Origin of the sequence: Hippea sp. KM1 (genome assembly GCF_000526195.1) — a bacterium.
In the GTDB taxonomy this organism is placed as follows: domain Bacteria; phylum Campylobacterota_A; class Desulfurellia; order Desulfurellales; family Hippeaceae; genus Hippea.
In genome coordinates this window covers 346,028-403,698 of the sequence record NZ_JAFP01000001.1, presented here as the reverse complement: position 1 = coordinate 403,698, position 57,671 = coordinate 346,028, and the positions used below count along the sequence as shown (strand labels likewise).

At 41.1% G+C, this 57,671-nt stretch carries 58 protein-coding genes, 1 tRNA gene, 2 pseudogenes and 1 riboswitch (2 of these 62 running past the window's edge); of the genes and pseudogenes, 33 read left to right on the top strand and 28 right to left on the bottom strand.

Features of this window, described 5'->3' with window-relative positions; genetic code table 11:
* Nucleotides 1-668: the 3' portion of a DHA2 family efflux MFS transporter permease subunit gene (locus tag D891_RS0102100; protein ID WP_025209391.1), read on the top strand. 850 nt of this gene lie to the left of the window's left edge; the window shows 668 of its 1,518 coding nt (coding positions 851-1,518); the start codon falls outside the window, past its left edge; it ends in the stop codon at nt 666-668.
* Here the strand turns inward: D891_RS0102100 and cobK are convergent, their stop codons facing one another.
* From cobK to D891_RS0102045, 11 genes are read right to left on the bottom strand one after another with little or no spacing between them, the layout of a single operon-like run.
* Complete coding sequence (gene cobK / locus D891_RS0102095; protein WP_025209390.1) at nt 669-1,340, bottom strand: precorrin-6A reductase; 672 nt, start codon at nt 1,338-1,340, stop codon at nt 669-671.
* A complete protein-coding gene (locus D891_RS0102090; protein ID WP_025209389.1) occupies nt 1,337-1,951 on the bottom strand; it encodes a precorrin-8X methylmutase in 615 nt (204 codons plus the stop codon). Before D891_RS0102090 ends, cobK begins: the two co-directional genes overlap by 4 nt.
* Entirely contained in the window at nt 1,948-2,643 is a 696-nt protein-coding gene (gene cobI, locus D891_RS0102085; RefSeq protein WP_025209388.1) for a precorrin-2 C(20)-methyltransferase, read from the bottom strand. The genes D891_RS0102090 and cobI overlap by 4 nt, the downstream gene beginning before the upstream one ends.
* 2 nt (nt 2,644-2,645) lie before the next feature.
* On the bottom strand, nt 2,646-3,611 hold the full coding sequence (locus tag D891_RS0102080; protein WP_025209387.1) for a hypothetical protein: 966 nt from the start codon (nt 3,609-3,611) through the stop codon (nt 2,646-2,648).
* Nucleotides 3,602-5,041 carry an N-6 DNA methylase gene (locus D891_RS0102075; RefSeq protein WP_198014769.1) on the bottom strand — a complete coding sequence of 480 codons (1,440 nt, stop codon included), beginning with the start codon at nt 5,039-5,041 and terminating at the stop codon, nt 3,602-3,604. Before D891_RS0102075 ends, D891_RS0102080 begins: the two co-directional genes overlap by 10 nt.
* Nucleotides 5,042-5,086: 45 nt before the next feature.
* Entirely contained in the window at nt 5,087-5,803 is a 717-nt protein-coding gene (cobA, locus tag D891_RS0102070) for a uroporphyrinogen-III C-methyltransferase (protein WP_025209385.1), read from the bottom strand.
* Nucleotides 5,793-6,587, bottom strand: a complete 795-nt coding sequence (locus D891_RS0102065; protein WP_025209384.1) for an ABC transporter substrate-binding protein — start codon at nt 6,585-6,587, stop codon at nt 5,793-5,795. The genes cobA and D891_RS0102065 overlap by 11 nt, the downstream gene beginning before the upstream one ends.
* Entirely contained in the window at nt 6,532-7,263 is a 732-nt protein-coding gene (locus D891_RS0102060; protein WP_025209383.1) for an ABC transporter ATP-binding protein, read from the bottom strand. Before D891_RS0102060 ends, D891_RS0102065 begins: the two co-directional genes overlap by 56 nt.
* The gene (locus D891_RS0102055; RefSeq protein WP_025209382.1) at nt 7,256-8,215 is read right to left on the bottom strand and encodes a FecCD family ABC transporter permease; all 960 of its coding nucleotides are present in this window, start codon (nt 8,213-8,215) and stop codon (nt 7,256-7,258) included. Before D891_RS0102055 ends, D891_RS0102060 begins: the two co-directional genes overlap by 8 nt.
* Nucleotides 8,212-9,186, bottom strand: coding sequence for a sirohydrochlorin cobaltochelatase (locus tag D891_RS0102050; RefSeq protein ID WP_025209381.1), 975 nt, complete (start codon nt 9,184-9,186; stop codon nt 8,212-8,214). Before D891_RS0102050 ends, D891_RS0102055 begins: the two co-directional genes overlap by 4 nt.
* Nucleotides 9,183-10,499 carry a cobyrinate a,c-diamide synthase gene (locus D891_RS0102045; protein WP_025209380.1) on the bottom strand — a complete coding sequence of 439 codons (1,317 nt, stop codon included), beginning with the start codon at nt 10,497-10,499 and terminating at the stop codon, nt 9,183-9,185. The genes D891_RS0102050 and D891_RS0102045 overlap by 4 nt, the downstream gene beginning before the upstream one ends.
* 53 nt (nt 10,500-10,552) lie before the next feature.
* Nucleotides 10,553-10,721: riboswitch (cobalamin riboswitch) on the bottom strand.
* Between the two features lie 43 nt (nt 10,722-10,764).
* Here D891_RS0102045 and cbiD point away from each other — a divergent pair.
* The 8 genes from cbiD to D891_RS0102005 all read left to right on the top strand — a co-directional run bounded on the left by cbiD (nt 10,765) and on the right by D891_RS0102005 (nt 18,325).
* Entirely contained in the window at nt 10,765-11,742 is a 978-nt protein-coding gene (gene cbiD, locus D891_RS0102040; protein ID WP_025209379.1) for a cobalt-precorrin-5B (C(1))-methyltransferase CbiD, read from the top strand.
* Entirely contained in the window at nt 11,729-12,343 is a 615-nt protein-coding gene (locus tag D891_RS0102035; RefSeq protein WP_025209378.1) for a cobalt-precorrin-7 (C(5))-methyltransferase, read from the top strand. The genes cbiD and D891_RS0102035 overlap by 14 nt, the downstream gene beginning before the upstream one ends.
* Nucleotides 12,336-13,085 (top strand): precorrin-4 C(11)-methyltransferase, encoded by a 750-nt coding sequence (gene cobM, locus D891_RS0102030; protein ID WP_025209377.1) that lies wholly within the window; start codon nt 12,336-12,338, stop codon nt 13,083-13,085. Before D891_RS0102035 ends, cobM begins: the two co-directional genes overlap by 8 nt.
* Nucleotides 13,069-13,851, top strand: coding sequence for a cobalamin biosynthesis protein (locus tag D891_RS0102025; RefSeq protein ID WP_025209376.1), 783 nt, complete (start codon nt 13,069-13,071; stop codon nt 13,849-13,851). Before cobM ends, D891_RS0102025 begins: the two co-directional genes overlap by 17 nt.
* Nucleotides 13,841-14,563, top strand: coding sequence for a precorrin-3B C(17)-methyltransferase (gene cobJ / locus D891_RS0102020; protein WP_025209375.1), 723 nt, complete (start codon nt 13,841-13,843; stop codon nt 14,561-14,563). Before D891_RS0102025 ends, cobJ begins: the two co-directional genes overlap by 11 nt.
* Entirely contained in the window at nt 14,560-16,197 is a 1,638-nt protein-coding gene (locus D891_RS0102015) for a phosphoethanolamine transferase (protein ID WP_051453546.1), read from the top strand. The genes cobJ and D891_RS0102015 overlap by 4 nt, the downstream gene beginning before the upstream one ends.
* Before the next feature lie 67 nt (nt 16,198-16,264).
* Entirely contained in the window at nt 16,265-17,110 is an 846-nt protein-coding gene (gene metF, locus D891_RS0102010) for a methylenetetrahydrofolate reductase [NAD(P)H] (protein ID WP_025209373.1), read from the top strand.
* 9 nt (nt 17,111-17,119) lie between these two features.
* Complete coding sequence (locus D891_RS0102005; RefSeq protein WP_025209372.1) at nt 17,120-18,325, top strand: MFS transporter; 1,206 nt, start codon at nt 17,120-17,122, stop codon at nt 18,323-18,325.
* Here D891_RS0102005 and D891_RS0102000 read toward each other — a convergent pair.
* The 6 genes from D891_RS0102000 to D891_RS0101975 form a co-directional block, all read right to left on the bottom strand.
* Nucleotides 18,303-19,889: a DEAD/DEAH box helicase gene (locus D891_RS0102000; RefSeq protein WP_025209371.1), complete on the bottom strand. Its 1,587-nt coding sequence runs from the start codon at nt 19,887-19,889 to the stop codon at nt 18,303-18,305. The genes D891_RS0102005 and D891_RS0102000 overlap by 23 nt on opposite strands.
* A gap of 155 nt (nt 19,890-20,044) precedes the next feature.
* Nucleotides 20,045-20,129 (bottom strand) — tRNA-Leu (locus D891_RS0101995).
* A 45-nt stretch (nt 20,130-20,174) separates the two neighbouring features.
* On the bottom strand, nt 20,175-22,478 hold the full coding sequence (ccsA, locus tag D891_RS0101990) for a cytochrome c biogenesis protein CcsA (RefSeq protein ID WP_156919051.1): 2,304 nt from the start codon (nt 22,476-22,478) through the stop codon (nt 20,175-20,177).
* 12 nt (nt 22,479-22,490) lie between these two features.
* Nucleotides 22,491-22,988, bottom strand: a complete 498-nt coding sequence (locus tag D891_RS0101985; RefSeq protein ID WP_025209369.1) for a ferritin-like domain-containing protein — start codon at nt 22,986-22,988, stop codon at nt 22,491-22,493.
* 18 nt (nt 22,989-23,006) lie between these two features.
* Nucleotides 23,007-24,446, bottom strand: a complete 1,440-nt coding sequence (locus tag D891_RS0101980) for a M48 family metalloprotease (RefSeq protein ID WP_025209368.1) — start codon at nt 24,444-24,446, stop codon at nt 23,007-23,009.
* 116 nt (nt 24,447-24,562) lie between these two features.
* Nucleotides 24,563-27,748 (bottom strand): type I restriction endonuclease subunit R, encoded by a 3,186-nt coding sequence (locus D891_RS0101975; RefSeq protein WP_025209367.1) that lies wholly within the window; start codon nt 27,746-27,748, stop codon nt 24,563-24,565.
* A gap of 153 nt (nt 27,749-27,901) precedes the next feature.
* On the opposite strand from D891_RS0101975, the gene D891_RS09815 reads away from it, so the two are divergent.
* The 3 genes from D891_RS09815 (at nt 27,902) to D891_RS0101965 (ending at nt 30,678) form a co-directional block, all read left to right on the top strand.
* Entirely contained in the window at nt 27,902-28,072 is a 171-nt protein-coding gene (locus D891_RS09815) for a hypothetical protein (RefSeq protein ID WP_156919041.1), read from the top strand.
* Complete coding sequence (locus D891_RS09105; RefSeq protein WP_051453545.1) at nt 28,069-28,941, top strand: IS256 family transposase; 873 nt, start codon at nt 28,069-28,071, stop codon at nt 28,939-28,941. Before D891_RS09815 ends, D891_RS09105 begins: the two co-directional genes overlap by 4 nt.
* 69 nt (nt 28,942-29,010) lie before the next feature.
* Nucleotides 29,011-30,678 (top strand): IS1634 family transposase, encoded by a 1,668-nt coding sequence (locus tag D891_RS0101965; RefSeq protein ID WP_025209366.1) that lies wholly within the window; start codon nt 29,011-29,013, stop codon nt 30,676-30,678.
* On the opposite strand, the gene D891_RS0101960 is transcribed toward D891_RS0101965, so the two are convergent.
* The 5 genes and pseudogenes from D891_RS0101960 to D891_RS0101940 all read right to left on the bottom strand — a co-directional run.
* Nucleotides 30,645-31,307, bottom strand: a complete 663-nt coding sequence (locus D891_RS0101960; RefSeq protein WP_025209365.1) for a restriction endonuclease subunit S — start codon at nt 31,305-31,307, stop codon at nt 30,645-30,647. The two genes, D891_RS0101965 and D891_RS0101960, sit on opposite strands and share 34 nt — an antisense overlap.
* A 42-nt stretch (nt 31,308-31,349) precedes the next feature.
* A complete protein-coding gene (rhuM, locus tag D891_RS0101955; RefSeq protein WP_025209364.1) occupies nt 31,350-32,339 on the bottom strand; it encodes a virulence protein RhuM/Fic/DOC family protein in 990 nt (329 codons plus the stop codon).
* Between the two features lie 3 nt (nt 32,340-32,342).
* Nucleotides 32,343-33,128: pseudogene (locus D891_RS0101950) on the bottom strand (N-6 DNA methylase); the annotation flags it as partial.
* 78 nt (nt 33,129-33,206) lie between these two features.
* Nucleotides 33,207-34,379, bottom strand: a complete 1,173-nt coding sequence (locus tag D891_RS0101945) for an IS3 family transposase (RefSeq protein ID WP_025209023.1) — start codon at nt 34,377-34,379, stop codon at nt 33,207-33,209.
* A gap of 130 nt (nt 34,380-34,509) precedes the next feature.
* Nucleotides 34,510-35,268: pseudogene (locus D891_RS0101940) on the bottom strand (type I restriction-modification system subunit M); the annotation flags it as partial.
* A 231-nt stretch (nt 35,269-35,499) separates the two neighbouring features.
* Between D891_RS0101940 and D891_RS0101935 the strand changes: the two are divergent.
* The 10 genes from D891_RS0101935 to D891_RS10090 all read left to right on the top strand — a co-directional run bounded on the left by D891_RS0101935 (nt 35,500) and on the right by D891_RS10090 (nt 46,435).
* Nucleotides 35,500-36,933 (top strand): GNAT family N-acetyltransferase, encoded by a 1,434-nt coding sequence (locus D891_RS0101935; protein WP_025209361.1) that lies wholly within the window; start codon nt 35,500-35,502, stop codon nt 36,931-36,933.
* The gene (locus D891_RS0101930) at nt 36,927-38,123 is read left to right on the top strand and encodes an MFS transporter (RefSeq protein WP_025209360.1); all 1,197 of its coding nucleotides are present in this window, start codon (nt 36,927-36,929) and stop codon (nt 38,121-38,123) included. The genes D891_RS0101935 and D891_RS0101930 overlap by 7 nt, the downstream gene beginning before the upstream one ends.
* A 1-nt stretch (nt 38,124) precedes the next feature.
* A complete protein-coding gene (locus D891_RS0101925; protein WP_025209359.1) occupies nt 38,125-39,468 on the top strand; it encodes a hypothetical protein in 1,344 nt (447 codons plus the stop codon).
* Between the two features lie 3 nt (nt 39,469-39,471).
* Nucleotides 39,472-40,779, top strand: coding sequence for a phenylacetate--CoA ligase family protein (locus D891_RS0101920; protein ID WP_025209358.1), 1,308 nt, complete (start codon nt 39,472-39,474; stop codon nt 40,777-40,779).
* A gap of 1 nt (nt 40,780) precedes the next feature.
* Nucleotides 40,781-41,902, top strand: coding sequence for a LuxE/PaaK family acyltransferase (locus D891_RS0101915; protein ID WP_029951909.1), 1,122 nt, complete (start codon nt 40,781-40,783; stop codon nt 41,900-41,902).
* Between the two features lie 3 nt (nt 41,903-41,905).
* A complete protein-coding gene (locus D891_RS0101910) occupies nt 41,906-44,605 on the top strand; it encodes an aldehyde dehydrogenase family protein (protein WP_025209356.1) in 2,700 nt (899 codons plus the stop codon).
* Nucleotides 44,606-44,719: 114 nt separating this feature from the next.
* Nucleotides 44,720-44,878, top strand: a complete 159-nt coding sequence (locus D891_RS09810) for a DUF6364 family protein (RefSeq protein ID WP_156919050.1) — start codon at nt 44,720-44,722, stop codon at nt 44,876-44,878.
* A 267-nt stretch (nt 44,879-45,145) separates the two neighbouring features.
* Nucleotides 45,146-45,919, top strand: a complete 774-nt coding sequence (gene rhuM, locus D891_RS0101895; protein ID WP_025209355.1) for a virulence protein RhuM/Fic/DOC family protein — start codon at nt 45,146-45,148, stop codon at nt 45,917-45,919.
* Nucleotides 45,920-46,040: 121 nt separating this feature from the next.
* Nucleotides 46,041-46,259, top strand: coding sequence for a type II toxin-antitoxin system HicB family antitoxin (locus D891_RS0101890; protein ID WP_025209354.1), 219 nt, complete (start codon nt 46,041-46,043; stop codon nt 46,257-46,259).
* Nucleotides 46,256-46,435 carry a type II toxin-antitoxin system HicA family toxin gene (locus D891_RS10090; protein ID WP_025209353.1) on the top strand — a complete coding sequence of 60 codons (180 nt, stop codon included), beginning with the start codon at nt 46,256-46,258 and terminating at the stop codon, nt 46,433-46,435. Before D891_RS0101890 ends, D891_RS10090 begins: the two co-directional genes overlap by 4 nt.
* Nucleotides 46,436-46,630: 195 nt before the next feature.
* Here D891_RS10090 and D891_RS0101880 read toward each other — a convergent pair whose 3' ends face one another.
* Together D891_RS0101880 and D891_RS0101875 are read right to left on the bottom strand one after the other, a co-directional pair.
* Nucleotides 46,631-47,467, bottom strand: a complete 837-nt coding sequence (locus D891_RS0101880) for a hypothetical protein (protein ID WP_025209352.1) — start codon at nt 47,465-47,467, stop codon at nt 46,631-46,633.
* Nucleotides 47,468-47,482: 15 nt separating this feature from the next.
* Entirely contained in the window at nt 47,483-47,782 is a 300-nt protein-coding gene (locus tag D891_RS0101875; RefSeq protein WP_025209351.1) for a hypothetical protein, read from the bottom strand.
* Between the two features lie 194 nt (nt 47,783-47,976).
* On the opposite strand from D891_RS0101875, the gene D891_RS0101870 reads away from it, so the two are divergent.
* The 11 genes from D891_RS0101870 (at nt 47,977) to D891_RS0101820 (ending at nt 54,546) form a co-directional block, all read left to right on the top strand.
* Entirely contained in the window at nt 47,977-48,288 is a 312-nt protein-coding gene (locus D891_RS0101870; protein ID WP_025209350.1) for an STAS domain-containing protein, read from the top strand.
* Nucleotides 48,281-48,682 carry an ATP-binding protein gene (locus D891_RS0101865; protein ID WP_025209349.1) on the top strand — a complete coding sequence of 134 codons (402 nt, stop codon included), beginning with the start codon at nt 48,281-48,283 and terminating at the stop codon, nt 48,680-48,682. The genes D891_RS0101870 and D891_RS0101865 overlap by 8 nt, the downstream gene beginning before the upstream one ends.
* On the top strand, nt 48,663-50,567 hold the full coding sequence (locus D891_RS0101860; RefSeq protein WP_025209348.1) for a SpoIIE family protein phosphatase: 1,905 nt from the start codon (nt 48,663-48,665) through the stop codon (nt 50,565-50,567). Before D891_RS0101865 ends, D891_RS0101860 begins: the two co-directional genes overlap by 20 nt.
* 3 nt (nt 50,568-50,570) lie before the next feature.
* Entirely contained in the window at nt 50,571-50,972 is a 402-nt protein-coding gene (locus D891_RS0101855; RefSeq protein WP_025209347.1) for a PaaI family thioesterase, read from the top strand.
* Nucleotides 50,973-51,036: 64 nt separating this feature from the next.
* Nucleotides 51,037-52,362 carry a signal recognition particle protein gene (gene ffh, locus D891_RS0101850; protein ID WP_084042283.1) on the top strand — a complete coding sequence of 442 codons (1,326 nt, stop codon included), beginning with the start codon at nt 51,037-51,039 and terminating at the stop codon, nt 52,360-52,362.
* 10 nt (nt 52,363-52,372) lie between these two features.
* Nucleotides 52,373-52,606: a 30S ribosomal protein S16 gene (gene rpsP, locus D891_RS0101845; protein ID WP_025209345.1), complete on the top strand. Its 234-nt coding sequence runs from the start codon at nt 52,373-52,375 to the stop codon at nt 52,604-52,606.
* A 6-nt stretch (nt 52,607-52,612) separates the two neighbouring features.
* Nucleotides 52,613-52,843 (top strand): KH domain-containing protein, encoded by a 231-nt coding sequence (locus D891_RS0101840; protein ID WP_025209344.1) that lies wholly within the window; start codon nt 52,613-52,615, stop codon nt 52,841-52,843.
* A gap of 2 nt (nt 52,844-52,845) precedes the next feature.
* Complete coding sequence (gene trmD, locus D891_RS0101835; RefSeq protein WP_025209343.1) at nt 52,846-53,517, top strand: tRNA (guanosine(37)-N1)-methyltransferase TrmD; 672 nt, start codon at nt 52,846-52,848, stop codon at nt 53,515-53,517.
* Entirely contained in the window at nt 53,510-53,866 is a 357-nt protein-coding gene (rplS, locus tag D891_RS0101830) for a 50S ribosomal protein L19 (protein WP_025209342.1), read from the top strand. The genes trmD and rplS overlap by 8 nt, the downstream gene beginning before the upstream one ends.
* Entirely contained in the window at nt 53,823-54,197 is a 375-nt protein-coding gene (locus D891_RS0101825) for a YraN family protein (RefSeq protein ID WP_198014833.1), read from the top strand. The genes rplS and D891_RS0101825 overlap by 44 nt, the downstream gene beginning before the upstream one ends.
* A gap of 1 nt (nt 54,198) precedes the next feature.
* A complete protein-coding gene (locus D891_RS0101820; protein WP_025209340.1) occupies nt 54,199-54,546 on the top strand; it encodes a hypothetical protein in 348 nt (115 codons plus the stop codon).
* 6 nt (nt 54,547-54,552) lie between these two features.
* Here the strand turns inward: D891_RS0101820 and D891_RS0101815 are convergent, their stop codons facing one another.
* The 4 genes in view from D891_RS0101815 to D891_RS0101800 are tightly spaced (each overlapping or abutting the next) and all read right to left on the bottom strand, a layout consistent with a single transcriptional unit that may run on beyond the window.
* Nucleotides 54,553-55,728: a molybdopterin molybdotransferase MoeA gene (locus D891_RS0101815; protein ID WP_025209339.1), complete on the bottom strand. Its 1,176-nt coding sequence runs from the start codon at nt 55,726-55,728 to the stop codon at nt 54,553-54,555.
* Complete coding sequence (locus D891_RS0101810; protein ID WP_025209338.1) at nt 55,728-56,756, bottom strand: molybdopterin-binding protein; 1,029 nt, start codon at nt 56,754-56,756, stop codon at nt 55,728-55,730. The genes D891_RS0101815 and D891_RS0101810 overlap by 1 nt, the downstream gene beginning before the upstream one ends.
* Nucleotides 56,753-57,499 (bottom strand): amino acid ABC transporter ATP-binding protein, encoded by a 747-nt coding sequence (locus D891_RS0101805; RefSeq protein WP_269563593.1) that lies wholly within the window; start codon nt 57,497-57,499, stop codon nt 56,753-56,755. Before D891_RS0101805 ends, D891_RS0101810 begins: the two co-directional genes overlap by 4 nt.
* On the bottom strand, nt 57,492-57,671 hold the final stretch of the coding sequence (locus tag D891_RS0101800; RefSeq protein WP_025209336.1) for an amino acid ABC transporter permease. Its footprint extends 762 nt past the window's final position; 180 of the gene's 942 nt are visible here — the last part of the coding sequence; its start codon lies beyond the right edge, outside the window; it ends in the stop codon at nt 57,492-57,494. Before D891_RS0101800 ends, D891_RS0101805 begins: the two co-directional genes overlap by 8 nt.

Sequence of the window (57,671 nt, the reverse complement as noted above, 5' to 3'; positions counted from 1 at the left end):
GAAGCGTGGTGCTTCTGCCGATGTATCTTCAAAACCTCATGGGATACGATGCATTCTTGGCCGGATTGGTGTTGGGGCCTGGCGCTCTAACAACAATGATCGGCATGCCTATCGTTGGTAAGTTTTTAGAGAAGGGTGCAGACCCAAGAAAGATACTCCTGATAAGCTTTATCGTCAATTACATAGCCATAAACATGATGGCTCACTTCAATCTATCGGCAGACTTTTTAAGCGTAATCACGCCCAGGGCCATCCAGGGTATATCCATGGCCACATTCTTTGTCCCGCTGGCCGCTGCAACATTTGCCGATATAAGCAACGAGGAGATGGGCAACGCCTCGGGTATGTTTAACTTCATCAGGAACATAGGGGGAAGCTTCGGAACGGCCATAGTCACAACAATACTAACCCGAAGGGCTCAATTCCATCAGGAGAGGCTTGTTGAAAACCTGATACCCACAAACGAGGCATTCATACAGGCGCAACAGACCCTATCATTAAAGTTCCATTCGGTGATGGAGCAGTTCGGCGTTATGTATAAGGAGTTGTTAAGACAGTCGATGATGTTGGCCTTCAACGACGCCTTCTATTTCTGTGCAGTGATGTTTATCGTGCTCATACCGCTACTTTTCATCCTTAAGAAGCCGCAGCAGGCGAAACTGCACTGATTAAAGCAGCATAACCACACGAATATTTTTTCTTCTTGCTGCCTCTATCTTTGAATCCAACCCACCGGCCTTGCCGCTGTTTTTTGATACCAGGCAGTCTATGCCAAACTCATCTATCAACGCCTCGTTTAATTTGACAGAGAACGGCCCCTGCATGGCTATTATCCTTTTTGGTTCTATACCGAGCTTAAGGCATCTGTCTATAGAGCTTGAATAGGGTAAAATCCTGAAATAACCCCTATCCTTAAAATCGACAAATTCATCCAAAGGCTTTGAGCCTATGGTAAACAGAATCCTATTGCAGTTATTCTTTAAAAATTCCTTAGCCTGTTCTATATCTTTAGCCAAAAAAATACCTTCATAATCAAACTCCACAGACAGCTTCCTCTTTCTGTTTTCATAGGGTATGCCCATATAAGATGAGACGCTTCTTGCTATCCTTGAAATCTCTTTAGCATACGGATGTGTCGTGTCGATTATCCTATCGATGCCGTGTTTTTCTATAAAACCCCTTAACGATTCCTCCGTAAACCTGATTCGTTTAACCCTTTCACCATAGAGCCTAAAGAAAACACTAAAGCCGTAATCGGTGGCGACGGTGATTATGTATGGCTCCTTTAGGCTATCGACAACCTTGTGTGTATCGGATGTTCCACCAAGAATCAGTATCATAAATCGAAGGCCAATCCAGCCAACGCCCTGAAGGCGCTTGCAGCAACAGGGCTTCCGCCCTTTGTGCCCCTGTTTGTTATATAAGGCAGGTTGGATTCAGCAAGAAGCTTTTTTGATTTTTCCGCATCCACAAAACCCACGGGAAACCCCAAAACAAACGACGGTTTTAACACTCCAAGCCGATTTAGCCTAAGCACCTCAAGCAAGGCCGTCGGCGAGTTGCCAATTACAAAGACTATACCGTCAAACATCTCATTGGCCTTCAATATACAGCACTCAGCCCTTGTTTTGTTTTCCAACCTGGATCGTTTGATAACATCGGGGTCGTTTATAAAACAGTGAAGTTCTATGCCTATCTTAGAGGCAAAGGCCTCGGTAATACCCGTCTTTACCATATTTACATCACATACAACGCTGTATCCTTCCCTCAAAGCCGCAATGCCCCTTTCAACAGCATCATGGGAGAACTCTATCAGCTTTGCAAACTCAAGATCACCCGATGCATGGATTATCCTTTTAACTATGGCCTGCTGAAATCGATCAAACCTGCCCAAATCAACGCTCGATTCTATTATCTCAAAGCTCTTCCTTTCGATCTGTTGCCCTTTCATTTGGCGCCCTTCAGTATGGCCACAGACAGATACGCATCGGATATCTCTTCCCTTCTTGCGCTTAAGAGGTCAACAATCTGCTCGCCATCTAAGTAAAGCTTAGAGCCCAGATAGGCGTATTCAAGATTTAGCCTATCCGTCAACTCAAAGAGCTGTTCAATCCTGTTGCCTATTTTCATAACAACAACGGTGCTCACAAGCTCAAACAACTTTACAATCTTATCCACACCCTCTTTAAGCTCAACAACAGCAAAGGATTCCCCTTTAAGCACCAGGGGTTTTTTTACTCTATCTGCCAAAGAGATAAACGATGGTATGCCCTCTATGATCTCAAAATCCACACCCAGGCGATTCAATCTTTCGGATAGGTAATTGAATGTGGAATAGACAGAAACATCGCCGATGGTGGTGTATGCAACGCTTTTGCCTTCATCTGTCAGCTGTTTTATCCTTTCGGCCTCCTTATCGTAAGCCTCCTTTAGCTGTTCTTCATCGTTTGTTGTGGGAAACAAGAAAAACTCAATCTTACTCTCATCCATTATACCCCTTACAATCTCTAACGCAACGCTCCTTGCAGATAGAGACGATTTGGGCGTTATCACAACATCGCACCCCTTAAGAATCCTGAAGGCCTTAAGCGTAATAAGCCCCTCATCCCCAGCCCCAAGACCAATAACAAACACCTTGCCCATGATCACCCCTTTTTTAAATCCATGAAAAGACTATTCAAGCCGGCAGTGTTAACAAAAAAATTATTTTTATACATACTCAGAGAAGACTCTATATCATTTTTCTGCTGCTGGATTTTATTTTTCGTCTTCCCCTTTGATGTTGACGGATCAATCAAGAGATTGAAATATATGCCATCTACAAAACCCACATAATGTATGTTGTTTTTATCTTCTTTTTGATGAATAAAATCAATCAACTCACCTATAGATTTATTCTGCTCACCTCCGGGTTCCTTTATGTGTTTTGCCTCTATTATCAATATACGGCCTTTACATTTTAATAAAAAATCTGGTATTTTATTTTGATTCCTTTTACCATAAGAAAACTTAAGGTTGAATCTATATAAAAAATTTAAAAACAACTCCTTATCTCCACTGTCAGGCAAAATGTAAGCCAACTCCAATCTATCTATATCATCAACTGTATCGGCTTTAAAAACCTCTCCAAATATATCTACTACCATTCCCTTTATCTTCTCTATTGCTGATGTTCTCTTCTTTCGAGATGTCCCGTTATCGTATAAAGCCTGAATAACCATATTGCTATACCCAAGTCCATCATACAACCTGCGCCTTCTTTTACAATACTCATAAATTAAATCCCCAAGAACAAACTCCTGATTAGGTAATTTTTTAAAGATAGAGTAAGACATATCCAACGTCTTCCAAAAAGCTATAAACTCCATATATTGAATCTTATCCACGGATACGATTATTTTGTGAATCTCTTTTAAAATCTCAAGGGCTGAATTTTTATCCTTCTCTATAACCACACAATAACTTATTATCAGTTCTCTCAATCTATTAACTTTTTGAATTAGATCCTTCTCAAAAACTACAACTTGATCAAATACATAGTAATTGTCAAATACAGGCTCGGGGTGTTTTAAGGATTCTTTCCAGTAATATACATTCTCCTTTAAAGCCACAATTGCAACTTCCTTCTTTTATTTCTTTCTTTCAAGAAAAATATAACACCTTCAGCATTCTTACTGTTAACCAATTTTTCCAATTCCGTTTGCTCTGCTTTGGTAATACTCAGCCAAGGGAACGTTTGGATCAGCTTCTTTACCTGAGATAATCCGAGATATTTTCTTGTGTATTCACTATTAGAATATTTATAAGTGGTCATGAACTCACTGTCTGTCTTGCTCCTAAAATACTCAAGCATCAGATTAAAATAATTCATAAGCAAAATTTGTTCTTCTTGTGTAAGCTGTGGTTCTAAAAATATCTGGATTGGATGGGTTCTATATTTAGCCTTTGTCACCAAAATCCCATCCACACCAAAAACATCTCTTATTTTATAAAGTCCAGCCCTGCCATTAAAACCACCGGTATCCACAGTTCTTACAAACAAGATATTCGACATAACTTTATCATAAAGTTCCCTGTTTATGCATACTCTTATCATTTGATATTCCTTACCGTTAAAACCATTCGCATCAATTACATTAACCGCATAATCACCCCTGTTATCCTCCACTTCCTCCACAGTCAAATAATATTTGATTTTTAAAGGTCTATCTGCCTTAAAACTATCAACAAAATCTTCAAAGTCGTTGCCTGCACGATAGTGATTTCTCGGCTTAAGCTCATATGTCTTTTTTTGGATCTCCCTATTGATCTTTATCCCCTCAAAGGAAAACTGTTCACGACCAGGTAATCCCTTCTTCTCAAAAAAACATATAACCACATTTGTCCCTGTATGTTCAAAAATTCCTTTCTCGAAAATAACAGCCTTTTTAATGGTGTAATGCTCCAAAAAATCATCCCTTATCTTATTTGAAACAGAAAAACCGAAGAGAAAATTTGATGGAATGATATAGATCATTCTTTCAATACCATTGCGCAAATCGTTAATCAGACCGAGTTGATATAAATCCTGATAACCCTCATTGCCGTTTTTGAAATACTCCAAATATTTCCATGTTTCTTTATGTTTTACAATATAGCCTATATACAAATAAGGTGGGTTAGTTACATGGTAAATCGGTAAATCCAGATCAAGCAAAAACTTAGGATACTCTTTTAGTGTATCTTTTTGAATTATATTATTTCTTGCAATATTTTCAGGTATACCGTAGCTTTCTGCATTTTTAATAGCCCTGTTTATTAACTCCTGTTGAATATCAAATAAGTATATATGCTTTTTAAAAAAATCCGCCCTTTTATTTTCGGGAATAAGCTCCAAAATCGGGAGTATTAGATTGCCTTCGCCTGCAAATAAATCCACCCAAACATAATCATAGAGTTGGTTTTTTATCTCAGGCAATACAAATCTTTTGAATATTTGGATAGGAGTAAGGTGTTCACCGTACATCCTTCTTTTCAATACTCCTAAAGCTTCAGCCCCCACAGAAACCACTCCTATCACTAACCATGCGTTTTCTCAAAAACAATACTACTTATCTAAACTATACCTCAAAACATCGCCAATGACAACAATAGCCGGGGGTTTTAGGTCTTCCCTTTTTTCTTTCAAATCCTTTAAATAGAAAAACTCCACTTTTTCATCGTCAAAACCCAAATTCATGCCCACGGCCACAGGTGTAAAAGGATCCATGCCCCTATCCATCAACAGTTTAGATATAAGCGGAAGGTTCTTTATGCCCATGTAAATCACAAGCGTCATTTTCAGCCTTACTATGGCATCCCAATCGTATTCCTCCTCTATTTTGTTATCCCTGGTATGCCCGGTAATAAAAATAACACCGTTTGAAACACCCCTAACGGTAAGCGAAGTCTTAAGCCTTTCGCATAACAAAGAGGCGGCAGTTACGCCTGCTATCCATTGAACCTCCACATTCAACTCCTCAGCAACAGCCACCTCCTCTGTTGCTCTTGAGAAAAACGCAGCATCCCCTCCCTTTAGCCTTACAACCCTCAAGCCCCTCTTTAGGTACATCCTTATCATGTCGTTAATGGAATCCTGTGAGGGGTGTTTTTTATAGGGCTGCTTCCCGACAAACACCTTCTTTGCCTTAACGCCCTCCAGAATTCCAACATCTATCAGTCTGTCATGCAGTATCACATCGCAATTCTCTAAAGCCTCTCTCAACTGATTTGTTATCTTGCCCTTATCTGGCGGTGTTGAGGCTATGACAAGCTTAGCGGCCATGCTCACTCCAGGCTTTAAAAACCTTATACAAATAGACGGCACTATCGAAGGAAACCGTATTGGCCCTTAAAAACCTGCTCTCATCCACCCTAACAACCTCCATGTTGAGCTTATTAAGCAGAGCCCTTTTGTTGGGCGGTGTGGGGTTTTTGTTCATCGGGCCCACCTCATAGATATAGATATCGGGCTTTTTTAAGAAAACCACCTCTGGCGATGTTCTGACAAAATACTTATCCCCATCTATCACATTTATGCCTTGAGCTGTTTCTATAATATCGTTAACTATCGATCTTTTACCAGCAAGGATATAGGGCATCTGCATAACCTCAAACACCACCTTCGGCCTTCTCTTTAACTTTTCAATCGTTTTAAGCCTGGATTTCAATTCCTCTATAAGCCCCTCTGCCTGCCTTCTTTTTCCAAACAATGCCCCTATCTCTTCTATGCAGGACAATATACCCTTAAGCGTCTGTGGATTGTAATAGTAAAACCTCACATCCTTAAACATAGACTCATCCAACTCATTCTTCCTCTTTAGAACTATCATATCTGGATGCAAAGACCTTATAATCTCTATATTGGGTCTTAAGTGGGTGCCTACCCTTTTCGCATTCTCAAAACCCTTAACATGCCTTGTTATACCCACAACCCTATCTGTAAGCTTAAGCTTTTCAAATATATCTGCGGCATCCGGTGCAAGTATAACAACCCTATCGAAACAGAAACCATTAAATGAAAACAAAACGCCCAGAACAAGACCTAAAATCCACACCGTATGCTTCATGCAGCACCCCCGTATCTAAATCATTCGGTTTCCCATCAAACACCACACGGCCACTTTTTAGGATAACAACCCTATCAAAGAACGCTATGGCAAGGTTAACATCGTGTATCGATGCAACTATTGTTTTCTCTGTCTGTCTGATTTTCTTTAAAATGGACAACGAGTGTTTAATATCCAGATTGGCAAACGGTTCATCAAAGATATTTATCGGGGTATCCTGATTGATAGACCTTGCTATCATCACCCTCCTTTTTTGACCACCGGATAGCTCAAAATAGCCTACATCCTTAACATCCAAAAGGTCAAACTCTCTCAACACCTCAAGCGTCTTTGTTTTATCCTCATCGGTAAAATAACCCTTGCTGTATGGATACCTGCCCAAAAGAACAATATCGTAAACACTTTGAGAAAAAAGCACATCACTAAACTGCGGAAGGAAGGATACAATCCTGGCTTTTTCCTTCTTATTAAGCCTGCCTATATCCTTACCATCGACCAAAACGCATCCCTTATCGGCCTTCAAATTGCCCGATAGAACCTCAAGGAGTGTGGTCTTACCGCTCCCGTTTTCGCCCAATACGGCAACCTTCTCCTTATCCTCCACAGTCCATTTATCTATATGCAAAACAAACCTATCCCTTTTTAGGCTCACATTCAACGCCTCAAGTTTAGCCATACCACAGGCCCCGTCTGTTCTTAACCAAAAGCCAGAAAAAGAAGATACCGCCGACAAATGATGTTAAGATGCCAACAGGCAACTCCTCAGAAGACGGAGCAATGCAACGGGAAAGCACATCAGAAACCAACAAGAACAATCCCCCAAAAACAGATGAACCAGCTATAACATCCTTAGAATCATAGCCTATCACAGCCCTGACAATGTGTGGTGTAATCAGGCCAACAAAGGCTATTATGCCGGAAAAACTAACACCAACAGCCACCAAAACAGCAGAGAGACCAAATGCCAGCATCCTTATAAACCTTACATCCAAACCCAACGACATAGCACTTACCCTGTCAAACAAAAGCACATTCATATCTATAGAGAGTCTCAAAAACACAAAAAACACAACAACAAACACGGCCAAAAGCAGGTAAGCCTTGGTAAAGCTAACGCTAAAGAACCCACCCATGAGCCAGAACACTATGCCGCCAATGCTTTCCTGATAGATGTACTTCAAAAAACCGATCAAGGCCGTCGATACGATATTTAGCACTATACCGGCCAAAATCAGGGTGGTGTAATCCAAAGAATCCCTGGATAGAACCAAAACCAAAGCCATACCAACAATGCCAAACAAAACGGCAAATAGTGGAATAAATACGGCATTTACACCCAAACACAGGGCAAGGACAGCGCCAACCGCAGAAGAAGACGATACGCCGGCTGTAAATCCGTCTGCTAAGGGGTTCCTTAAGATAATTTGCAAAACCGCCCCGCTCAAACCCAAAGAGGCGCCAACCAGATAGGCCTCCATAGAGCGGGGCAGCCTATAGCTTAAAATAATACTCAGATCTGTGCTATTCAGCCTAAAGGGGTCTATCCACACAGCACCAACCAATAGGCTGACACAGAAAGCAACAAGACTCAAAAGTCCCAAAACAAAGAGGAACAGATTGGTTTTCATTTCAGCTCTATATTGTTATCCTTTGCAACATCCCTTATGTGCTGTATGTATATATTCACCCATTTGTTATTCTCACCGAGGCCGTGTATATTGCAAATTACATCTATGCCGGCCTTTTTGAATGCAGACCTCCAGGAATCCTCATCCTTACCACACATATCGTTGTTCGCATGATCCCCTGCAACCACCATCAAGGGCTTAAGGACAACCCTCTTTATACCTTCTCTTTTAACGCTATCGAGTGTATCCTCAAGCGATGGAAAACCCTCCACCGTCCCGACAAAGATCTTGTTTGTTTTATACATCTTCCTCAGCTGCTTCTGAAGCTCCGCATAGGCGCCTGTGGAGAAAAACTCATTTCCATGCCCCATATAAACCAAAGCCGCCTTCTGTTTTTTTGCAAATGCAACATCGTCTGCTAACGCTTTAGCAGCTATCTTGATATCCTCATGGTAATCATACCTCCAGACATTCCTCCCCAATGCAGGCCTTCCAACCACAAGCTTCTTAAACGGCATATACTTCTCTTTCATGGTCTTGATAGCGTTCAGACCGGCCACATAGGAACATAGATCGTGAAACTCCTCACCGTCGTAAATATGCGTCGGCTGAACAATAATCGTTTTATACCCCTCATCCTGCAAATCGGCTATTGTGGCAAGAGGGCCCTTTATATCCAGAAACTCCTTAGCCTGGGGGTATTTCTTCAAAAACCCCTCATCGTGCCTTCTTTTATGCCATATATGCCTGATGATATTGGATGTAAAGGCAAACACAACCTTCTGGTGAGGAAAGGCCTTCTTAACCTGTTTTTCTATATTCAGAATGTCCACAAAACCGGTGGGATAGGTCGTGCCAAAATCAGCAAGCACAATGGCCACCTTACCCTTATCCGCATGGCCTGCAAACCCCACATTAGAAAAGACCAAAACCAACAGAACAACCAACACAACTTCTAAGACCCGCCTCATAAAACACCTCCAAAAAGAAAGTTTATCAAATCACGGTTCTTCAATGAAAAATAGAAATGCGTATAGCTCGCCACGGTTTTATTCCTAATAAAACCATCGCCGTATTCCTCTTGTGTGGTCAATTTTTTTATCCTGAAGGCATAAGGCTCATTGACCATTTTTAGACGGGAATAGTGAAACTCATGGCCAATCCCGCTAAACTGCCCATCCAAAGCCTTAACAAGAACATAGCCTAAGGCCTTACGGTTTTCTGTCATCTCACATACAGCATCAAAAACACCGCAAAAATTGAAAAATCTATTGTTTTTAATGAGTCCTTTGGTTAAATAAACCATACCACCGCATTCGGCAAGCAGCGGTCTATTTGAGTTTACATGTTGAAGTATACTCTGCATTGTCTTCTTTGAATGAACAAGCCTTTCGGCATACAGTTCAGGATAACCCCCACCCAGATAAACAAAATCCGCACCACAGACATCCTCATCCTTTAGGGGGGAGAAGAAGTGTATCTCAAAACCCAACTGCTCCAAAAAATCCAGATTGTGTTGATAATAAAAGCTAAAGGCCTCATCAAAGGCCACAAAGGCTTTTTTATCCTTTGGTTGTTCGTCCTTTGAATCAACAACCCCAACATCGCACCAAGATAAATCAAGCATGCCGTTTAAATCGACAGACAAGCCGATCTTTCTTGCAAGCTCCTTATAAAATTCATCCTCTGTTTCAAATGCCGTATATACACCCAAATGCCTCGATGGTAATGAGGCAAGCTCGCTCTTTCTCAATGCACCAAATACCTTCACACCCGCATGGTATTCAATGGACGATCTGACCATCTGTTCATGGTAAGGGGATCCAACACCATTCAGAATTACACCACAAACAGAGGCATCCCGTGATAAGGAGACAATACCCTCAACAAAAGAGGCAACAGAATAGGAAACGCCAGATACATCCAACACCAAAAACACCGGCAAACCCAAAATAGAGGCCACCTCATAGCTGCTCCCCTTGAATGTCTTATAGTCAATACCGTCAAAATACCCCATAACGCCCTCAACCACTCCAACATCCGCCCCCCTCATGCCCCAGGCAAATGTTCTTTTAAGCTCATCGGGGGACTCAAAAACCGTATCCAGATTATATGCGGGATTGCCAGAGGCTTTGGTTAGATGGAGTGTGTCTATATAATCCGGGCCGCATTTAAATCCGACCGTCTGCAAACCACGCTCCCTTAAAGCCGAAAGTATACCCAGCGTTATCGTGGTTTTACCGCTATTGGACCTATCGGCAGCTATGAGGAATGATTTTTTCACAACGCCAAAGATGAGGAGTCTATATCGATAAACATAAAAAACCTCCCAATACCCGGGGAATATTAGGCTTGCAAGGTCTTCTGGCTTAGGGGCAGATAGCCTACTTGCCCGCCTTCCCGCCTATTAAGGCAGTGGCATACTGGGCTTTCGTTCCCCATCACAGCTGCGGGTACAGCGCCGGACTTTCACCGGACTTCCCTACGCAAACCCATTAACTTATTTCAAAAACTTTGATTTTTGTCAAGTAATTGTTAAACTTAAAACCATGAGAAGGGGATTCACAACAGGCTCTGCTGCAGCCGCAGCAACCAAGGCTGCAATCATATACCAAAAAACCTCCAAGCTCCCCGATTATGTGTTTATTGAGCTTCCAAATAACAAAAGACTCAAAATTCCCGTATTCTTAGAAGACGGCTTGGTCGGTGTAAGAAAGGATGCAGGCGATGATCCAGATGCAACCAATAACATAAAGATCTTCTCAAGAATCGTAATAGAAAAAGGCAAAAGAGGTATAACCATTGACGGAGGAGAAGGCGTTGGACTGGTAATAAAAAAGGGGCTGCAAGTGGAGGTGGGCAAAAAAGCCATAAACCCAACACCCCGAAAGATGATTGAGGAAAACGCACTCCCACTCATAAAGGACAACGAGCATGTCTTTGTTGAAATCATCGTTCCTGAGGGCAAGAGGGTTGCAAAGAGGACATTTAACGAGCGATTGGGGATAATAGAGGGCATATCCATCTTGGGCACAACAGGCATTGTTGAGCCTATGAGTGTTAAGGCCCTAATAGCCTCTATTGAGTGTGAGATAGATGTGTTGATTGCAAACAACGAGGACTATTTCTTTCTGGTCCCTGGAAAGATAGGTGAGAGGCACCTAAAGAGCATAACGGATACACCCTGCGTGCAGGTCAGCAACTATTTTGATGGAGCCTTCAATTACCTAAAACGCAAGGGTATAACTAAATTCGGCATAGCAGGCCATCCAGGAAAGATAGCAAAATTGGCTATGGGCTATTACAACACCCACTCCAGATTCTCACCCCAGGCCACACACCTAATAAAGGCCATTGAAGGAATAGAACAAGATGTCAACACCACCGAAGAGATATGCCAGATAAAAGGGTCATACGGCCTAAACAGAACAGCCCTGCTGGTTAAGGAAAAGATACATGCGGATTTCGGCTTCGATGTTGATGTGATACTATTCGACATGAAGGGGCGCATCGTTGGAAGGGCATAGGTTCATATACATCATATCTGCAGGTTGCGGTTCTGAAGACTATCTGACCATCAAGGCAAAAAAAACGGCAAAAGAGATGGATGTGCTGATAGGCCATAAGCGATTCAAAAGCCTATTTGATGCCCCGTTTGTTGAGCTTAAGAACCTATCGGACCATTTAGATGAACTAATAAGGCAATACTGGGGCAAAAGAATAGGCGTTGTTGTTTCAGGCGATGCAGGCTTCTTCTCGTTGGCAAAGACGATATACAAAAGATACGACCCATACATAGCCGAGGTAATACCGGGTATATCGTCTTTTCAGCTCTTGTTTGCTAAACTAAAGAGGGGTTATGAGGAGGTGGGTTTCTTTTCTGCCCATTCCCAAAACCCAATTAGCTTAAGCCTGCCCAAGGAAAGCTTTGTCTTGCTATGCGGAAAAAACAAAACAGAAATCTTGGATGCCTGGCGGGATTTATCCAAAGACTTCGATATATTTGCAGGCTGCAACCTATCGCTTAATGACGAGAGGGTTTTTAAGCTAAAAACGGAAAAAGACATAGAGGCACTTAATGAGTGCAAGCTCTGCATACTGTTTTTTGAAAGGAAAAACGATGGCTAAGGTCTATTTTATAGGCGCAGGCCCAGGCGATAAAGAACTCATCACCCTAAAAGGCTTAAATCTGCTAAAGGGGTGCGGCGTTGTTATATACGCAGGAAGCCTGATAAACAAAGAGATCCTGTCGTTTGCCCAAACCAATAAGCTCTATGACTCATCCAGGCTAAACCTAAAACAGATTATAGCCATAATGGAGGAGGCGATAAACAACGGGCTTGATGTGGCAAGGCTCCACAGCGGTGACCCATCCGTATACGGTGCGATAGCCGAACAGATCAGCGAATTGAAGAAAAAGGGCATAGCGTATGAGGTCATACCCGGCGTTGGAGCAGCCTTTGCAGCAGCAGCCAGATTGGGGGTTGAATTAACGATGCCTCAGCTCTCCCAAACCATTCTAATCAGCAGGGTTGAAGGAAAAACCCCTATGCCCTCAGGTGAAGGCCTAAACGAGATAGCAAAATGCTCAGGCATTATATGTCTGTATTTATCTGTTGATAAGATAGAAGAGATAACAAAAGAGTTTCTAAAACACAGAAAACCCGATACAGAGGTAGCCGTATGTTATAGGGTATCCTGGCCTGATGAGATGATAATAAAAGGGACGCTTGAGGATATATCAGAAAAGGTGAAACAGAGCGGTATAAACAGACAGGCCGTTATAATCATCGGCGATGCACTAAAGGGAAAACCGCAGGCATACTCAAAGCTGTATGATGAGAGCTTCTCACATGGATACAGAAAATAGCACGGCATTTGTGGTTATAAGGGAAGAGGGGTTGAAGATAGCCAAAACCCTAAAAAACTCACTTGGCGGGGTAATCTTTGCAAAAAGTGGAATAGAAGGGGATGGCCTTGTGCATTTTGACAGGCTAAGGGAGCTGTTTGAGAAGCTGTTTAAATCATACAGAAGAATCATAGGTATCATGGCCACAGGCATAGCCGTTAGAATGGTTTCGGGTCTTATGGAAAGCAAATACAAAGACCCTGCCGTTGTGGTGGTGGATGAAGGTGGAAGGTTTGCCATAAGCCTATTGTCCGGCCATGAGGGCGGAGCCAATAGCCTAACCTTACACATTAGCTCCATTATAGGGTGCCAGCCTATAATAACAACGGCCACCGAATCGTTAAAAAGGCATGTCGTGGGAATAGGCTTTAGAAAGCATACCACAAAAAACCAGATTAAAGAGGCCATATTAAAGGCTCTAAATATGGTAAACATAGAAACATGCGATGTTCGGTTTATATCAACATGCTGGCATAAGGCAGGCAATAGCAGCCTAATCGATGCATCCTCTGAATTGGGATTGCAGGTAAGATTCCTGCCAAGGTTTCTATACGAAAATGAGCTTTATAACTTTAAAGAATCAACAGCCGAGAAGTATTTAGGCGTAAAGAACATAGCCGAGGCATCCGCACTCCTTGCATCGTTCAACCCTAAGCTTATATTAAGAAAGACCGTATTTGATGGGGTAACGGTTGCTATAGCAAGGGAGGGGGCATTTGGCCTGTAAGCTGTTTGTTGTCGGTATAGGCCCAGGCTCAACAGACCTTCTAACAATAAAGGCAAAGAGGGCTATAGAGGAATCATCAGCCATCTGCGGCTATACAACATACATAAGATACCTTTCTGATTTAATAGAGGATAAGCTGATATTCTCAAACGGCATGGGTTCTGAAACAGAGAGGGTAAAAAAGGCCATAGAGTTAGCAGAAAACGGCATCACAACCTCGATTGTTAGCGGTGGCGACTCCTCAGTTTACGGTATGGCTTCCCTGGCGGTTCAGCTTGCATCGGATGGTATTGATATTGAGATCATACCGGGTATAACGGCCGCATTGGCCGTATCGGCAAAGGTAGGTGCACCAATAAGCGACGATCTGGCTATCATATCGATGTCTGACCTATTAACGCCGTGGGAGGTTATAGAAAAGAGGATAGAAGCCGTAAATATAGGCGATTTTGTATGCGCCATTTACAATCCAAAAAGCAAAAATAGGAACTGGCAGCTTGGGTATGCGCTGAAGAGTTTTTTCAAGCATAGAGGCGATCTGTGGTGTGCATCCGTAAAGAACTGCTGCAAAGAGGGAGAGTTGGTTAAGATAGACCGTATCTCCAACTTCGATTACGATTTTGTGGATATGGCAACGACGGTAATTGTGGGCAACACCAAAACAATACTAAAAGATGGAAAACTCCTGACCCCGAGGGGGTATAAGATATGACCCAGATAATCAAAAGGATAAAAAACATTCAGTTGAGCCAAACCCAGATCATCTTACTCGCATCGGCGTTTTTTGTGATCTTCGACAACAAGGTCTTCTTCAGCCACTCATACCAGATATACAAAACCAGGCCGCTTTTTTTGGCCTGCCTGGGTATATTCCTATTTGTCGTTATAGCGCTATCGCTTGCAATCATACTCAACAGATACATCCTAAAGCCCTTCTTGAGTTTTCTATTTATAGCATCGGCTGCAGCCTATTACTATATGGATGAATACGGAACCATAATAAACTCCAAGATGATAGAAAACATCTTCGAAACAGACACAAAAGAGGTATACGACCTGTTGAATATAAAGCTGTTTTTGATCATACTGCTTGTTGGCATTGTCCCGTCTGTCTTGTTATGGATGATAAAGATCAAAAAGAAGCCTATAAAAGAAGAGCTAAAAGACAGGCTAAAGCTTATAGCCCTATGCATTGCAAGCTTGCCGTTGTTATACATAGCGTTTCCCAAGGCGTGGGTATCATTCTTCAGAACGCATAAAAGGCTCAGGATGTATTCAAACCCCACATTTTACATGTATTCATTAGGGGAATACATAGGAAAAACATACCTCATCAAGCCGATGAAGTTTAAGCATGTGGGTTTAGATGCAAAACTCATACCGCAAGAAGGCAAACCCAAGCTATTGATATTCGTTGTGGGTGAGGCTGCCAGATATGACCACTTTTCTCTAAACGGATACAAGAGAAACACAAACCCTCAACTGAGCAAGATAAAGAACCTCATAAGCTATCCCGACATGCACTCATGCGGAACAGAGACGGCCGTAAGCGTCCCCTGTATGTTCTCATTCTATAGCCGCAAACACTTCTCGGTAAGAAAGGCAAGACACACAGACTCGCTGCTTGACATACTATCAAGGGTTAAGGTCAATGTTCTATGGAGGGAAAACAATTCAAGCTCAAAGGGTGTGGCAAGCAGAATCAAAAACTATGTGGATCTGAAAAACGCAAACATAAAGCCGTACTGCAACAGATTTGAATGCCACGACGAGATACTCCTTTATAAGCTTCAGGATTGGCTAAACAATATACACAACAACAGGCCCGTCTTTATCGTGCTCCATCAGATGGGCTCCCACGGACCTGCATATTACAAAAGATACCCCAAATCGTTCGAAAGATTCAAACCGGTCTGCAAAACAAACCAGCTGCAAAAATGTTCAAGGCAATCCATAATCAACGCATACGACAACACCATACTATATACAGACAAATTCTTAAGCGAGGTGATAGACTTCCTTAAGAAAAACCAGAGCAGATACAGGGTAGCCATGATATATGTTGCAGATCACGGCGAGAGCTTGGGCGAAAACGGGATATACCTCCACGGCTTGCCATACTTTATTGCACCAGATGTGCAAAAGCATCCGGCAGCGATTGCGTGGTTTGGCAAACATTTTGGTATAGATATTAACTGCGCAAAGAAACTGTCAAAGAAGCCGTATTCGCACGACAACATATTCAGCACGGTCTTGGGCTTGTTGGATGTAAAAACAAAACTATACAACCCAAAACTGGATATGTATAGGGCCTGCAGAAAACAGACAAACCAACAAGCCAACTGATTGGTCTTGAACTTTCCCGTGTTTTTATTAAACTATCGTAGTTTTGCAACTCTAAAGAGGAGGGTCTATGAGGATATCTGAGATACTCAACAGTAAAAAAACAACCATATCATTTGAGTTCTTTCCGCCAAAGAAGGCAGAAAACGAGCACACGCTGTTTGAGACCATAGAGGTGTTAAAAAAGCACAACCCGGATTTTGTATCGATAACATACGGGGCAGGTGGAAGCACAAAGGACAAGACAATCGATTGGACGCTAAAGATAAAACAGACATACCACCTAAACCCCATGATGCATCTAACCTGCATATCATCCAATAAGGAAACGGTGGATACCATAGCTAAAACCCTTAAGGAGAACAAGATAGACAACATATTGGCACTCAGGGGCGATATACCAAAAGACTTCAACCCATCAACAATGGAGTTTAAATACGCATATCAACTAATTGAATACCTAAAGAGAAACTGGGACTTCTCCATCGGTGTGGCAGGATACCCCGAGGGCCATCCAGAATCGCCATCGCTGGAAAAAGACATAGAATACTTAAAGATGAAGATAGATGCAGGCGGTGAATTCATAATAACGCAGCTGTTTTTTGATAACACCAAATTCTTTGATTTCATAGAAAGAGCAGAAAAGGCCGGCATAGATGTCCCCATAATTGCAGGCATAATGCCCATTTTAAGCCTTAATCAGGTTAAAAGGTTCGTCGAGATGTGCGGTGCAACCATACCGAAAAAGCTGATAGATAGCCTGACAGGTAAGGATAAAGAGGAATCATACAAAATAGGCACCGACTATGCAATAAAGCAGTGTGAGGAGTTGTTAGAGGGGGGCGTTAGAGGCCTGCACTTCTATACCCTAAACAAATACAACGCCACAAAAGAAATAATAGAGAGCCTATTCTAAGAGCACCCATTGAAAAACAGAGAAACCAGAAGCGGCGTCGGCTTTATCATACCCCTTGCGGTGTTTTTGGGTGGAATTGGTGGGGGCATAGTGTTTCCCATCTTGCCCGTTTTGGGGCTAAAACTGGGATTAAGCGCATTCTTCATCGGTCTAATCATAGCGGCAAACAAGCTCAGCAGGGTGCTGTTTAACCAAATAGCAGGCGCTGCAATAGACGCCTTCGGCGGAAAAAGACCGCTAATAATCGGATTGATCGTTGAGGCCATAGGCAGCGTTTTCTATATAGCATCCCTAAAAATGCCCTATAGTGGATGGATATTGCTTTTTGGAAGAATAGTATGGGGGTTGGGATCGGCGCTGGTTTTTATCTCTGCCAATACAATAGCCCTAAACCTATCAAAACGGTCAAACAGGGGGCAGTTAACGGCAAAGGTGAGGATAGCCTTATCGCTGGGTGTGCCGGCAGGCCTTGTCATAGGCGGTATTCTATCAACCCTGTATAACGACGAGACGGCATTCTTTTCAAGCATTGTCGCATCGATAATAGGCGGTCTGGTTGTGTGGTTTTTCTTTGAGGATACGCCCATTGAATTCAAAAGCGCATTGAATATAAAGGAGTCTTTAAGGTTCATGTTTAAAAACCCGCCATCCACCATCATAGGCAGCGGTAATCTCATCACATTCTTTGCAATTCAGGGTGTGGTGATGGCAACGCTGGTTTTATTTGTAAAGCATAGACAAATACACCTAATATCAGATGACCCAAGGTTTGTAAGCGGCATAGTTATGGCATTTATGATGTTCTCCGGCGGCATTGGAGGCATAATTGCAGGCAGAATAGTGGATTCATTAAAATATAGATCAACGATAGGGATACCCTCGGTGGTCATCGTCTTTTTAGGCTTTGTTCTGCTTGCCAGTTCAAACAACACAACCGAGGTAATCATAGCCCTTATTATGATTGGTAGCGCCATAGGTATAAACAATGTCTCTCTTTTGAGTATATTGGGCGATATAACGCCTCCAAAGAACAGGGGTAAGGCCGTCGGCGTTTATCAAATGTTAGGAGATGTAGGCGGAAGCCTCGGGCCTATCTTTGGTATTCAGTTAGGTCTGGCCCTGGGTTTTGATACGATGTACATAATGACGGGTTTTATCTTCTTATTCAATCTGGCCGTATTCTTTAAGCTCCTTATGCTTGAGAAGGCCTCTTAGCCTCTTTTGCCAAAGATACAATGGGCTTAAACCCCCTCTTCTTGCTCCTGAATGCATACAGGACAACCTCTGCATCCTCAGCATCCACACTCAGAAAAGAAAACCTATCTAATATCTTAACATCCCTCAATGAGGATGGATTTATATCGGCCGTTTTACTGACAAGATCCACAAGCCTTTTGGCCGTATAGCCGTTTTGTGCACCCAGGGCGACAAACAACCTGACCCTTGAGTTGCCCAAAACAGCAGGTTCTTTAATCTCTTTGTAATTAGCCCTGTTAAGCTGGCTTGAAAACTTCAGTTTAAGCAGTTTGGCTATAATCAATTCAGCATCGTTCTGCTCCAAAAGCTCGCCCGCAACGGTTAAGTATCCGCCATCTGTCTGATTCAACTCCACATCCTCAACCAATCTCTTTATAGCCAATCTCTTATACTCCATCGCCTGCTGTATTGTGGGGAGCTTCTCCTTCTTGATTTCGGCCTTTGCAAGCTTTTGTATTAGCCTTAATTTTCTGTATTCTGAAGGGCTTACGAATGTTATGGCTACACCCTTCTTTTGCGCCCTACCCGTCCTTCCTATCCTATGGATATAGCTTTCTGCATCCTGGGGCATTGAATAGTTTATCACATGTGTTAGGCCATCAATGTCTATCCCCCTTGCTGCAACATCGGTGGCAACAAGCATATTTATCCTTCTATCCCTGAACCGCTTAAGTATCCTTTCCCGCTTATCCTGACTTAAATCCCCGTGTATCGCCTCAGCATAATAGCCCCTATCGATGAGTCTATTTGCCACATCCTGGGCATCCACCTTCGTCTTGCAGAATATAAGACCGTAAAAATCCTCAACCGCATCCCTTATCCTGCAAAGCGCCTCAAATTTATCCCTCTCGTTGACCTCAAAATACACCTGACTGGTCAACATCCTGCTCTTTTCTATCCTGACAAACTCAGGCTCTTTCATGTATTGCTTTGCAAGCCTCTTTATCTGATCCGGCATTGTTGCAGAGAACATGAACATCCTCTTTGTTTGATTGGTATGGTTTAGAATCTCCTTAATATCATCAATAAAACCCATGTTGAGCATCTCGTCGGCTTCATCCAGTATGAAATAGTCCACCTTGCTTAGATCGAGGGTTTTTCTGTTTATATGGTCTATAATCCTGCCGGCTGTGCCTACCACTATGTCGATGCCCTCTTTCAGCCTCCTTTTTTGCAGCTCAATGGACTGGCCACCGTATATAGGAAACACCTTTAGCCTCTTCTTACCCTTGAATACATTAATCTCATCACACACCTGGATGGCCAGCTCCCTTGTCGGAGCCAGAATAATGGCCTGAACATATCCAGCCTTCTCTTTTAATAAGTCAATCAACGGAAGACCAAATGCCAATGTCTTTCCTGTGCCTGTTGGCGCCTCTGCAACTAAATCCCCATCCGATTGCAGCATAAAGGGGATAACCTCACCCTGAATGGGAGTGGGCTTCTCAAAACCCTGTCTTCTGAGCGTTTTTAAAACCTCTTCGGATAACCCCAGCCTACTAAAGTCTCTTTCTGAATCCATAAAATACCACCTAAATAAATTTTGTTTAGTCGTTTGTTGCATCTGGTATTTTAAAGCCCTATTTTTGGCAGGAAAAGCTAAATGCAAGAAACAAACCAAACAGCTCAACTATACTCAAAAGCAACAGGAAAAGCAAGGAAAAAAGGCAGCTAAATTGGTGCGAGCGGGGAGACTCGAACTCCCACGCCTTGCGGCACTAGATCCTAAGTCTAGCGCGTCTACCAGTTCCGCCACGCTCGCTTGCTGGTAAACTTATATACAAGTTGTTCTATTTTGTCAACAACACTAAACCCTTCTTTTTGCAACCATATACAAAAACAATACAAGCCAGGCGGCTAAGCCAACCTCCAACACAACAAGCCAGAAGAAAGACCCGCTGCCCCTGCTATAACTGTGAAGCCCTCCAGAAATAAAGAAATTCACACCGAAATATGTCATAAGAATAAAGAAAAAGCTAAAAAACACAAAGGCAAAAAACAAAACACCATCCCTTCTTTTAAAACCCATGTGCAAAACCACAGAATAGGCCAATATAGAGATCAAGCTCCAGGTCTCTTTAGGATCCCACGACCAATAACTCCCCCAACTTTCGTTAGCCCACACACCCCCAAGCAGCGTGCCTATACTCAAAAAACCAACGCCGAGTATTATAAGTGGCTTCAAAACACCGCTGATGCGGTCAATCTCGCTCTGGAAGCTATCCCTTTTTAGATGCAAAACAACGCCAACGGCCGACAATACCCAGGTTAGGGCAAAAAAGCCGTATCCAACGGTTATAACGGCAACATGAAACAAAAGCCAATAGGAATCTAAAACAGGCACAATGGGCGTAATCTGGGGATCTATGTTATCCAGGTGCGCTATAAACATAAAAAGCCCCGCAGCAAAGAAGCTGCAGGCAAACCCCAACAGATCCCTTCTAAAGAAAACCACGCCAACGGCTGCGATACAAAAGGCAATAAAAACCAAAGACTCATAAGCATCAGACCACGGCATATGCGAGGCTATATACCATCTAAGCCCCATATTCAATGCATGGATTATAAAAACAACCAACCCAAAAGACCAAAAAACAGCAGAAAGCCTCTTAAATCCAAAGGATGCAAACATGGACAGAACGCTTAAAGAAAGGTATAACCATGTCAATTTTGAGAACAGATCCAGACGGTTATAGACTATCTCGGCCTTTATCTTTAAGTGGCTGGGTATAATGGGGCTTGAGAATTCCTTTTGAACCCCACTGATTCTTTTTGAAAAATACGCCATACGGGTGCAGTTTAGCTGCCTGGAGCTATCTATGAGTCCTTCAAATAATCCAAACAGGCTTTCGGCAAGATGCGGTGCTCCTGTTTTCAGAAGGTCAACCCCAACCCACCTGTAATTGTTATCAACCGAATCGACCACAGGAAAAAGCCTGAATATGCTGCCATTAAACACAGAATAGGCCACATACAGCCTATCGTTCAGTTTTAACAGGTTTTTTTCTGTTTTGGTAAGTTCTGATGGGGGTTTTTTCATTGCCAATGCCAAATCGCCTGCCAATTTGAACTCACCGTCTGGATAGAAGAAGTCCTCATAAGAGGCGTATTTTGTGTTTATGCCCAATCTTGACTCTATATTCCTGTCGTTTACAAGTATAATCTTTAGCTTCTCAAACAATTCAGGATAGCTAACCATGCCCAGAACAAGCTGGTTGTAATCCATTCCATACAGACGCCTTTTGCCCGTAAGCTTTAGCGATATGTTAAGATCAAGCGTATCCATAGGCTCTATCCTGCCGTTCTGCTGAACCATAAGATTGGCCCAAACAACAGCCACACAACCAGAGGAGTCAGCCCACCCCTGGATATCCATAGAGTTGGAGGTAAACGGATACAAGATCGACAGAAAAGCAAAGAAAACCACCCATCTTCTCTTTAAAACCCCTACCAAAAACAGCAAAAAGCCCAGGCTAAACACAAAATAACCAGCATAAACAATCCAAACACCTGGATCCTTTTTAACAAGCAAAATCGTGCCGCCTTCATCCGGGTCATAACTCATCTGATAGAAAACATAACCGTTGTATTTCAACGGGTGGTTCATGTATATCTTAAACCTATAAGACCTATCCCCATCCGTAATGGTAACGAAACTCTCATACCCGCTGGCCATGTCGCTGCCCGGGTATCGCTTAACAACAAACCGATCCAGTCTAACAACAAAACCCAAATCCCTATGCACACCCTTTTGAGAGTCGGCAATATCGACAAGATTTGAGGCCTCCATCTCCCTCAAATGGAGTATGCCCTTAAAACCAAAATGGCGACTAACAAAACCCCCAAGCAACATCAAGACGATGCCTGCATGCAACATAAGAAGAGGGGGATTTTTATAAAGCCTATGTTTTTTAACAACAAGCAATAGATTTATACCAACAAGGAAGAATAACCCCTCAAACCACCACTTCGAATAAACAGCCCTTACAGCCTGCTCAAAACTCAACTGCAGAGTGGCATATGAAAGGATACAGATTATAACAACAAACAGAAAAACGGTGGTTTTAAGGGAGGATAAGAATTTCATGGAGAGTCCAGAAACGGAGGGCACAAGCCCTCCTGCTTATCTTTTGCCTGTCAAGATGCCCACATCCTCCATCAAGGACTGCAGATCCTCTTCATGCTCAACCTCGTCCTCTAAAATCTGCAGGGCTAAATTATAGGTGATGGGGTCTTTTGTGTGTGTAATATCGATAAGATCCTTGTAAACCCCTATAGCGCACTGCTCACCTTTTATGTTCTGTCTCAATATCTCCTCAACGACGGGGTTCTCTGGGGCATCATAACCGCAATTTGTAAAATCATACCACTGGGCCGGTTTTAAAATAGGGGTGCCTCCAAGCTGTATAATCCTATTTGCAACCATCTCGGCGTGTCTAAGTTCATCGTTGGCATGCTCTATCAACTCCTGTATTACCGCCTCCTTCATAGGGCCCTTAACCAACTTTGCCCCCAGCCAATACTGATAATAGGCAAGCCACTCATCGGCATAGGCCTTGTTTAACAGATTGATAACCTCGTTTACATCCATTCCGACGATCTCGATGCCTTTGCTTCCCATAATTACACCTCCCAAAAATTAATTAGCAAAATGTTTAACGATAATCTTGACCAATTGCCCCCTCTTTAGTCTTGTCTGCGGAGAGGAACCGTTTATAAGATAGATGGTCTTTCTTAAATCCTTTTCAACCCCAAACCTATCCAAAAATCCAGAGAATGTGCTATCCCTTCTTACCCTTACGATTTTTATATAGCTGTTTTTTATGTGTATCCTTCTTGGATCGGACAGATAACCAAAGCTCAAGGCGGGCACCCTCAGGGCACCTCTAAAGGCTGCAAATTTGTTGTATGGGCATCTTGTAAGAAAAACAACCCTCCTGCCCCTAAAATCTATGGCGTATAACCCCTCCACAACCAAACTGCCGCTATTGGTAAGCTTGTAAGCCTCATAGGCTCTGAAGCCGCCTATTGTGAGCCATCTGCTTTTGATAACCTTACCGTTTCTTAAAAATCTATCAACCAGGGCAGTTATCCCCATGCCGCTTAATGAAACCCTAATATAAACACCACCTGAATTGGGCGGGAAGATGACAATAAAGTTTCTGCGGTCTATGAGTTTGAATCCATGGGGTATGCGAAACCTAAACCTCATTAAGGGGTGGAAATACCAGCCCCCATCGACATAGCCGTATCTTTTGTCTTTCCCAAATAGTATCCCGTCGATATGCCTTAGGTATCTGTTGTCGCCGACAATATAATAAGGCCTTTTTGCTATCGCCCGCCAATGCTTGGCAAATTCTGCTATCTTCTCCTCCCTGTGCGGAAAAGATGGATGCGTCGATAGAAACTCGCCCAATACACCACCTCTGTGTTCAATCCTCTTTAGCTTTTCAAACAACCTGGCCATCTCCATGGCATCGTATCCTGCAAGCGTCGCATATTCAACACCCAAATAGTCTGCCTGATACTCCTGATCCCTGCTAAAGCTTAAAAAGAGCAAGTTGCCGCCTATGGCCACAAACGGGACTATCTTTCTGAGCTTCTTTGAGCTGGATGCAGCTACACCCAAACCCAGATTAAACAACATCTGCCTTGTCATCATAACGGCGCCGTGGTGTGCATTGATATGGCCAAGTTCATGCCCTAAAACACAGGCAAGCTGGGCTTCATTATCTATATAGGCCAATATACCGCGGGTTAGATAAACATAACCCCCGGGAATGGAAAAGGCGTTCACATCGTAAGAGTCCAGAATGTTGAACGAATAGGAAAATCGCTTCTCCTGGACATACTTCAATAGCCTTTTGCCGACACTCCTTATGTAATCATTAAGGCCATCATACCTATAAACGCCTATCTCTTTTATGATCTTCTTGTTTTCCGAAGAGCCGAGTGAAACCTCCGCAGATGGGGGCAGTAAATTCAACTCCTTCCTATGGGTTGCAGGGTTCGTTATGCAAGAAGAAACAAAAAATAAAACAAACAGTATCAGCAAACCACCCTTTAGCTTATGCTGCATCCAACCCTCCTATTGTTCTATAACACATCTAATATTTTAGCTTTATGTAAAGAATAAATCAAACAATCAGTCTATTTAACTTCTAATAAACCTCAAAACATTCACAGCAGCGCAAATCAAGCCTTTACCAGTTCTCCTGCAATCAACTCAGCCTGTTCTAAAACCGTTTTTGTTGCAAGTTGCTGCATATCTGGCGGATATCCATATTGCCTTAGAGTTCTTTTCACTATTACCTTCAACTTTGCCCTTGCACTTTCCCTAATTGTCCAGTCAATCGTAGTATTCTTTTTTACCCTATCATATAATACTGCAGCAAGCTCTTTTAGTTTTTCCTTGCCCATCAGCTCTCTTGCACTTTCATTATCTGCGACAGCACAGTAAAAAGCATATTCATATTCAGTCAACCCCATTGCTTCTGGTTCTTTACCCGATTTTTCGATTTCTTTTGCTAAATTAATTAGCTCTTCAATCATTTCTGTGGCAGTAATAATTCTATTATTATATTTTCTAATCAAATCTTCCAGAGATTCCATCAAAGATTTACTTTTAACAAGGTTTTTCTTGATCCTACTTTTGATTTCATCATTTATAAGTTTTTTCAACACTTCAATTGCTATATTTTTATACTTCATCACCTTGATTTCTTCCAAAAAATCATCTGATAAGATGGAAATATCGGGCTTTTTAATGCCTGCAGCATCAAAAACATCTATTACACCATCAGAAACTAAAGCCTTATCTATAACCTGTTTTATGGCAGTTTCTATTTCATCCAAGGATTTACTTTCACTCTTTCTATCAAATTTAACTAACCTTGCCTTTATCGCCTGGAAAAACGCAACTTCTTCTTTTATTCTCATCGCCTCTGGGTATGGAACAGCAATGGCAAAAGCTTTGGAAAGTGCCGTAACAGCGTCAATAAACCTTTTTTTACCGTTTTCAAGCCCCAATATGAAATCTTCAGCAGCAAGAATAATTGATAATTTCTCCGAAGTTTCAGCGTTAAAATATTTAGTATAATCAAATCCAAACATCATATCTTTTACCACTTCATGCTTCTCAAGCATGATTTTAACAGCTTCTTCCTGCAATTTTGCCGGATCACCTTTACCACCGCTTTCAGCATAAAATGATAAAGCTTCCTTTAAATCAGCAGCAATTCCCAAATAATCTACAATCAAACCTCCGGTTTTATCTTTATAGACCCTGTTTACTCTTGCAATTGCCTGCATTAAAGTATGACCTTTCATAGGCTTATCAATATACATTGTGTGAAGAGGTGGCACATCAAAACCTGTTAGCCACATATCAACCACAATCACGAGCTTTAATTCATCATCAGGATCTTTAAATCTATCAGCAAGGATTCTTCTTTGTTCTTTCGTCAGATAAAATTTTGCTATTTCAGGTTCATCAGAAGATGATACCGTCATAACAACTTTGATTTTCCCTCTTTTAAGTTCGTCGCTGTGCCAGTCAGGACGTAGTTTGACAATTTCATCGTAAAGACGAACAGCAATGTTTCTTGTCATTGCCACTATCATCCCTTTTCCATCCATCACTTCCAGTCTCTGTTCAAAATGATTTACGATATCATCTGCAATCTGCTTAATCCTTGATTCACTACCAATTATTGCCTCAAGTTTAGCCCATTTGCTCTTTGCCTTTTCTATTTCAGATAACCCTTTTTCATTTAATTCTTCTTCATACTCTTCGATTAACTTTTTCCCTTCATCTGAGATATCAATTTTAACAAGCCTGCTTTCATAGTAAATTGGCACAGTCACGCCATCTTCAACCGCATGGGAAATGTCATAGATATCGATATAATTTCCAAAAACAGCGGGAGTGTTTCTATCTGTTTTTTCTATCGGTGTACCTGTAAAAGCAATATAAGTTGCATTTGGGAGAGCATCTCTTAGATATTTTGCAAATCCGTATTTTATTTCACCGGTTTCTTTATCAATTTTAGCTTTAAACCCATATTGTGTTCTGTGAGCTTCATCGACAATTACGATAATATTATCTCTTTCCGATAATGTTTCATAGATATTGCCATCATCAGGCCAGAATTTATGAATAGTTGTAAAGATAACCCCACCTGCATCTACTTTTAAAAGTTCTTTTAAATGCTCCCTTGTTTCAGCCTGCACAGGCTCCTGTCTTAAAAGCTGTGTTGCCGCAGCAAAAGTATCAAAAAGTTGATCATCCAAATCGTTTCTATCTGTAATTACAACAATAGTTGGATTATCAATAGTCTGTATTATTTTACCAGAATAAAACACCATCGATAATGACTTGCCTGAGCCCTGAGTATGCCAGATGACACCTGCCTTTTTATCACCTTCAGGTTGTGATTCTACATCAGGTAAACCATACTCTCCCGGCTCTTCTTTTAAAGGTATAATTTTATTTTTTCCAATTGCTCTGATAGTGGACTTAATAGCCTTATTTACTGCATAATATTGATGATATGCTGCTATTTTCTTTGTGATTCTAACGATTGTCTGGCCCTGTTCATCTTCTTTTTTTGATTTATCAAAAAGAATAAAAAACCTTATGTAATCAATAAGTGTTTCTTTATTCAATAACCCTTTTATTAAAATTTCAAGCTGACTCATTAAATGAGAAGCTTCCCTTTTACCATCAATCGATTTCCATGCCATAAATCTGTCAAAACCAGCGGACAAGCTTCCCATCCTTGCTTCAAGCCCATCCGAAATAACCAAAATTTCATTATAGGTGAAAAGAGAAGGTATTGTTTGTTTATATGTTTGAATCTGATTGTATGCTGACTTTATTGTAGCATTTTCATCTGCAGGATTTTTAAGTTCCACTACAACAAGCGGTAATCCATTGATAAAAATAACAACATCCGGTCTTTTATTTATATTATTTTCAATAACTGTAAACTGATTAACCACTAAAAAATCGTTGTTTTCGGGATTTTTAAAATCAATAAGCCAAACTATATCGCCCCGTTCTTCCCCATTTTTTCTGTAAGCAACTTTTATACCTTCAGTGAGCATTCGGTGAAATATCTCATTATTTGCAATTAAATCAGGTGTGTTTATTTGAGCAAGCTGTTTTATGGCGTCATCAATAACATTTTCTGCTAAATCAGGATTTATATTTTTTAAAGCAGTTTTTAATCTATCAAGCAAAATTACATCTTCAAAAGATTTTCTAAGCGGATTTTCACCATCCGGGGCAATATCTGGCCCAAATAGATAATCGTATCCTTGATTTTTTAAAAGCTCTATTGCAAAGTTTTCGATAGAAGATTCGGTAAGGTTAGGCATAGTTATAATCATCCTTTCGTTTTTTAATGTTTATTTCACTTTACGAAATATTTTCTCTCTCTATTTTTAAGGTAGTGTACAATATCTTGTGTAATCCCTAAGGATTGGGTATCCTCCAAGGGACAACACCCAATCCCCAGGAGGAGGTTTGAAATGACAGAACTGAAAAATGTCCTACCAGACCTCATAAAAGAGGTGGTAACACAAACCCTATCGGCTATTATGTTAGCCGAAAGAGATGTATTTGTCAAAGAACATGGTGGAATGAAAAATGGATTCTATGAGAGGAGTTTGGATACGACCATCGGAAGGCTTGAGAATTGAATTTAAAGATTCCAAGGGACAGAGAGGGGAGATTCAGAACAAAGCTTATAGAACCATACAAAAGAAGGGATATGGATCTTGAGGATCTAATCTTAGGGATGTTTGCCTCTGGAATGAGCTTAAGATCTGTATCACAAGCCTTGGAGAGTATATTTGAACTAAAGTACTCACCTTCAACAATAAGCCAGATATCCCAGATTACCGAAGAGGAGATAAACAGTTGGAAAAAGAGGAAACTAAAGAAAAGATACACACTGATAATGCTCGATGGCATGTGGCTATCTGTCAGGAGGAATACTACAGCAAAAGAGGTCGTCCTTTTCGTTTTAGGGATAGATGAAAACGGCTACAGAGAGATACTTGACTTTGAGGTCAACCCCTCTGAGGGAGTAGAAAGCTATTCTGAGATAATAAGAAGACTGTATGAGAGGGGAGTAAGAGAGGTTCTCCTCTTTGTGGCAGATGGCGTTGTTGGCCTTGAGGAGAGGATAAAGGAGTACTTTCCAAAAGCAGATTTTCAATCATGCATAGTTCACAAAATCAGGAACACTTTAAGCAAAGTAAGAGCCAAAGACAGGAAAGAGATAGCAGATGACCTAAAAAGGATATATCAGGTTTCAAACAAAAAAGAGGCTTTAAAAGGATTTGAGATATTCAAGAAGAAGTGGAGCTCCAAATACCCCAATGTAGTCAAATCTTGGGAGAGGGAGCTTTATAAACTCCTTGCATTTCTTAAGTATCCTGAGCCTATCCAGAGGGTTGTATATACGACAAATTTAATAGAGAGAACAATAAAACCCCCCTTCCGCACCCAAACCTCCATTTTAACCAAACCCAAATGCACAGTAAACGCACAGAGCGAAAAATAATGAAAAGGGTTGTAAAACAAATGGAACAGAAAATGCTTTCACCTACCCCTAAAAAGAGGGGGTATTCAAATGACACAGCAAAAGGCAGTTATCAAGAACATGGATCACTTAGGACTGATAGCCGGTATGATAGATGAACTGAAGATTAAAGAAACCATAGATGATGCAATACCATCATCAAGTAAATCAAAGAACCTAAGCTACGGTGAAGCAACAAAGGCAATGATCCTTAACGGTCTTGGTTATGTCAACAAACAGCTCTACCTAACACCACTCTTTTTCAAGGATAAACCACTAAAGAGACTATTTGGAAGGGATGTTGATTCTTCATGGTTCAACGATGATGCACTGGGCAGAACATTAGATAAACTCTTTGAATACGGCGTAAGTGAGCTATATGAGAAGATAGCATCCAAAGCAGTTAAGATACTGAACCTTAGACCGTCAACCATACACTTAGACAGCACAAGCTTTCATCTTGATGGCAAATATCCTAACCAGGAGATGAAAAGAAAGGGAGAAAAAGACTATGAACCAACCCCAGTTTTTATCACACAGGGATACAGCAGAGACCACCACCCAGAGCTCAACCAGGTGGTGCTTAACCTCATAGTGGAGCACAAAGCAGGCATTCCTGCATGGATGAAACCAGCAGATGGCAATCAGATAGACGCAGAGGCATTTGCCAATATAGTGAAGGAGCATATCAACTCTTTAAGAAGAAGAAGTGCAAACAATACAAAAACAAAGGTAATAGCCGATGCTGCTCTCTTTAGCTCTAAAACAATGAAGGAGTTTAAAAAGAACGGTATGCTTTTCATCTCAAGGGTTCCATCAAAACTGAAGAAGGCAAAAGAGATACTCAGAAACCACAATGAAGGGGAATTTATCCAGCTTGATGAGAACTATCAAGCTATCCCATATATAGTAGATTATGAGGGAATGAGACAGAAATGGGTTCTGTATAAAAGCAGCTATGCTAAATCAAAAATGGATAAAACGATAAAGAGAGAGTATCAAGAAAAAGAAAAACAGGAAATGAAACTCATTGAGAAACTGCAGAGGAGAAGATTTTTCTGCGAAGCTGACGCAAAAGAGGTACTTAAAGAAAAAACAAGTAAGTTAGAGTGCCTAACCATAACAGAAGCTAAACTCATATCAAAGCCCAAATACAAGACAAAAGGAAGACCAAAATCGGATGCCAAACCGGATTACTATGAATACTACTGGGTTATAGATACCAAACCAAACAAAGGGTACATAGAACAGAAGCAGAACCAAAAGAGTGGTCTTTTTATCCTTGCAACCAATGACATGAAACTATCAGAAAAAGAACTGCTTGATGAGTACAAATCACAACAGAGGATAGAAAGGGGCTTTAGGTTTCTAAAATCACCGGAGTTTCTAAGTGATGCCATGTTTTTGAAAAATCCAAAACGCATTGAAGCAATGCTTATGATAATGACTATATCCTTACTTGTATATGCTGCCTTGGAATACAGAATAAGAAGTGAGCTTAAGAATAAAAACAAGACCTTTCCCAATCAGCTTGGGAAACCCATTCAGAACCCAACAGCAAGGTGGGTGTTTGAGAACTTCTTTGCCATACACCTACTTATTCTAAACAACCAAGAACAAATTGTTGGGTTGGAAGATAAGCATAGGCTAATACTGGAGCTGTTGGGTGGAACTTATATGGGGTTTTATGGTATAAATGGAGGGAGAGGTGCGGAATGAGGGGTATAATCATTTTCTATTTTTTCTTTCCCCCAATCTCCACCCAAAGTTTTTTCTATAAAATCAATAAAAGTTTTTTCTTTCCAACCTTCAGGTAATCCATTTTTACAAGGTTCTATAAACCACTGTCTAAAAAGTATTTCTGCCATTTGTTCTAATGTTTTGTTCTGGCGGTGGAGCAGGTCTATTTTATTATCAAGAGACGAAAGGACTCCTGCAATCGCCTTTTGCTCTTTTATATCCATGCAAATTTCAACCTCAATTGAGTTTAATAGTGTTTGAGTAATTAGTGGATGGCTTGATCCTAATGCAAATTGATTTAAATCTAAATTTTTTAAGAAATAATATATGAACTTAGCATTATTTCCAGCTTTTGATTTTGCAGCAAGAGCATTATCAGAAATCCAAATTGGTCTATCTTCAAAATAAACTGACCCACAATAAGCACCAACCCGACCAATAATGATTGTTTCTCCTTCATAATTATACTTATCGCAATATCCTAATATACCATTTCCTCCATATATTGGGATATTACCCATTGTCTTTGGGCGCACTTTACCATTACCAAAATTCAAAACTTCCCCTAACTTTACCTTTTTCCACCCTTCAGGTATTTTCTCACTCATCAAAAGTCCTCCGTTTCACATTTAATCCTTCATCCTTTCTTTTTATCCTTCAAAAGATATAAAATTCATTATCAATTTTACTAACTGTTCTTTCTGCTCTGGCGGACTTGCCGCTACAAGATAGCAAATAGCTGTCAAAGTATTGCTGTTAAATTTGGTGAAAAGTTCTTCTTGGGATAGGTTCTCATATAAAAATTGTAAAAATAGAAGCGCTCCAATTCTTTTGTTTCCATCAACAAATGGATGATTTTTTATTATTAAATAAAGCAGATTTGACGCCTTTTCTTCAAAAGAAGGATAGAGCTCTTTACCACCAAAACTCTGGTAAATTGTGTTTAGTGCGCTTTTAAAAAGTCCTCTGTCTCTTTCTATTCCAAAAATTTCCGAAGCTTCATTTCTTTTTATAAGATATTCTTTTAGCTCTTTTACTGCGGATTTTGCTTCCTCATAACTTATCTTTTTTCTCTCTTTTCTTGTGATTTTAGTCTCAATCTTTCCTGTGTCATATTCTTCAATCCATTTCCAGACTAAAGCATATTTTTCTATAATTTCAAGCAAACCTTTTGCTTCTTTTGCAGTAAGGGAAGGTGTGTTTATATTATCTTTTATAAACTTTATTGTACTCTCAAGTTCTTTTAATTTTTCTTTGGTAAGCCTTTTTTCATTTATTGCATACCCTTTTATTAAGTAATTTTTCAAAACATTAGTTGCCCAGATTCTAAACTGAGTTGCTTTTTTAGAATTAACGCGGTAACCGACAGCTATGATTACATCAAGGTTATAATAAGTAATTTGTCTTTTTACTTTTCGTGTACCTTCATTTTGAACTGTTTCCATTTTGGAAACAGTTGAATCAGGTTCTAACTCTCCTGATTTAAAAATATTTCTAATATGTTTTGATATCGCTGCTTTTTGAACATCAAACAAGTAAGCAATTTGATTAAGACTCAGCCAAATCGTCTCCTCTTTCAGCTGAACTTCAATCTTTTTATCCTTATCTTCAAAAATAACCAATTCATTTTCATAACTCATATTTCATCCTTCAGAATTTATTTCTATTTTTTCCAGATTTTCCAAAATAAGTTTATTCAATCTTTCCTCTTCTTTTAACTGCTCCAAGAACTCAGCTTTTAACTTTTTAAATCTTTCTTCAAAATCAAAATCATCTTCTTCATCAGGAAGGCCTACATACCTTCCTGGAGTAAGCACATAATCAAGTTCTCTCACCTCTTCAATGGTGGCAGATTTGCAAAAGCCTTTGATATCCTCATAACTTTCATCATCTTTCTGCCATTTATGGTAAGTATCAGCAATTTTTCTTATATCTTCAGGTGTTAAAACCCTCTGTCTTCTGTTAATCAGCTCTCCCATATCCCTTGCATCAATAAAAAGGATTTGCCCTTTTCTGGTGGTTTTGTTTTTTCTTAAAAACCATAAAGAAGCTGGTATTTGAGTATTCAAAAAAAGTTTCGAAGGTAGATTTACGATACAATCAACGATATCATCCTCTATCATGTTTTTCCTAATCTCATATTCAGCTGTTTGTTTTGTGGTCAAAGCACCTTTAGCCAAAACAAAACCCGCTTTTCCGTGGGGTGCAAGATGAAAAATAAAGTGTTGTATCCATGCATAATTTGCATTTCCTGCAGGAGGAACTCCATATTTCCATCTAACATCTTTTCTGAGTAATTCACCACTCCAATCACTATCATTAAAAGGTGGATTGGCAATTACAAAATCCGCTTTTAAATCTTTATGGGCATCATTTAAGAATGAACCTTCCGGATTCCATTTAACCTGCGATGAGTATATTGCCCCCACTTGTCAAGTCAATTCTTCCCATTTCCCTTTTCCTTCTCTCTCCTTAACCCTCAGTTAACAGGACTACTCACCTCCTTTTCAAGCAACTATGTTTTCTTTTGTTTCTGACATACACCCATATACCTCAAAAGGCGTCTTATATCCAATAGCAGAGTGTAATCTCTTGCTATTGTAGGTGTGTATGTATTCATCTATTCCAGTTTTTGCGTCTTTGAATCTCTCATAGCAGCTTGGATAGATATTCTCCTGTTTTAAGCTTCTGAAGAACCTCTCCATGTGTATGTTGTCAAAACACCTGCCCTTGGCATCCATGGATATGGATATGTTGTGTTTCTTTAGAAGCTCTATTGTCCTGTTTGAGGTGTATTGGCTCCCCTGGTCAGAGTTGAAGATATCGGGTCTTCCGTATTTTTCTATAGCAGATTCTATAGTCCTTACAACAAGTTCATCATCCATTGTTGGTGATAGTTTGTGTGATAATACAGCCCTTGATTTTAGGTCCATTATGACGCACAGATAGGCAAAGCCCTTACAGAGCCTGATGTATGTGATATCTGAGACCCATACCTGATTGGGCTTTGTGGGTATTATGTCGTTTAGCAGATATGGATAGGCCTTTGTGTTCTTATCCAATTCTGTTGTTTTAAATCTCTTCCTTTTGGGATATAAAGCCCTTATGCCCATAATCTTCATGAACCTTGTTATTCTTCTCTTTCCCACATTATCAAAGCCTTTTCTTCTCAACTGGTGGTATATCCTTCTGTATCCGTAGTATGGAAACTCTGTGTATATCTCATCAATGGCATTCATGATTTCTATGTCTTCTTCTGAAATCTCTGGCTTGTTCTTGTAATACAGTGTAGACCTGTTCATCCCTAAAAGCTCTGTTTGCCTGGTGATTGAAAGGTTTTTGAGCTTGGGCTCCACCAGGCTCTTCTTAGTCTTCAAGCCCAAGCTCTTTAATTTTTTTAATACCCAGTCCCTTTCTATGGTAGCCTGACCCAATGCTTTGGATAGAGCCTCAATTTGGGATTCCTTCTCTCTTATCTCTTCCTTATACTTCTTTGCCGGGACAGCATTCTCAAAGGCTAAGGATGCATTCTCCAAAAACTGCTTCTTCCACTGATGTATGGATTTAGGTAATATGCCGTATTTGGATGCAATCTCACTTACACTCTTGTCACCTTCCAACAACTCTAAGACCACTTTGGCCTTAAACTCAGAAGAAAACTTTCTGTGTTTCTTTGACACAACAACCTCCTCAAATCAATCAAACTTTTAAGACTAAATCAGATTTAAGAACATCTGATTACTTCTCAAATCTTATCAGATTTGAGAAGAGAAGTGTTCAAAAATCTGATGAAGTTTACGGGGGCATTATAGAGTCAATACTCCTTATTGCAAGATTCATTTTACAGAGACGCCATGTTGTTTGATTGCTTTCCTGGCCATAAATTGAAATATCACCTATTTTTCCTTGATGTTCTTTGACAAATTTCTCAGATTGAACGAACATACCACCAGAACCACAGCAAGGGTCAAAAACCCTGCCTCTATAAGGTTCAAGCATTTCAACTAATAATTCAACAACGCTTCTTGGAGTGTAAAACTGCCCCCCTTTTTTTCCTTCTGCAAGTGCAAATTGACCAAGAAAATACTCAAAAACATGTCCTAAAATATCTGCACTTTTCTCCTTTGCTTCATCAAATGCCACATTACTGAACAAATCGATAAGACCACCAAGGCTAATTGGATCAAGATTACCTCTGGAATAAACTTTAGGAAGTACACCCTTGAGTGAAGGGTTTTCTTTTTCAATTAACTCCATCGCTTCATCTAAAATCTTTCCAATCTCAGGTTTTTTCGCATTTGCCTTTAGATATCCCCATCTTGCTTTTTGGGGAACATAAAAGACATTTTCGGCTCTGTATTCATCCACATCTTCAGGGTCAGCTCCTGCGTATTCACCTTCACCTTTTTTTAGCTTTTCATATAAATTTTCAAAAGCATCGGAAATATATCTTAAGAATATCAAACCCAACACTACATGCTTATATTCAGCAGCATCGATATTTTTTCTTAGTTTATCTGCAGCTTTCCAGAGTTTCTGCTCAAATGATTCCTCATTTTTCATCATCATACCTCCTATTTACACATCCATCGCTCTTTTCAACAATCAAGCTCTTCAATATTTATAAACCATAAAACAAACCGATACAACTTTTTATTCTATAGCCAAACCCTATGTTTGACTCCACAGGACCGCAATCAACCATTCACCCAAAAACTCAACTATTTTTTTGACTTTCCCAGCTTTAGACACTAAACTTTAAGTATAAATATTTCACAAGAAATATTTATAGGGGTAGTGATGATAAACTTTGAATTATCAGTGCAGGATGATTTGGTCTCGTTGAGGATCGTTCAGTCCTTTATAGTTGAATCGGCCAGGGTCTCTGGCTTTGAGAAAGAGGAATTGGACCGATTCTACTTAATAGCCGAAGAGGCGTTTTCCTATGTCTTGAGGCTTCTAAAGGCCGACAAAGAAAGTAGAATAATAAGGATTATTACAAGGATAGATCCAAAACACTTCATAGTTTCATTTTTTGATAAGGGCATACCACTGCCCAAAGCCGATGAGTCAAACGAGACAGAAAAACTTAGCCTAAGCCTCATACAGGCTTACTGCGACAGGCTCATCTGGGTTAACCACGGCAAAGAGGGCAAGGAGCTAAGGCTTCTGTTTAACAAACCACAGAAGGATATAACCCAATACGAGATGTTATTCGAGCAAGAAAGTGAAGAAGAGCCGTCGGATGAGATTTATATTGAGCCATTAAAACCAAAAAATGCATATCAGGTTTCAAGGCTAATTTACAAAACCTACGGTTATAGCTATCCAAACGGCGATATGTATTACCCCGAAGTGATAGAGGCGATGAACAAGAGCAAGGAGCTTATCTCCATAACGGCCATTGACAAAAAATACGGCAAGGTTGTCGGGCATTATGCGATAGAGAAGCTATCAAGCAAATCGGTGGCCGAATTGGGGCAGGCGGCGGTTGACCCTGCATATAGGGGTAAGAAGCTTGCCAAAAGCATGCGCAAGAAATTGGAAGAATTAGCTTTAGATTTGAAGCTAAAGGGCATCTTTTCACAGCCTGTAACAAGCCATACAGGAACGCAGAAGATCAACGAGGAATTCGGCTCTAAGGCCTGCGGCGTGTCGTTTGGCTTGGTTCCAAAGGAGTTCAACTACAAGAAAATGGAGATAAAGCCTTTATCTGAGCGTGAAAGCTGCATCTTGTACTTTAAGCCGCTTGCATCTGAAAAAAGGCTTGTCTATCTACCCGAAAAACACAGCGCAATTATGAAAAAAATCTACGGCAACTTGGACTTTGAAACAGAAACACCGTCTAAGCCCTTATACGACAACGAAAGCCTTATAGACTCAAAATACAACGCACCGTGGGGATTTGGAACGATAAATGTCCTCAGCATAAGCAAAAACCTATCAAAGGAGATAAAAAGCGCCTTCAACCGCTTAAGACTCTCAACCCAGGCCGAGGTTGTATTTTTGAATATACCGCTAAACGATGCACCTTTGGATGAGCATATAGACAAAATTGAGGAGATGGGTTTTTTCTTCTGCGGCGTTGCCCCGTATATCTTAGACGGCAAGGATGCAGTTAGGTTTCAATATTTAAACACGCTGATAGACACAGACAGAATTAAGGTTTACGGCAGTTTTGCAAAAGAGCTGTTTAACTATTCTGTTTCTATGATGAAGAGGGTTTTGTGGTAAATGTATTTAGTTCCAACCGTTATTTTTTGAGATACTTCCTATCCCGCTTTGTATCCCGCATCGGCGACGGCATTCATTCGCTTGTGCTTTTGTGGATAAGCTACAAATGGAGCCATTCGGGTCTTGTTGTCGCCCTTGTTATGGTATCGTTCAGCCTGCCTGCTGTTTTGGTCTTTCCATTTGCAGGCTCTTTAGCCGATAGGAAAAACCGCGCAAGGATAATGGTTGCAACAGACATTATTCAGTCAGCCTGCACATTTGCTTTGGCATTTCTTGCCTATTATCACAAACTAAATCTGTTTTACCTTATGTTTTTTACATCGATTATGTCTGTGGCGAGTGCCTATTTTATGCCGGCATCGATGTCCATAATACCCCAGATTGTAAAAAAAGAAAACATAACTCAGGCAAACGGCATAGTCCAAACCACATCAAGCTTCAGTATTGTTTTAGGGCCTATAATAGGCGCAGGGCTGATTGCATCAATCGGCGTTCCGCTTGCATTTTTATCAAACAGCTTTTCCTTTTTGCTTTCGGCTTTTTTCTTGTGGGGCATAAAACTAAAAAAAATGGAAACCACAGCTGTGAAACTATCCTTTTTTGAAACAATTAAGGACGGTTTTAGAACGATAAAAAGCCAGCCGATAGCATCAAAACTATTGGATAAAACAGCCGTTATAAACTTCTTCTTTGCCGCAATAACGATTGTCATACCAATATTTGCAGGCAAAATCTATCACATGGATTCAAAAGGCATAGCAGCCATGATGGCATCCTACGGTTTCGGTATGTTTAGCTCATCCATAATTTTAAGTTCAATAAAAATAAAAGCCCACCCGAGGGATGTTATTGTCTTTTCGATTTTTTTGGTTGGGTTGATGTTTGTAATATTCGGCGAGATTCACTATTTTTACATAACGCTTTTAAGCCTGTTTTTTATAGGATTTTTCTTAAACGCTGCTAATGTGCACCTGTTGTCTTTGTATCAAACAAGACTGCCTGCCAACCTGCTTGGCAGGATTATGTCGTTTTTGAGCGCCATCTCTATGTCTCTATCGCCGTTGAGCTATGCTCTAACCGGTGTCTTTATAGACCTTGTGGGTCTTAGGTGGGTTTTGCTCCTAAGCGGTGTCTTTATTGGCATAAACGCCGTAAGGATAGGCTTTATAAAAGAGCTGAAGGAGGCTTGATGTGGACAGATTTGCCCTGTTTGAGGATGTAAAATCAAATGTGGAGGCTTACAGACAATTCCTAAAAGATTCTAATGTCGAAAATGTCAAAGAGTGGGATGATATACCGATTATGACAAAGGAAAACTACCTTCTGAAATACGACATAGAAAAGACAACAAGGAAGGATGGGATGAAAAGATGCTCCCTAATCGGTGCTTCAAGCGGGTTCTCAAAAACGGGCAGCGTCTATTGGTTGAAACAGGCAGATGATGAGGAAAAGTATTTAAAAGCCATTGAAGAATCATTCAAAGCTCTCTACTCAATAGATAAAAAAAGAACGCTTGTTATTGTCTCTTTGGCTTTTGGTATGTGGATTGGCGGGATGCAGTTGGCTTGTGCTATGCGCAGCCTTGCTTCCAAAGTCGATTATCAATTAACAACCGCTCTTCCGGGGCTTGACCTAAAAGAGGGTGAGCAAATCGTCAAGAGGTTTAAAAACAGCTTTGACCAGTTTATCTGGATAACAAACGCATCCAATGTAAGCATCATCTATTCGCTTTTAAAGGACGATAAAGACCTGCTTGAGGGATGCGTCTTTTTTCCCGTTGTGGGCGAGTATTTCTCAGAAAGCTTTAGAAAAGATATTGCTTTAAAATTCGGACACAAAAGCGATGCTGTAGCACTCTGGACGGGTTATGGCTCTGCAGACACAGGAGACTTGGGCATGGAGACGAAAGAAACAATCGGTTTAAGGCGGTTTTTGCTGGAAAACTCCGCTTTATGCAGAGAGCTTTTTGATACGGACGATCCGCCGATGATAATGAAAAGGACAAGTAGTGCGTTTGTTGAGATTATAGACGGCAGTATTGTTGTTACAAAGGATCAGCTTATACCCCTGATTCGCTACGATACGAAGGATTCTGGCATTTTGCTTGAAAAAGGAGAATTTGAAGGCAAAATTCCTAAAAGTTTATACCAAGGCCTTCCCGATGAGATGATATGCATATTCGGCAGGGTTTCAGACAGCGTCGTCTTTTACGGCACAAATCTGAAAATCCCCCAAATCGGCAGGTTCTTCTATTCACTAAAAGAGCTAAAATACAGCGGTGTTTTTGAGGTTGAGCAGAAAAAGATTGAAGGCATAGACACATTCTACTTCACCGTTTACACAGACGGCGAAAACAAAGACAAAGAGAAATACTGTAAGGATAAGCTTATTGAGTTCTTAAAGTCATACTCTCGTGAATTCAACGCAAAATACGACAGCCTAACAAAGGCTGCAGATATAGAGCTTATCAATGTTGAGATTAAGGAAATCTCTCAAAAACAGGCAGTGAAAAAACACAAGTTCATAAAGGGGTAAGATATGATTTTTGAGTATTACGATTTTAACAAGCAGCTTGAAAAGGCAATAGATATATTCAATGCAGCAAAAAGCAAAAGCGGGTATTTTAAGGAAAAATACAAAGGATTGGGCGAGATTAAAAGCTATGAGGATTGGCTGAAGATTCCTTTTCTTAGCCGTGATGAGATAAGAAACAACGCCTATCCCAACACAAAAGCGATGCTCACAGTGGATATTGAGGATATGATTATCGTATCAACAGGCGGCACAAGCGGTGTTGCCCGCTTCAGCAGTCTTACGCACGATGAGTGGGATAAATTTGCTTTTGTTCAGGCAAATGCCTTAAAGGTACTCGGAGTAAATAAAAAAGACATTGTTGCAAACTTGTTTGTGGCTGGCAATATGTGGCCATCGTTTCTTGGCGGTCATGAAATCATAAAAGAGATAGGTGCTGTGCATCTGCCCATATCGGCAATAACCGATTTTGATAAGCTGATTTATTACTTTGAGCTGTTTAAACCAACTGTAATTTTGAGTATTCCAAGCCTTTTGATTTACTTTGCAGACACGCTTTTGAAAAAGGGTAAAAAATTTGACAGTGTCAGAATGATTCAGTTTGCAGGTGAAAACTTAAGCGACAACGCAAGAAAACTGCTTAAAGAGGCATTTGGTGATGTTGGATTAAGGGCTGCCGGTTATTCAAGCGCAGACTGCGGTCTTATGGGGTATCAGTGCAAGAGGTGTGCAGCAAGCGAATACCACATACCGACCGATTTTCAATTCATAGAGATTTATGACTTTGAAAAGGATAAACCGTGCGATGTCGGAGAGTTGGGAGAGGTCGTTGTTACCAATCTGGGCAGAATATCATCTCCTGTTATACGCTATCGAATCGGAGATATGGGCTATATAAAAAAGGAAAGCTGCTCCTGCGGTGATAAAAATCCGCTTATTGTCCTAAAAGGCAGGGCTGGTGAGGATTTTAAATTTGGCGGCGCCTATGTTTCGATGGGTCAGATTGAAAAGTGCTTCTCTGAGTTTATCTCAAAAGACGGGATAAGCGCAAACTATCAGGTGATAATCGACGAAATAGACGATGGAAAGACGAGTTTCATTTTAAGGATAGAGTCATCAGAGCCTCAAAACAGCAAAAAGTATGCTGATTTGATTAAAGAGAACCTAAAAAATGAGATTCCGCTGTTTAAAGAAGCGGTCGATGTTGAGTTTATAAAGGTTTTTGAGGTTGAGTTTGTCGAATTAGGAAGCTCAGAAAGAAGCCCCATAACGGGCAAAGTTAAGCGTTTGATAGACAAGAGATTTGGGAGTTAGTATGAAGTGGATTGATAAACTGTTTGAAATTGAGGATGCCTTCTGCGACACAAAGGAGTGTAACGACATATTCTTCAATGCAATGAAGGAGGCTTTTGGGTTTCACTATAAAAACAGCGAGATTTACAGAAACATCTGCGAGCAGGAAAATTTTAGCTTTGACTCTATAGGCTCAATAGATGAGCTTTACAAGCTGCCCCACATTATTGTCGATGCTTTTAAGTGGTATGATTTGCTCTCTATCGACAAATCGCAGGTGGTTGCGACATTTACATCAAGCGGAACAAGCGGACAGAAAAGCCATATCTCTTGGGATGAGGCATCAAAGAACAGGCAGAGCAAGATGAGGGAAAACATTGTAAAAAGCTATGGGCTTGTGAGTAAAAAGCCCGTGAATTACTTGATTTTTGCCTATTCGCCAAGGGTTTCTCAAGGCAAGGGTGCAGCCTATGCCCATCAGATGTATTCAACATTTGCACCGGAAAACGAAAAGTTCTTTGCCATAGATGCCGATGAAAATTCAAATGCAAAGTTTTTTCTGGATAAAACCATTGAAAAATTGAAAGAATTTGCAAAAAACTCAATGCCTTTAAGGATTATTGGGTTTCCCGCTTTTATCTATGAGGCGCTGCTTAAGATGAAAAGCGACGGATTGAAATTGAACTTCAACAAAGAAAGCCTGATTATCATAGCAGGCGGCTGGAAGACAGCACAAAATAGGGCTATTCCCTTTGATGAGTTTGCCGAACTTACAAATGAGTTTTTGTCGATTGATAAATCAAGAATAGTGGATATTTACGGTTTTGTGGAGCACGGCGTTCCTTATATGACATGCTCAAAGCACCACTTTCATATTCCGATTTACTCAAAGGTGTTTATCAGAAAACCGGGGACTTTAGAGGTTTTGGGCGAAAATGAAAGAGGGCTTTTGCAGGTTTTATCGCCTTACAATTACGCTCAGCCTGCGATATCCGTTTTATCGACCGACTATGCAGTGCTGAATTCCAACTGCCCATGTGGAATAACTCGTCAATATATCGAGTTAAAGGGCAGGGCTGGTGTGAAAAAACATGAGGGATGCGCAATCAGTGCAACAGAACTTTTAAAGGCAAAAAAGAGGTAGATTATGGAGTTTTATCTGTTTGGAGAGATAAGGGATTTTGGTATCCTAAAGCCATCCGATATGCAGTCAATTGTTGATAGGGCAAAAGCTTTAAAAAACGATGCTGCAAAACTAAAGGTCGATGATATTGTAGATGTGCTTGATAGGGTATCGAATGCTTGGGCTGATGAGAATTACAAATACAGGAAGACAGCTTTGGATGAGCTGCCCTCAAGAATTGGATTCAGTAGAAGAATGGTTGAAGAGGGTATAAAAACTATGTGCTCACTTCTATCAAGAGGCGGTATGACAGCAAGGCTCAATGCCGATTTGGGCGATAAGAACTATCTGAATGAGTGGACTTACAACAGCGCCTTTAAGGGTTTGATTAAGGCTGAGCCGCTTGGCGTTGTTGGACATGTCTCGGCGGGCAATGTCTTTGTCGGCGGTGTGGACAGCCTGATTCAGGGGCTTGCAACGAAGAACATAAACATAATGAAGATGTCAACTCTTGATCCTATATTCCCCATCCTTTTTGCAAAAAGCCTAAAGGAGCTTGACGATACGGGGATTCTGCACAAGGCTATGGCGCTTATCAACTGGAAGGGCGGAACTGAAGAGATTGAAAACATTATAAAACAGAATTTAGATGCCATTGTGGTTTACGGCGGCTCAGAGACCGTTATGTCATACAGAAAGAATCAGGGTTTACACTGCAAACTCATAGAGTATGGGCCAAAATACAGCTTTGTTGTTGTGCAAAAGGATGAGCTGTTCAAACGCGGCATAGAAGAGACGGCAAAGTTCATTGCCCGTGATGCTGTTATGTGGGAGCAGTCTGCCTGCTCATCCCCGCATGTGGTTTATGTTGAAGGAAAAGAGCTTGCAAAGAGGATGATGGTTGAGATAGGCAGGGCGTTTGATTTTTGGGGTGAAAAGTTACCCCAGGGAATAGTGTTTGAAGATGAGGCTGTGGAAATTACAAAGGTCAGGGAGCTTGCCAAGGTTGCAAAGGCTTTCGGGACGGGTGATTACTACTTTTCAAAAAACTCACTTGCAAGCGTTATCTATCAGGACTCTGCTGAGTTTACCATATCCAATCACAACCGAACACTTTTTGTAAAACCGGTCGAAAAAGTGGACGATGTCGTGAAAGTCGTTGAACCTATGGGGCAGTTTGTTCAAAGTGTTTCTATTATTGCAGATAATGAGAAAGCAAAGGAGCTTGCGGATAAACTGGCTTTGGTCGGTGCAGACAGGTTTGTTGATGCAGGAAAAATGGCGGTTAGAAAGCACGGAACACCGCACGACGGAACGAGGGGGCTGTCTGAGCTTGTCAGATGGGTTTCACTGGCTCGTGATGAGCTTGATGCAGGCTGGGATATCACAATTCAAAAGCACTGCTACGACGAGAAAGAGGACTATTTTGATTATCTGCCCGATGATGAAAGGGATGAGCTGACGCTTAAAAGGTTAAGGTTAATTGTCGATTATGCCAAAAAGCACTCACCGCTTTTAAGCAAAAGATACGGCGGTATAAGGATAAATTCATTTGAGGATTTTGAAAAACTGCCCCTAATGGTGGGTGATGATTACAAAAAATATCTGCCGCCTCCGCCTCATGGTGAGGGTTTATTGACCGATGAAGCTTCTGGCGGATATGTCTTTTCAAGCGGCGGCACAACAGGAAAACCTAAAGTGGTTTACAGGACCTTTGAGGAGCAGTGGTTTAATGCTTTGAAGCTGGGCAAGGGCTTGAAACTGTCAATCTTTGACGAAAACGATGTGGTGGCAAATCTGCTTTTTGCAGGTAATATGTGGGCAAGTTTTGTGTCATACAATATGGCGCTTGAGTTCACAGGCTGCAGGATTCTGCCCATTGGCGGCAATTTGAAAATGGAAGAAATTGTAAATAATTTAAAAATATTCGGTGCAAACGGCTTTATAACGATACCGTCTGTGGCTTTATCTGTTGCTGAGTATGTTGAGCAGAACAAGATAGATTTAACCATTGAGAAAATCGTAACGGGTGGTGAGCATCTCTTTAAGGAGGCAAAAGAGTATTTAAGACGGGTGCTTGGTGTTAGAAAGTTTGCATCAACCGGCTATACGACAAACGACACGGGAGCCATAGGGTACCAATGTAAATACCTAAAAGACGGCCTGCACCATGTCCATGAGGACTTGCACTATGTCGAGATTTTGGATGATGAAGGCAAGCCGTGCAAGCCCGGAGAGATTGGGCGCATTGTTGTGACGAACCTGCACAGAAAGCTTATGCCGACGATTCGATATGAGGTTGGAGATTTGGGCAGGTGGGTCGATATGGACTGCCAATGCGGGCGCAGAACAAGGGTGTTTGAGCTTTTGGGAAGAAGCGATGATGTGTTGATTATAGGCGGCGGCAATATTCATCCTGAGGTTGTGGCTGAGGCTGTTTATGAGGTTAAGGGCTTGAGCAGCCACTTCCAACTTATTGCAGAAATCTTGGATAAGAAGGATAGGTTAAGGGTAAAGGTTGAGGCCATGAGCGATAATGAGAGTGGCTACAAAGATATGGCTGAAAAGCTAAAAAAGGCCATATACGACAAATCAAAAGAGATGCGGGCGATGTTTGAGAGGGGCTTAATCAACGATGTAGCCGTTGAGGTTGTAAAGCAAAACGAAATAGAGAGAAACCCACGAACCGGCAAAATCAGACTTATCGTGGATGAAAGAATCTAAAACCATTTTTTCACTTACGAGGTGCAAGAAATGGGGATGAGTTTAAGAATAAACTTGTAGATTCCGTCATTTAGGCGTATAATATGCCTAAAATCTATACGGCAGGGGTATGCCATGAAGGCAAAGCTGACCTTGAGGCTTGATGAGGATGCAATTAAAAAAGCTAAGTTATACTCCAAAGAAAAGGGAGAGTCGGTCTCTTCACTGGTTGAAAAGTTTTTTAAAAGCTTTGATGCCAAGGAAATAAAAGAGCAAACCCTTCCCCCCCCATAACAAGAAAACTAAAGGGTTTATTGAAAGATAAAAAGCTTTCCGAAGAAGACTATAAAAAATTCCTTGAGGAAAAATATCTGTGAGGGTTTTGTTTGATACAAATGTTGTTTTGGATGTTCTAATGGACAGAAAGCCATACTCAAATGTTGCCTCTTTATTATTTTCAGAGGTTGAAAAGGATACGACTCTAAATTAAAATTTTGTTGAATATAAGCTGAAAATGTAATATACTGATTTAAACTATAAAAAACAATAAAAGGTGATAAAATGGAGCCTGAAAACCAGTTGGTTATTTTTGAGGACAAGGATAAAAGAGTAGAGGTTCAGATAAAAGAGGAAACAATATGGCTGACGCTAAACCAAATCGCTATGCTATTTGAAAAAGACAAGTCTGTTATTTCAAGACATATCAGGAATATTTTTAAGTCCGGGGAGTTGAACAGGAATTCAACTGTTGCAAAATTTGCAACAGTTCAAATCGAGGGCAAAAGAAGGGTAAGAAGAACAATAGAGTATTTTAACCTTGATGTAATAATATCTGTCGGCTACCGTGTCAACTCCAAAAAAGCAACCCAATTTAGAATCTGGGCAACCAATGTTTTAAAGAACTACCTCATAAATGGTTATGCGATAAATGAAAAAAGGATAACCCAAGAAAGACTGAAAGAGCTTGAAAATACGATAAAATTCATAAAAGAAAACATAAACACGCCTTCTTTAACCTCAAAAGAGGCAAAGGGTTTGATTGAAATCATAGAAAAATACGCCTTAGTCTGGAAATGGATCGAGGTAAAAGCGGCAAATCTGCTTTATCTAATCATAAAGAACCATCCCTTTGTTGACGGAAACAAGCGAATTGGAGCGCTTTTATTTTTGAAGTTTCTATATGAAAACTCATCAAAAGAGGAGCTTTTTGCCAAATTTAACAGCAACACCCTAACCGCATTATGTTATCTTGTAGCCGCAAGCCCGCCAGAGCAGAAAGAACAGTTGATCAAGCTAATAATGAACTTCATCTCCTTTGATGAGCGGTTTTTGTAATCTGCCGCTTTTGCACACTTGCGAGGTGCGAATTTTTGGTTCGGTAGTGAAAGAAGTCAGAGGCTTGACTAATTGTGTTTTTCGGTATAAGAATTTATCAACCAACTGTTGGAGGTAAAAAATGAAAGCAGAGTTTACGGCAATAATAGATAAAGCTCCTGAGGGTGGATATTGGGCTATATGTCCTGAAATCCCTGGTGCAAACGGTCAGGGAGAGACAGTTGAAGAAGCCAAAGAAAACCTAAAAGAGGCCATTGAATTAATCCTAAAGGATCGTCGAGAAGATATCTTGCGAGGATTACCCGACGATGTGATACTTGATAAGGTTGAAGTTGCATGAATCGCCGTGATTTAGAGAGAAAACTCCGTATAGCTGGATGCTATATCAAAAGAGAAGGAAGATCGCATTCTTTGTGGATAAACCCGAAAACAGGGGTTATCGAAGCAGTGCCGAGGCATAAAGAAATAAAAGAGCCGTTGGCGAGAAAAATTCTAAAAAACCTGGGAGCAGAATAGCTAACAGCGCCAATAATATTCCCCGCCTAATAGTTGATATGGCAAACTGAACCATTCAAAAATGCACAAAAACAGCCGCCAGGGTTTGGCGGCTTGTGGTGAAGGGATTTTGTCAGCCGACCATTTTTGCACCTCGTAGGTGCAAAAAATGGGGAGGAGATTTCTGAATTGGTAAAGTTAATTTTCGGAAATAATTTAAAATAAAATTTCATTACTCATATAACCTCGGTAAATAAAAACAGGACCTCGAACAAATGGCAGGTAATTTTTCCGACCATTTCGTAAATTATATGGTTTTTCTAAGTTGTAAAATATTATGTCTAGAGGTTTTAGATAAGTTTTTTTAATATACCAATGATAATACCCTGTTACAAACAAGTAACCTAACGCATAGGCACTATCTAATGCAGTGATAGCTGCGGAAGCCCACAACCTTTTCATATACTCAATTTGATTCTCCAAAGGTAAGTTGTGAGCATATACAAGACCTTTGTAAAAAAGTTCTCTCCTCTCTTTTAGAGGCAAATTTTCGTTATCTTTGTATTCTAAAAGCTTATCTAATGTTCCGTGTTCTGTTATTTTTGGTATAATCAAATCGTATATCATTTCTTTCTTTTTATCCAAGTCCACATGGAAGAATAAACTGCCTAATCTTTTTCCACTACCTGGGTAATATGTTTCAAATAATGAAGAGGAGAACATCTTAATACAATAGTCAGCAACCTCTCCATGGTCTGTTTTGTTACTCTTATATCCTTCATCTACTAAAAAATAAATCAATTCTCCAACGCCCATAAAGTAATAATACATAGGCATATTTTCTTTATAATGAGTTGCTTTGTCAAATTCTTTTGGTGTTTTTATATCTCCAGGTAGATAAAAAAGAGGTAAAAATGTGTATTCTACAGCATACATCGGTTCGTATTTAGCTCTTTTCAAGTCAAAATGTCTCCCATGGTTAAATCCCTTTTGTAAATCTAAATATAGCATTGCAGTTCTGTAATCTTCCCAAGTTCTGTAGGAATCGAACATAAACTCCCAAGCATCCTATAAAGTATCATCACCTGTTCTTGCATAATATTCAACAAGCATAGGTGGAACTTTGTTGAATAGGTTTGCAGTTAAATTATATCTTCTATCTGCTTCCTTTTTAGAATAGTCGTGAAAGCTGAAGTAGAAGTCAGCAATTTTTAACTTCTCTTCTAACCTTTTACTCATTCTTCTTCTTGCTTCTGCTTGCTTCGGCAGCAGTGCAAAAGGTGTATAGCCGAAAGCCAATCCGCCCAGCCCAAAAAGAATATTCCTGACAAATTCCCTGCGCCCCGACCTTTTTTCAAAACCACCCATCTATCTTCACCTTAAAATAAATCTATTTAGATAATTTGTAATACATAATTTAGTGGATGTCAAATGGAATTTAAACAACCATTTTTCACACTTGCGAGGTGTGAAAAATGGGGGTGGGTTTTGTTGAAGATTAAGCTCTAATGTAATATAATTTGAAGTTTAGAATATCTTGCAGGCATACCGAGGAGGTTGAGGTGGGGTTGGAATTTAAAGAGAAAGATGGCGTTTTGGTTATAAAAATCGACGGCAAGCTGGATTCCCTAAACGCCAAAGAGGTCTATGAGGCGGTTTTGGAAAGGCTAAAGGAAACCGACAAAAGCGTTGTGTTTGACTTTGAGGATTTGGAATACATAAGCAGTGCAGGCCTGCAGGTGATAATCGCCACGGTGAAGGACAGAAAAGCCATCAACAAGGATGTCTCAATTTACAAGCCAAACGGCATGGTGGACAATGTCTTAAACATAGCTGGCTTTTACTCCTTTTTAAAAAAGGCCAAAGATGTTTAGGATTGACCTAAATAGCGATACGCTTGAAAACGCCATGAAAGGTATCGATACCTTCTGCAAAAAGCATATACCAGACAACGACTTACTCTTCAAAGTCAGGCTCATATACGAGGAAATCATGACAAACATGTTCAGGCATGCAGTAAAGTTAGACACCACATTTGTTGAGGTTGGTATAAAAACAAGCCCAAACAGCGTTCGGCTTTCGTTTTTATACGACGGTGATGAATTTGATCCAACGAAGTATAAAGACGATAGAATCAACGAGCCGCTAAAAGAGAATACAAAGGAAGGGGGCTTTGGCCTCTTTTTGGTCACAAATATGGCAAAAAGCTTCTCATACAAAAGGGAAAACGGCTTCAATAGGATAGAGATTGAGATTTCAAACCATTAGAGCAAAGCTCATATTTTATCTAACCATTACGCTTCTGCCCATCTTTGCAATTCTTGTTTACATAGGCGAGATTAACATGAGAGATACGCTTTATAACAATTCCTTGCTAAAGGCAAACATGCTCGCATACAAGGCTGCAAGGGACATCGAGAAAATCACTTTTAACACCTCGTCAAGGCCTAAAGAGATAGCAAATCTCGTCTCTGAAGGGATTATCTCGATCGATGAGGTAAAAAGGCTAATGATAGAGGATGTAAAAAGGAGCAAATTCATCTATGGCATGGCTTTGGCATTTATCCCGGGATACTTCAAGGGCAAGAGGTATTATTGTCAGTATTACTATGCAAAAGACGGCAGGATTTTAGAAAAACAGCTCATACCGCCATCATACAGATACACAGAAAGCGACTGGTTTAAAAAGCCTATCGAGTTAAAAAGAAACATGTGGAGCGAACCATACTTTGACAAGGGCGGCGGCGGAGTCTGGATGAGCACATACAGCGCCCTAATTAAAGACGGCTCAGGCAAAATCATCGGCATAGCAACGGCCGATATAAGCATAGGATTCTTATCAAGGATTGTTGGCAAAATAAGGGTGCTCAAAACGGGCGGGGCGTTTCTTTTTACAAAAAACGGCGATCTATTAACAAATGTCAATAAAGAAACGAGAAACAGCGTTTCTCAGATAATAAAGCTATACGACAAACAGAGACTAAAAAGCCTTGCGCAGGATATACTGAATAATGAGAAAAAATACTTAGAGATATCGAGCGCAAACAACCATTTTCTTCTGCTTGGTCTGCCAATCAGGGGAACGGATTGGATTCTTGGCGTGATCTTTCCAAAAAGCGAGCTATTCTTGCAAATCAAAAGATACAAGCTCTATTCGCTTCTAATCATCGCAGGCGGCCTGTCTTTTGTTGTTTTAATCATTTTGCTAATATCCAAAAACATAACCCGCGACATATCAAAAATTAAGGAAATCTCGCTCAAAATCGCAAAGGGCAACTTCGATGTCGAGATACCATCAAGCTTTAACGATGAATCCCAAACCATAGCAGAGGCCTTGGATGTTATGCAGAAATCGCTAAAAAAATACATCGAAGAGGTCAAGGATAAGGCAAGGATAGAAAACGAGTTGGAGCTTGCAAAAAAGATCCAGAGTGCTTTTGTGCCAAATGAACTAAATATAGAGCTTGGCGGGTTTAAGGTTGAGGGCTTTAGCATGTGGGCAAGGCAGGTGGGCGGTGATTTTTACGGTGCAAATAGACTTAACGATGGAAAAATCCTCTTCTATCTTGGGGATGTTTCGGGAAAAAGCATTCCGGCTGTTTTGTATGTGGCCATGATAAAGAGCATCATAAATGTTTTAAGTAAGCAGTCGGATTCAATAAAAAACATGGTTAACTTTTTAAACAACTACCTTGCCGCCATCACAAAACAGAATCACTTTGCAACGATGTTTATTGGGCTGATAGATGGGCAAAACGGGGAGCTTGAGTTTTGCAATGCGGGCCATGAGCCGCCTGTTGCAATAAAAGGGGATGCCTTATTCACGCCGCTTTTGGATAAAAACCTGCCTGTTGGCGTGTTTGAGAATTTTGACTTTAAAATTAGAAGGATAAGGCTTGACAGCTTTGATACATTAATTATCTTTAGCGATGGCGTTTTGGATGCAACAAACGATAAGGATGAACAGTTCGGATACGACAGGCTAAACAGGCTCATTTTAGAAAACTTAGACTCAAAACCAAACATTTCAGAAGTCATCAAAAAAGAGCTATTGTCCTTTGTAAACAAAAAAGAGCTTTACGATGATGCCACTGTTTTGGTTCTGCATAGAAACAACACCTTGAAATCAAAAGCAAAATCTGGCAATATTTAGCAAATGCATAACAGGGTAAAAGAGTTGATAAACTCCAACGATAGGTTTGCTATTCACAACGGCATGAGATTGATAGAGGTAAGGGAAGGTTATGCTGTATCTCAAATGGAGATAGACGAGAAACACCTAAACGCCGCAGGTGTGGTTCAGGGCGGAGCCATATTTTCACTTGCAGATCTGGCCTTTGGTGCAGCATCAAATTCAGAAGGCATACTAAACCTTAGTCTGACGGCAAATATCACATTTGTAAAGCCCGCATCGAAAGGCACATTAAGAGCCTATGCTAAAAGGATATCAAAGAATAGAAAAACATCTGTCTATCAAATAGAGGTGAAAGACGAAGAGGATAATCTCATAGCAACCGTGCAGGGTGTTGCATATTCAAAGGAAAAGTATATACCCTAAGGGTAAAAATATTGACAATTATCCCTATTTTTAATAGGATTGTGCGTTACTTGGGGGTGTTTTGATGTTTTCGGATTTGACCGAGAAGCTTAACGATATTTTTAAGGTCATAAAGTCAAAAGGCGTTATCACTGAAAAGGATCTGGACAGCGCCCTTAGGGAGATAAAGTTTGCCCTATTAGAGGCGGATGTAAACTATAAGGTTGTAAAGGATTTCATAAAAGAACTCAAGGAAGAGCTAAAAGGGAAAGAGTTAGAAAAGAGCCTAACACCCGGTCAAATAATCGTTGAAGAGGTCCATAAAAAGCTAACCGAGATTTTAGGCGGTCAGGCGCAACCCCTAACCATAACCAAAACACCCTTCATTATAATGCTCGTTGGACTTCAGGGCAGTGGTAAGACAACAACGGCTGCAAAGCTTGCCAAGTTCTTACGCTCCAAAGGCAGACAGCCCCTTTTGGTTGCATGCGACATATACAGACCAGCGGCCGTAAAGCAGCTTGAGGTTTTAGGCAAACAGATAAACATCGATGTATTCTTCAAGGAGAATGCAAAACCGGAGGATATAGCACAAGAGGCCTTAGGCTTTGCCAAACAGAACGGCAAGAATGTTATCATAATAGATACTGCAGGAAGGCTCCACATAGACGATGAATTGATGGAGGAGCTTGAAAGGATAAAGGAGAGAATCAGCCCGGATGAGATACTCTTTGTCGCCGACGCCATGATAGGACAGGAAGCGGTAAATGTGGCAAAGGTGTTTGATGAAAGGGTGGGAATCACCGGTGCAATATTTACCAAGCTTGACGGTGATGCAAGGGGTGGTGCAGCCCTTTCCATTATGAAGGTTGTCGGAAAGCCGATAAAGTTTGCAGGCGTCGGAGAGAAGATCAGCGACTTTGAGCCCTTCTATCCGGATAGGGTGGCCTCAAGGATCTTGGGAATGGGCGATGTCCTTACGCTCATTGAGAAGGTAAGGCAGACAGAGAGCGAAGAAGAGGCCAAGGAACTTGCAAGAAAGCTAAAGAAACAGCAATTTACACTCGACGATTTCCTCAATCAACTCAAAAAGATACAGAAAATGGGCTCTATAGCCAAGATAATACAGATGATACCGGGCATGAACAAGATAAAGATAGACGATGAAGAGGCGTTCAACAAGGAGATAAAACACATCGAGGCGATAATTCTATCGATGACAAAGCAGGAAAGACAGAACTATAAAATCCTAAACGCAAGCAGAAAAAGAAGGATAGCCAAGGGCAGCGGAACCAGGGTAAGCGATGTAAACAGGCTTATCAAGCAGTTTATAGAGATGAATAAGATGATGAAGGGCATGAATAAATCAAAGGCGTTCAATCTCATGAAAAGATTAGGAATAAAGATGTAAGGAGGCAAAGGTGGTAGTAATAAGACTCAGAAGAGGCGGAATGAAGAAGAAACCCTTTTACAGGATCGTTGCTGTTGATTCAAGGAAAAAGAGAGACGGTGCGGTTATAGAAACGATAGGATACTATGACCCAAAGACAGAGCCACCAACAATAAAGGTGGATATGGACAAATACAACGGCTGGATCGAGAAGGGGGCTAAGGTATCCGAAACCGTAAAAAACCTCGTAAAAAAGGTGGGGTAATAGGCTATGAAGGAGCTAATAAGCTGCATAGTCAATAGCCTTGTAGATAATCAGGAAGCCGTTAAGATCAAAGAGATTGGCGGTGAGAAAACAACCGTCATAGAATTGTCTGTGGATAGAGACGATTTAGGCAAGATCATAGGCAAAGAGGGCAAAACCATCAAGGCAATTAGAACCATTCTTAATGCGGCAAGCAAGAAAGCAGGCAAAAAGGCAGTGCTGGAAATCATTGAGTAGTAATGGAGTTTTTTATATTAAGCATCTTTCCTAACATGTTTGAGAGCGTATTTAACGAAACAATCATAAAGAGAGCCCAGGAAAAAGGCCTTGTGAAGATAGAGCTTGTAAACATCAGGGATTTTGCCACCGATAAACACAGAACCACAGATGACTATCCATACGGCGGTGGCGCAGGCATGGTAATGAAACCAGAACCCATTTACAGGGCGGTAGATTACATCAAAGAGAAAAGGCCCGATGTTCATGTTGTGCTTTTAAGCCCTGGGGGATACATCTTTGACCAAAAAAAGGCCAAAGAGATGTCAAAAAGGGCCTCTGTCGCTATCATATGCGGCAGATACGAGGGCTTTGATGAACGGGTCAGGTATTTAGCCGATGAGGAGATATCCATAGGCAGGTTTGTGCTAAGCGGCGGGGAGATAGCGGCTATGGCCATAGTGGATGCCACCGTAAGGCTGATTCCAGGTGTTTTGGGTAATGAGGAATCCCTAAAGGAAGAGAGTTTTGAAAACGGCTTGATAGAATACCCGCAATACACAAGACCCAGGGTTTTCAGGGGCATGGCTGTGCCGGATGTGTTGCTTTCGGGCAACCACAAAAAGATAAAAGAGTGGAGAGAAAAAAAGGCCAAAGAAAAAACAATAAAGTGGATGGGAGTTGAAGATGGATAAGTTAAAGGCATTCAAGGATGAGATGGTTCAATCTCTAAACAAAGAGATACCCGAGATCTGGCCGGGCGATACAGTAAAGGTCTATACAAGGGTAAAAGAGGGCAACAAGGAGAGGATTCAGGTATTTGCAGGTATCGTAATTAGAAGAAGAGGCGGAAGGGGCCTTGATGGCACATTTACCGTCAGGAAGGAGTCAAACGGTATAGGTGTTGAAAAGATCTTTCCATACCTAAGTCCGGCTGTAGAAAAGATAGAGGTCATCCAGAGGGGTAAGGTAAGAAGGGCAAGACTCTATTACCTAAGGGATAGAAGAGGTAAAGCTGCTAAGATTAAGAAAAAGGGATTCTAATAAAACAGGACGGTGGGCAGAAAACAAGGCTGCCCGCCTTCTAAAAAACAACGGATACACCATCATAGAGAAGAACTTTCATTGCAGAGACGGTGAAATAGACATAATAGCGCATAAGGGTGATTTATTGGTTTTTGTTGAGGTGAAGTCAAGATTCGATGGCAGCGAGCCGTTGGAGTATATAACCCCTTCAAAAAGAGCCAAAATAATAAAATGCGCCAGGTTCTTTATGCAAAAACGCAACATCTCGGATATGGATGTTAGATTCGACGCTATAGGCATAAGCGAAAACAAGATAGAATGGATTAAAAACGCATTCATGGAGGAATGAAATGGTTAAGTTTGTGAAGCTCACAACGGGCGAGACGGTGATAGGCACATACAATCAGGAAAGAAACGGCCTGGAGGATGTGGCCCTGATTCAGGTCATACCCGGCTCAGCCGGCATCCAGATAGCCATAGTGCCTTACGGTTTTCCTTTTGAGGAGAAGATAAGCGGATTTATCAGCATGGACAAGGTTGTATATGAATACTCAAAGGTTCCTGAGGATTTGGAGAATAAGTATTACGAGGCAAAAAGCAATATCAAGATTAGCTCAAGCATGCCGCAGAACGATGTGTTCTCATCCTCAAAGAAGGAAGACAAAGTGATCGATGTGGAGAGCCTATTCAAAAAATAAGCCCTTCTAATCGTCAAAGACAATCAAGGGGAGTCTTACTCCCTCTTCCTTGTCTTCTTCCTCCTCATCTATCCTGACCAGCCCATCCGCAACGGCAATGGAATAGAAGTTGTCTGTTTTCTGAGAGCCTGCAGAGACACCGTGGTATTCACCATCAACCACACTCAATCTAACCCTATTAAAATAACACTTGCCAGCCCTTGAGTGTGTAGGCTCATCCATTACGCAATAGGGATAACCCACACCGACACTATCAAGTCCTGCAAGCCTAAACAGCATGGGTTTTAAATAAACATAGGCCGTCGTGTACAACGCAGCAGGCCAGCCCGGCAGGCCAAAAAACGGTTTATCTCCAACGGTCGCAAAAACGGCGGGTTTACCCGGTTTTATCGTTGTCTTATCAAAAAACACCTTGGCATCCATATCCTTAAGGATGGATTTTATAAAATCCCTGCTGCCCTTGCTAACACCACCCGTGGTCAAAACGGCATCGCATCTATTGATGGCATAGGCTATTGCTTCCCTTAGCTTTTCAGGGTCATCCTTTACATGACCAAAGTAAATCGGATTGCATAACCACTTCCTTGTAAGCCCATACAAAATGTAATAATTGGCGTTATAAACCCCGCCCCTTTTGAGCCTATCGCCTGCAAAGACAACCTCATCACCTGTTGTTATAATACCCACATTGGGCCTTCTTCTAACCTTTAGCCTATACACACCGCTATATGCCAAAAGCCCCCACTTTCTTACACTTATCCTTTCACCCCTTGCAACGACGACATCGCCCCTTTTAAGCTCAACACCGCTAAAGGTGAAGTTCCTCTGCCTCTCTATATCCCTCGTAAGCTCTATAAACCCTCCGTCCTTTTTTACAATCTCCACCTCGGCTATAGCATCAGCCTGCTCGGGAATAGGAAAGCCTGTATTGATCCTTATGCAGCAGCCTTCCTTTAGCAACCCCTCGTCATCCACTATTCTAAAGCGCTTATCGTTTTTTGATGAAAAAACCACGGCATAGCCATCCATAGCAGAACGGCTAAAGGACGGGACATCTATTTGAGAAAAGACATCCTCATAAGAAACCCTATCCAGAGCGCCATCCAAAAACACCTCTTCCCATCCATCAACAGGACGGGTGTTGTCTTTGATTATCTCAATTGCCTCATTTACCCTGATCATCACTTCTTACCAAACGGACAGACAGGATAGACGCATACCTTGCAAAAATGGCACAAACCGCCTATGGCATACTCTGCAATATCCCTTTTTGTAATCTTATCCCTTGCCAATAGTCTGGGCAAGAATATATCGAATGCACTGGCCTTATAGAACAAAGCCCCGGCAGGCACCACACAAACGGTTATATCATCAAAATACCCAATCGTTAGGTTGTTGGCAGGCTGAATGGGGTTGCCCTCTCTGATAAATTTAACGCCTGCCCTCTTTAAGGCTTTCTTTGTTAAATCATCCGGATCCACACTGGAGCCGCCGCTTACAAGGATCATCTCAGAACCGTTTTTTGCAAAATCCAGAAAGGTGGATTTTATCTGATTTATATCGTCCATGACTATCCTGCTATCTATAACACTTACGCCAAACTCCTTAAGCCTCCGCTCCATCTTTGGCCTAAACAGATCTCTAACCCTGCCCTCATACACCTCTGTGCCTGTTATTATTAAGGATGCCCTTCTTATCTTGTATTCGACAACCTCAATAAGAGGCCTATCCACTATCCTTAAGGCCCTATCAAGCACCCTTCTTTTAACAATAAGGGGTATAATCCTGAAGGCCGCAACGCTCTGATTCTCTTTAACAGGAAAATCCCCATGGATGGTGGGAAAAGATGTCTCCGACATCAAATTGAGCTTTATTATACGCTTTTTATCTATCTTGAGCAGTCCATCTATAGCCGCCCTGAAGACGATCTTGCCCTCAGAGGGCTCATCATCATACACAATGTTATCACCGGCTATCCTCTTGGCCATCTCTTTGGCAAAATCATCCTCATGAACCTCATCCTCATCGAGCACAAGCTTGTATATATAGTTCTTGCCTATGCTCTTTAGAAGGGGTATGTCCTCTTGCCTTATGATATGCCCCCTTTTGAACAAGACCCCCTTAAAGCCCTCATCAGGGGCTATCTTGGTAAAATCGTGCGGTATGGGTTGGCCTACGGCCTCTTCGATGGGGATCTTTATCCTCTTCATAGGATCTGACTTAAGAACTGCTTTAATCTGTCGCTCTTTGGATTGTTGAATATCTCATCAGGCGTTCCGATCTCTATGATCTTGCCTGAGTCCATGTAAACTATCCTGTCGGCCGCTTCCCTGGCAAAGCCCATCTCATGGGTCACAACAACCATCGTCATGCCCGCCTTTGCAAGCTGCTTCATTATGTCTAAAATCCCTCCAACCATCTCAGGATCCAGGGCGCTTGTTGCCTCATCAAACAGCATGATCTTGGGATGCATGGCCAATGCCCTTGCTATTGCCACCCTCTGCTGCTGGCCACCGCTCAGGTTGGTTGGATAGTCATCCTTCTTATCGGCTATACCCACCTTCGATAGAAACTCAAGCGCAATCTGCCTTGCCTCTTCTTTATTTCTTTTTCTAACCAGAATCTGGCCTATCATAACATTCTCAAGCACCGTTAGATGGGGAAAAACATTGAAATGCTGAAACACCATGCCGACATCGGCTCTAATCTTGGTGAGGTTTGTTTTGGGATCCGTTATCTCCACACCCTCAACGATGATCCTGCCCTCATCCACCGTTTCAAGCTGGTTTATCGTTCTTAAGAATGTCGTTTTCCCGCTGCCAGATGCACCTATTATGACAACCACTTCTCCTCTGTTAACGCTTAGAGATACATCCCTTAAGGCCTTAACGCCGTTTGGGAATGTCTTATGCAGATGCTCGGCTATTATTATAGGTTCGTTGGTATCACTCATTGCCAGCCAATCTCCTTTCCAAATACCTATCCAGGAGGGATAAGGTGTAAGTTACGATAAAATAGAGTGCGGCTACACTGAACCACACCTCAAACGGGCTAAATGTGGAGGAGACTATCTCCCTTCCTGCCTTTGTAAGCTCTGTTAAGGAGATAACAGACAGCAAGGAGGA

Bases quoted from the DNA above. Each gene is read 5' to 3' on its own strand.
- cobK (WP_025209390.1), bottom strand. From the start codon at position 1,340: ATGATACTGATTCTTGGTGGAACATCCGATACACACAAGGTTGTCGAT.
- D891_RS0102090 (WP_025209389.1), bottom strand. From the start codon at position 1,951: ATGAAAGGGCAACAGATCGAAAGGAAGAGCTTTGAGATAATAGAATCG.
- cobI (WP_025209388.1), bottom strand. From the start codon at position 2,643: ATGGGCAAGGTGTTTGTTATTGGTCTTGGGGCTGGGGATGAGGGGCTT.
- cobA (WP_025209385.1), bottom strand. From the start codon at position 5,803: ATGGCCGCTAAGCTTGTCATAGCCTCAACACCGCCAGATAAGGGCAAG.
- D891_RS0102065 (WP_025209384.1), bottom strand. From the start codon at position 6,587: ATGAAGCATACGGTGTGGATTTTAGGTCTTGTTCTGGGCGTTTTGTTT.
- D891_RS0102060 (WP_025209383.1), bottom strand. From the start codon at position 7,263: ATGGCTAAACTTGAGGCGTTGAATGTGAGCCTAAAAAGGGATAGGTTT.
- D891_RS0102055 (WP_025209382.1), bottom strand. From the start codon at position 8,215: ATGAAAACCAATCTGTTCCTCTTTGTTTTGGGACTTTTGAGTCTTGTT.
- D891_RS0102050 (WP_025209381.1), bottom strand. From the start codon at position 9,186: ATGAGGCGGGTCTTAGAAGTTGTGTTGGTTGTTCTGTTGGTTTTGGTC.
- cbiD (WP_025209379.1), top strand. From the start codon at position 10,765: ATGAGAAGGGGATTCACAACAGGCTCTGCTGCAGCCGCAGCAACCAAG.
- cobM (WP_025209377.1), top strand. From the start codon at position 12,336: ATGGCTAAGGTCTATTTTATAGGCGCAGGCCCAGGCGATAAAGAACTC.
- D891_RS0102025 (WP_025209376.1), top strand. From the start codon at position 13,069: ATGGATACAGAAAATAGCACGGCATTTGTGGTTATAAGGGAAGAGGGG.
- D891_RS0102015 (WP_051453546.1), top strand. From the start codon at position 14,560: ATGACCCAGATAATCAAAAGGATAAAAAACATTCAGTTGAGCCAAACC.
- metF (WP_025209373.1), top strand. From the start codon at position 16,265: ATGAGGATATCTGAGATACTCAACAGTAAAAAAACAACCATATCATTT.
- D891_RS0102000 (WP_025209371.1), bottom strand. From the start codon at position 19,889: ATGGATTCAGAAAGAGACTTTAGTAGGCTGGGGTTATCCGAAGAGGTT.
- D891_RS0101985 (WP_025209369.1), bottom strand. From the start codon at position 22,988: ATGGGAAGCAAAGGCATCGAGATCGTCGGAATGGATGTAAACGAGGTT.
- D891_RS0101980 (WP_025209368.1), bottom strand. From the start codon at position 24,446: ATGCAGCATAAGCTAAAGGGTGGTTTGCTGATACTGTTTGTTTTATTT.
- D891_RS0101975 (WP_025209367.1), bottom strand. From the start codon at position 27,748: ATGCCTAACCTTACCGAATCTTCTATCGAAAACTTTGCAATAGAGCTT.
- D891_RS09815 (WP_156919041.1), top strand. From the start codon at position 27,902: ATGACAGAACTGAAAAATGTCCTACCAGACCTCATAAAAGAGGTGGTA.
- D891_RS0101965 (WP_025209366.1), top strand. From the start codon at position 29,011: ATGACACAGCAAAAGGCAGTTATCAAGAACATGGATCACTTAGGACTG.
- D891_RS0101960 (WP_025209365.1), bottom strand. From the start codon at position 31,307: ATGAGTGAGAAAATACCTGAAGGGTGGAAAAAGGTAAAGTTAGGGGAA.
- rhuM (WP_025209364.1), bottom strand. From the start codon at position 32,339: ATGAGTTATGAAAATGAATTGGTTATTTTTGAAGATAAGGATAAAAAG.
- D891_RS0101935 (WP_025209361.1), top strand. From the start codon at position 35,500: ATGATAAACTTTGAATTATCAGTGCAGGATGATTTGGTCTCGTTGAGG.
- D891_RS0101920 (WP_025209358.1), top strand. From the start codon at position 39,472: ATGATTTTTGAGTATTACGATTTTAACAAGCAGCTTGAAAAGGCAATA.
- D891_RS0101915 (WP_029951909.1), top strand. From the start codon at position 40,781: ATGAAGTGGATTGATAAACTGTTTGAAATTGAGGATGCCTTCTGCGAC.
- D891_RS0101910 (WP_025209356.1), top strand. From the start codon at position 41,906: ATGGAGTTTTATCTGTTTGGAGAGATAAGGGATTTTGGTATCCTAAAG.
- D891_RS09810 (WP_156919050.1), top strand. From the start codon at position 44,720: ATGAAGGCAAAGCTGACCTTGAGGCTTGATGAGGATGCAATTAAAAAA.
- rhuM (WP_025209355.1), top strand. From the start codon at position 45,146: ATGGAGCCTGAAAACCAGTTGGTTATTTTTGAGGACAAGGATAAAAGA.
- D891_RS0101890 (WP_025209354.1), top strand. From the start codon at position 46,041: ATGAAAGCAGAGTTTACGGCAATAATAGATAAAGCTCCTGAGGGTGGA.
- D891_RS10090 (WP_025209353.1), top strand. From the start codon at position 46,256: ATGAATCGCCGTGATTTAGAGAGAAAACTCCGTATAGCTGGATGCTAT.
- D891_RS0101880 (WP_025209352.1), bottom strand. From the start codon at position 47,467: ATGTTCGATTCCTACAGAACTTGGGAAGATTACAGAACTGCAATGCTA.
- D891_RS0101875 (WP_025209351.1), bottom strand. From the start codon at position 47,782: ATGGGTGGTTTTGAAAAAAGGTCGGGGCGCAGGGAATTTGTCAGGAAT.
- D891_RS0101865 (WP_025209349.1), top strand. From the start codon at position 48,281: ATGTTTAGGATTGACCTAAATAGCGATACGCTTGAAAACGCCATGAAA.
- D891_RS0101855 (WP_025209347.1), top strand. From the start codon at position 50,571: ATGCATAACAGGGTAAAAGAGTTGATAAACTCCAACGATAGGTTTGCT.
- ffh (WP_084042283.1), top strand. From the start codon at position 51,037: ATGTTTTCGGATTTGACCGAGAAGCTTAACGATATTTTTAAGGTCATA.
- D891_RS0101840 (WP_025209344.1), top strand. From the start codon at position 52,613: ATGAAGGAGCTAATAAGCTGCATAGTCAATAGCCTTGTAGATAATCAG.
- trmD (WP_025209343.1), top strand. From the start codon at position 52,846: ATGGAGTTTTTTATATTAAGCATCTTTCCTAACATGTTTGAGAGCGTA.
- rplS (WP_025209342.1), top strand. From the start codon at position 53,510: ATGGATAAGTTAAAGGCATTCAAGGATGAGATGGTTCAATCTCTAAAC.
- D891_RS0101820 (WP_025209340.1), top strand. From the start codon at position 54,199: ATGGTTAAGTTTGTGAAGCTCACAACGGGCGAGACGGTGATAGGCACA.
- D891_RS0101815 (WP_025209339.1), bottom strand. From the start codon at position 55,728: ATGATCAGGGTAAATGAGGCAATTGAGATAATCAAAGACAACACCCGT.
- D891_RS0101810 (WP_025209338.1), bottom strand. From the start codon at position 56,756: ATGAAGAGGATAAAGATCCCCATCGAAGAGGCCGTAGGCCAACCCATA.
- D891_RS0101805 (WP_269563593.1), bottom strand. From the start codon at position 57,499: ATGAGTGATACCAACGAACCTATAATAATAGCCGAGCATCTGCATAAG.